The sequence below is a fragment of the Bradyrhizobium sp. BRP22 genome (assembly GCF_020194175.1).
Lineage (GTDB): Bacteria > Pseudomonadota > Alphaproteobacteria > Rhizobiales > Xanthobacteraceae > Bradyrhizobium.
Map to the genome: position 1 here is coordinate 1 of NZ_JADYVX010000022.1, position 56,417 is coordinate 56,417.

Annotated in this window: 50 protein-coding genes, 2 tRNA genes, 1 pseudogene and 1 riboswitch (1 of these 54 running past the window's edge); of the genes and pseudogenes, 30 read left to right on the forward strand and 23 right to left on the reverse strand. The window is 64.7% G+C overall.

The window, feature by feature from the left end; genetic code table 11:
* Positions 1-3: 3 nt before the first annotated feature.
* The 5 genes from I6F35_RS24525 to I6F35_RS24545 form a co-directional block, all read right to left on the reverse strand.
* The gene (locus tag I6F35_RS24525; RefSeq protein ID WP_225120230.1) at positions 4-807 is read right to left on the reverse strand and encodes a glutamine amidotransferase; all 804 of its coding nucleotides are present in this window, start codon (positions 805-807) and stop codon (positions 4-6) included.
* Positions 808-941: 134 nt separating this feature from the next.
* Positions 942-1,718 carry an SDR family oxidoreductase gene (locus I6F35_RS24530; protein WP_225120231.1) on the reverse strand — a complete coding sequence of 259 codons (777 nt, stop codon included), beginning with the start codon at positions 1,716-1,718 and terminating at the stop codon, positions 942-944.
* A 230-nt stretch (positions 1,719-1,948) separates the two neighbouring features.
* On the reverse strand, positions 1,949-2,452 hold the full coding sequence (locus I6F35_RS24535) for a TerB family tellurite resistance protein (protein WP_225120232.1): 504 nt from the start codon (positions 2,450-2,452) through the stop codon (positions 1,949-1,951).
* Positions 2,453-2,728: 276 nt separating this feature from the next.
* On the reverse strand, positions 2,729-4,138 hold the full coding sequence (locus I6F35_RS24540; RefSeq protein WP_225120233.1) for an adenylate/guanylate cyclase domain-containing protein: 1,410 nt from the start codon (positions 4,136-4,138) through the stop codon (positions 2,729-2,731).
* A gap of 46 nt (positions 4,139-4,184) precedes the next feature.
* On the reverse strand, positions 4,185-5,570 hold the full coding sequence (locus tag I6F35_RS24545) for a cytochrome P450 (protein WP_225120234.1): 1,386 nt from the start codon (positions 5,568-5,570) through the stop codon (positions 4,185-4,187).
* Between the two features lie 246 nt (positions 5,571-5,816).
* Between I6F35_RS24545 and I6F35_RS24550 the strand changes: the two genes are divergently transcribed.
* A complete protein-coding gene (locus I6F35_RS24550; RefSeq protein WP_225120235.1) occupies positions 5,817-7,508 on the forward strand; it encodes an MFS transporter in 1,692 nt (563 codons plus the stop codon).
* Positions 7,509-7,618: 110 nt separating this feature from the next.
* Here the strand turns inward: I6F35_RS24550 and I6F35_RS24555 are convergent, their stop codons facing one another.
* Complete coding sequence (locus I6F35_RS24555; protein ID WP_225120236.1) at positions 7,619-7,834, reverse strand: hypothetical protein; 216 nt, start codon at positions 7,832-7,834, stop codon at positions 7,619-7,621.
* Positions 7,835-8,119: 285 nt separating this feature from the next.
* On the opposite strand from I6F35_RS24555, the gene I6F35_RS24560 reads away from it, so the two are divergent.
* On the forward strand, positions 8,120-9,169 hold the full coding sequence (locus tag I6F35_RS24560; RefSeq protein WP_225120237.1) for a polysaccharide deacetylase family protein: 1,050 nt from the start codon (positions 8,120-8,122) through the stop codon (positions 9,167-9,169).
* Between the two features lie 92 nt (positions 9,170-9,261).
* On the opposite strand, the gene I6F35_RS24565 is transcribed toward I6F35_RS24560, so the two are convergent.
* The 4 genes from I6F35_RS24565 to I6F35_RS24580 form a co-directional block, all read right to left on the reverse strand.
* Positions 9,262-9,337, reverse strand: a tRNA-Thr gene (locus tag I6F35_RS24565).
* Between the two features lie 92 nt (positions 9,338-9,429).
* Complete coding sequence (locus I6F35_RS24570; protein WP_225120238.1) at positions 9,430-11,202, reverse strand: heme biosynthesis HemY N-terminal domain-containing protein; 1,773 nt, start codon at positions 11,200-11,202, stop codon at positions 9,430-9,432.
* Positions 11,203-11,209: 7 nt separating this feature from the next.
* Complete coding sequence (locus I6F35_RS24575) at positions 11,210-12,487, reverse strand: hypothetical protein (protein ID WP_225120239.1); 1,278 nt, start codon at positions 12,485-12,487, stop codon at positions 11,210-11,212.
* A 129-nt stretch (positions 12,488-12,616) separates the two neighbouring features.
* Positions 12,617-13,354, reverse strand: a complete 738-nt coding sequence (locus I6F35_RS24580; protein WP_225120240.1) for a uroporphyrinogen-III synthase — start codon at positions 13,352-13,354, stop codon at positions 12,617-12,619.
* Positions 13,355-13,474: 120 nt separating this feature from the next.
* Between I6F35_RS24580 and tsaD the strand changes: the two genes are divergently transcribed.
* From tsaD to I6F35_RS24595, 3 genes are read left to right on the forward strand one after another with little or no spacing between them, the layout of a single operon-like run.
* The gene (gene tsaD, locus I6F35_RS24585) at positions 13,475-14,548 is read left to right on the forward strand and encodes a tRNA (adenosine(37)-N6)-threonylcarbamoyltransferase complex transferase subunit TsaD (protein ID WP_225120349.1); all 1,074 of its coding nucleotides are present in this window, start codon (positions 13,475-13,477) and stop codon (positions 14,546-14,548) included.
* A 3-nt stretch (positions 14,549-14,551) separates the two neighbouring features.
* Positions 14,552-15,532, forward strand: a complete 981-nt coding sequence (locus I6F35_RS24590) for an NAD(P)H-dependent glycerol-3-phosphate dehydrogenase (RefSeq protein WP_225120241.1) — start codon at positions 14,552-14,554, stop codon at positions 15,530-15,532.
* 2 nt (positions 15,533-15,534) lie between these two features.
* Entirely contained in the window at positions 15,535-15,948 is a 414-nt protein-coding gene (locus I6F35_RS24595) for an EVE domain-containing protein (protein ID WP_225120242.1), read from the forward strand.
* Between the two features lie 324 nt (positions 15,949-16,272).
* On the opposite strand, the gene I6F35_RS24600 is transcribed toward I6F35_RS24595, so the two are convergent.
* Entirely contained in the window at positions 16,273-17,421 is a 1,149-nt protein-coding gene (locus tag I6F35_RS24600) for a DNA topoisomerase IB (RefSeq protein ID WP_225120243.1), read from the reverse strand.
* 359 nt (positions 17,422-17,780) lie between these two features.
* Between I6F35_RS24600 and acs the strand changes: the two genes are divergently transcribed.
* From acs to I6F35_RS24615, 3 genes are all read left to right on the forward strand, one after another.
* Entirely contained in the window at positions 17,781-19,733 is a 1,953-nt protein-coding gene (gene acs / locus I6F35_RS24605) for an acetate--CoA ligase (RefSeq protein ID WP_225120244.1), read from the forward strand.
* A gap of 23 nt (positions 19,734-19,756) precedes the next feature.
* The gene (locus tag I6F35_RS24610; RefSeq protein ID WP_225120245.1) at positions 19,757-20,152 is read left to right on the forward strand and encodes a Kazal-type serine protease inhibitor; all 396 of its coding nucleotides are present in this window, start codon (positions 19,757-19,759) and stop codon (positions 20,150-20,152) included.
* A gap of 289 nt (positions 20,153-20,441) precedes the next feature.
* Entirely contained in the window at positions 20,442-20,972 is a 531-nt protein-coding gene (locus I6F35_RS24615; protein WP_225120246.1) for a L,D-transpeptidase, read from the forward strand.
* Positions 20,973-21,124: 152 nt separating this feature from the next.
* Here I6F35_RS24615 and I6F35_RS24620 read toward each other — a convergent pair whose 3' ends face one another.
* Positions 21,125-21,721, reverse strand: a complete 597-nt coding sequence (locus tag I6F35_RS24620; RefSeq protein WP_225120247.1) for a thermonuclease family protein — start codon at positions 21,719-21,721, stop codon at positions 21,125-21,127.
* Between the two features lie 210 nt (positions 21,722-21,931).
* On the reverse strand, positions 21,932-22,129 hold the full coding sequence (locus I6F35_RS24625) for a DUF1674 domain-containing protein (RefSeq protein WP_225120248.1): 198 nt from the start codon (positions 22,127-22,129) through the stop codon (positions 21,932-21,934).
* Positions 22,130-22,314: 185 nt separating this feature from the next.
* Between I6F35_RS24625 and I6F35_RS24630 the strand changes: the two genes are divergently transcribed.
* The 3 genes from I6F35_RS24630 to purH all read left to right on the forward strand — a co-directional run bounded on the left by I6F35_RS24630 (position 22,315) and on the right by purH (position 27,488).
* Positions 22,315-23,661 (forward strand): RsmB/NOP family class I SAM-dependent RNA methyltransferase, encoded by a 1,347-nt coding sequence (locus I6F35_RS24630; RefSeq protein ID WP_225120249.1) that lies wholly within the window; start codon positions 22,315-22,317, stop codon positions 23,659-23,661.
* A gap of 189 nt (positions 23,662-23,850) precedes the next feature.
* Complete coding sequence (locus I6F35_RS24635) at positions 23,851-25,605, forward strand: heparinase II/III family protein (protein ID WP_225120250.1); 1,755 nt, start codon at positions 23,851-23,853, stop codon at positions 25,603-25,605.
* A gap of 185 nt (positions 25,606-25,790) precedes the next feature.
* Positions 25,791-25,872: riboswitch (ZMP/ZTP riboswitch) on the forward strand.
* Between the two features lie 23 nt (positions 25,873-25,895).
* Positions 25,896-27,488: a bifunctional phosphoribosylaminoimidazolecarboxamide formyltransferase/IMP cyclohydrolase gene (purH, locus tag I6F35_RS24640; protein WP_225120251.1), complete on the forward strand. Its 1,593-nt coding sequence runs from the start codon at positions 25,896-25,898 to the stop codon at positions 27,486-27,488.
* A 79-nt stretch (positions 27,489-27,567) separates the two neighbouring features.
* On the opposite strand, the gene I6F35_RS24645 is transcribed toward purH, so the two are convergent.
* Positions 27,568-28,947 carry an MFS transporter gene (locus I6F35_RS24645; protein ID WP_225120350.1) on the reverse strand — a complete coding sequence of 460 codons (1,380 nt, stop codon included), beginning with the start codon at positions 28,945-28,947 and terminating at the stop codon, positions 27,568-27,570.
* A gap of 124 nt (positions 28,948-29,071) precedes the next feature.
* On the opposite strand from I6F35_RS24645, the gene ggt reads away from it, so the two are divergent.
* From ggt to I6F35_RS24665, 4 genes are all read left to right on the forward strand, one after another.
* Positions 29,072-30,820, forward strand: a complete 1,749-nt coding sequence (gene ggt / locus I6F35_RS24650; RefSeq protein ID WP_225120252.1) for a gamma-glutamyltransferase — start codon at positions 29,072-29,074, stop codon at positions 30,818-30,820.
* A gap of 277 nt (positions 30,821-31,097) precedes the next feature.
* Positions 31,098-32,396 (forward strand): MFS transporter, encoded by a 1,299-nt coding sequence (locus I6F35_RS24655; protein ID WP_225120253.1) that lies wholly within the window; start codon positions 31,098-31,100, stop codon positions 32,394-32,396.
* Between the two features lie 226 nt (positions 32,397-32,622).
* Positions 32,623-33,519: an NAD(P)-dependent oxidoreductase gene (locus I6F35_RS24660; RefSeq protein WP_225120254.1), complete on the forward strand. Its 897-nt coding sequence runs from the start codon at positions 32,623-32,625 to the stop codon at positions 33,517-33,519.
* 31 nt (positions 33,520-33,550) lie between these two features.
* Positions 33,551-34,939, forward strand: coding sequence for a serine hydrolase (locus I6F35_RS24665; RefSeq protein WP_225120255.1), 1,389 nt, complete (start codon positions 33,551-33,553; stop codon positions 34,937-34,939).
* Between the two features lie 100 nt (positions 34,940-35,039).
* On the opposite strand, the gene I6F35_RS24670 is transcribed toward I6F35_RS24665, so the two are convergent.
* The gene (locus tag I6F35_RS24670) at positions 35,040-35,705 is read right to left on the reverse strand and encodes a glutathione S-transferase (RefSeq protein ID WP_225120256.1); all 666 of its coding nucleotides are present in this window, start codon (positions 35,703-35,705) and stop codon (positions 35,040-35,042) included.
* A 157-nt stretch (positions 35,706-35,862) separates the two neighbouring features.
* Between I6F35_RS24670 and I6F35_RS24675 the strand changes: the two genes are divergently transcribed.
* From I6F35_RS24675 to panE, 3 genes are all read left to right on the forward strand, one after another.
* Entirely contained in the window at positions 35,863-36,444 is a 582-nt protein-coding gene (locus I6F35_RS24675; protein WP_225120257.1) for a DUF2239 family protein, read from the forward strand.
* 211 nt (positions 36,445-36,655) lie between these two features.
* Positions 36,656-38,005, forward strand: coding sequence for an MATE family efflux transporter (locus I6F35_RS24680; RefSeq protein WP_225120258.1), 1,350 nt, complete (start codon positions 36,656-36,658; stop codon positions 38,003-38,005).
* A 164-nt stretch (positions 38,006-38,169) separates the two neighbouring features.
* A complete protein-coding gene (gene panE, locus I6F35_RS24685; RefSeq protein WP_225120259.1) occupies positions 38,170-39,090 on the forward strand; it encodes a 2-dehydropantoate 2-reductase in 921 nt (306 codons plus the stop codon).
* 91 nt (positions 39,091-39,181) lie between these two features.
* Here panE and I6F35_RS24690 read toward each other — a convergent pair whose 3' ends face one another.
* The 3 genes from I6F35_RS24690 to I6F35_RS24700 all read right to left on the reverse strand — a co-directional run bounded on the left by I6F35_RS24690 (position 39,182) and on the right by I6F35_RS24700 (position 41,641).
* Positions 39,182-39,772: a c-type cytochrome gene (locus I6F35_RS24690; protein ID WP_225120260.1), complete on the reverse strand. Its 591-nt coding sequence runs from the start codon at positions 39,770-39,772 to the stop codon at positions 39,182-39,184.
* A gap of 94 nt (positions 39,773-39,866) precedes the next feature.
* Entirely contained in the window at positions 39,867-41,144 is a 1,278-nt protein-coding gene (locus I6F35_RS24695) for a PQQ-dependent sugar dehydrogenase (protein WP_225120261.1), read from the reverse strand.
* 422 nt (positions 41,145-41,566) lie between these two features.
* Positions 41,567-41,641 (reverse strand) — tRNA-Gly (locus tag I6F35_RS24700).
* Between the two features lie 416 nt (positions 41,642-42,057).
* Here I6F35_RS24700 and trxA point away from each other — a divergent pair.
* Positions 42,058-42,978, forward strand: coding sequence for a thioredoxin (trxA, locus tag I6F35_RS24705; protein WP_225120262.1), 921 nt, complete (start codon positions 42,058-42,060; stop codon positions 42,976-42,978).
* A gap of 125 nt (positions 42,979-43,103) precedes the next feature.
* Entirely contained in the window at positions 43,104-43,778 is a 675-nt protein-coding gene (locus I6F35_RS24710) for an LON peptidase substrate-binding domain-containing protein (RefSeq protein WP_225120263.1), read from the forward strand.
* Positions 43,779-44,009: 231 nt separating this feature from the next.
* Here I6F35_RS24710 and I6F35_RS24720 read toward each other — a convergent pair whose 3' ends face one another.
* A complete protein-coding gene (locus I6F35_RS24720) occupies positions 44,010-44,360 on the reverse strand; it encodes a hypothetical protein (protein WP_225120264.1) in 351 nt (116 codons plus the stop codon).
* Positions 44,361-44,452: 92 nt separating this feature from the next.
* Between I6F35_RS24720 and I6F35_RS24725 the strand changes: the two genes are divergently transcribed.
* Positions 44,453-44,989, forward strand: a complete 537-nt coding sequence (locus tag I6F35_RS24725; protein ID WP_225120265.1) for a TetR/AcrR family transcriptional regulator — start codon at positions 44,453-44,455, stop codon at positions 44,987-44,989.
* A 41-nt stretch (positions 44,990-45,030) separates the two neighbouring features.
* The gene (locus I6F35_RS24730; RefSeq protein WP_225120266.1) at positions 45,031-45,228 is read left to right on the forward strand and encodes a Trm112 family protein; all 198 of its coding nucleotides are present in this window, start codon (positions 45,031-45,033) and stop codon (positions 45,226-45,228) included.
* A gap of 129 nt (positions 45,229-45,357) precedes the next feature.
* On the opposite strand, the gene I6F35_RS24735 is transcribed toward I6F35_RS24730, so the two are convergent.
* The gene (locus I6F35_RS24735; RefSeq protein WP_225120267.1) at positions 45,358-46,578 is read right to left on the reverse strand and encodes a ubiquinone biosynthesis hydroxylase; all 1,221 of its coding nucleotides are present in this window, start codon (positions 46,576-46,578) and stop codon (positions 45,358-45,360) included.
* Positions 46,579-46,808: 230 nt separating this feature from the next.
* Between I6F35_RS24735 and tesB the strand changes: the two genes are divergently transcribed.
* Complete coding sequence (gene tesB, locus I6F35_RS24740) at positions 46,809-47,669, forward strand: acyl-CoA thioesterase II (protein WP_225120268.1); 861 nt, start codon at positions 46,809-46,811, stop codon at positions 47,667-47,669.
* Positions 47,670-47,775: 106 nt separating this feature from the next.
* Here tesB and I6F35_RS24745 read toward each other — a convergent pair whose 3' ends face one another.
* On the reverse strand, positions 47,776-48,660 hold the full coding sequence (locus I6F35_RS24745) for a DUF4339 domain-containing protein (protein ID WP_225120269.1): 885 nt from the start codon (positions 48,658-48,660) through the stop codon (positions 47,776-47,778).
* A 255-nt stretch (positions 48,661-48,915) separates the two neighbouring features.
* Between I6F35_RS24745 and I6F35_RS24750 the strand changes: the two genes are divergently transcribed.
* From I6F35_RS24750 to I6F35_RS24765, 4 genes and pseudogenes are all read left to right on the forward strand, one after another.
* Complete coding sequence (locus tag I6F35_RS24750; protein WP_225120270.1) at positions 48,916-49,254, forward strand: P-II family nitrogen regulator; 339 nt, start codon at positions 48,916-48,918, stop codon at positions 49,252-49,254.
* A gap of 23 nt (positions 49,255-49,277) precedes the next feature.
* Positions 49,278-49,465 (forward strand): annotated as a pseudogene (locus I6F35_RS24755) (hypothetical protein); the annotation flags it as partial.
* Positions 49,466-49,758: 293 nt separating this feature from the next.
* On the forward strand, positions 49,759-50,097 hold the full coding sequence (locus tag I6F35_RS24760; RefSeq protein WP_028164751.1) for a P-II family nitrogen regulator: 339 nt from the start codon (positions 49,759-49,761) through the stop codon (positions 50,095-50,097).
* Positions 50,098-50,135: 38 nt separating this feature from the next.
* Positions 50,136-51,578 (forward strand): ammonium transporter, encoded by a 1,443-nt coding sequence (locus I6F35_RS24765; protein WP_225120271.1) that lies wholly within the window; start codon positions 50,136-50,138, stop codon positions 51,576-51,578.
* 147 nt (positions 51,579-51,725) lie between these two features.
* Here I6F35_RS24765 and I6F35_RS24770 read toward each other — a convergent pair whose 3' ends face one another.
* Together I6F35_RS24770 and I6F35_RS24775 are read right to left on the reverse strand one after the other, a co-directional pair.
* Positions 51,726-52,136, reverse strand: coding sequence for a type II toxin-antitoxin system VapC family toxin (locus tag I6F35_RS24770; RefSeq protein ID WP_225120272.1), 411 nt, complete (start codon positions 52,134-52,136; stop codon positions 51,726-51,728).
* Complete coding sequence (locus I6F35_RS24775) at positions 52,133-52,369, reverse strand: AbrB/MazE/SpoVT family DNA-binding domain-containing protein (RefSeq protein WP_225120273.1); 237 nt, start codon at positions 52,367-52,369, stop codon at positions 52,133-52,135. Before I6F35_RS24775 ends, I6F35_RS24770 begins: the two co-directional genes overlap by 4 nt.
* A 173-nt stretch (positions 52,370-52,542) precedes the next feature.
* On the opposite strand from I6F35_RS24775, the gene I6F35_RS24780 reads away from it, so the two are divergent.
* From I6F35_RS24780 to I6F35_RS24790, 3 genes are all read left to right on the forward strand, one after another.
* Positions 52,543-53,769, forward strand: a complete 1,227-nt coding sequence (locus I6F35_RS24780) for an aminotransferase class I/II-fold pyridoxal phosphate-dependent enzyme (RefSeq protein WP_225120274.1) — start codon at positions 52,543-52,545, stop codon at positions 53,767-53,769.
* Positions 53,770-53,789: 20 nt separating this feature from the next.
* Complete coding sequence (locus tag I6F35_RS24785) at positions 53,790-56,249, forward strand: DNA translocase FtsK (protein WP_225120275.1); 2,460 nt, start codon at positions 53,790-53,792, stop codon at positions 56,247-56,249.
* A 151-nt stretch (positions 56,250-56,400) separates the two neighbouring features.
* Positions 56,401-56,417, forward strand: partial view of an outer membrane lipoprotein carrier protein LolA gene (locus I6F35_RS24790; RefSeq protein WP_225120276.1) — the start only. 787 nt of this gene lie beyond the right edge of the window; only the first 17 of its 804 coding nucleotides appear in the window; the start codon lies at positions 56,401-56,403; the stop codon falls past the right edge of the window.

Genomic DNA, 56,417 nt, shown 5'->3' on the forward strand with positions numbered 1-56,417 from the left:
CCCCTACTCCGCCGCCTCCGACATCACGGCCATCGGCACGCGCGCAAGCCAGTCGCCAATGAAATGCTTCAGCCACGCCCGCTCGATCGCGTCGTAGATAGCGCGGTCGGCAAAGTGCTGGTGGCGAGGACGGGCGCCGGGCGCGTCCATGCGGTCGCAACCGCGCGTGGTCCAGCAATGCATCATGGCGTAGGTAACATCGGGGTGAAACTGCAGGCCGAAGGCGTGTCCATACCGGAACGCCTGCACCGGAAAGTCGTCGCCCTCGGCGAGAAGCTCGGCGCCGTCAGGCAATTCGAATCCCTCGCGGTGCCAATGATAGACCTGCGCGGGCCAGTGGGCGCAAAGCGCGCGGCCCGCCTCGGTGGGGCGGATCGGATAGTAACCGATCTCGGCGCGGCCTTCCGGATGCGGCGCGACGGTCGCGCCGAGCTGCCTCGCGAGCATCTGAGCCCCCAAGCAGATGCCGAGAAACGGCCGCTGCTCGCGCAGCGGAATCTCGATCCAGTCGATCTCCCGCCGCACAAAATCATCGCCGTCATTCGCACTCATCGGGCCGCCGAAGATGATGGCACCGGCGTGCTCATCAAGCGTCTCGGGAAGCGGATCGCCAAACCGCGGGCGGCGTATATCCAGGGGATGACCGAGTGCCGCCAAGGCGTTGCCGACGCGGCCGGGCTTGGAGGTCTCCTGGTGCAGGACGATCAGGACCGGCAGCAGGGAGGCAGATTCGCTTGGGGTGACGACCGCGCGCCTTCCACCCGGGAAAGGCAGCACCAAATTGGCTTTTTCAGACCGTGACGACATCGACCTCAGGCGGCATGCAGCAAGCTGGCAGCATGCCTGAGTGATTCTTAATTTCAGGTGAGTTCACGCCAACTCATCGAAATTTGAAAGCAAATCACGGGCCAGATGGGCGGCCCATGGTCCGGAAAAGTGCGTCAGCGTCGACGGAGCTGGAAACCGCCGGACGCCGCCAGGATGAACGAGCGTGGGAACAATCGGAGCAGGAACGGCACGACCTTGATCGGGCCGGGCAGCACCGCGCGCTTGTTTGCCATCAAGCCGTGATAGGCCTGCCGCGCGACCTCCGCCGCCGAGACGTTGAGAATCGCGGAGTCGAATCCCGGCGCGAACCCGGCGCGGGCCTGGAATTCCGTCGGCACCGGCCCCGGGCAGACCACGGTGACACGGACGCCGTGCGGCGCAAGCTCCTTGCGCAACGCCTCCGTGAACGACAGCACATAGGCCTTGGAAGCGTAGTAGACCGCCATGCCCGGCCCCGGCAGGAAGCCGGCGATCGAGCCGAGATTGAGGATGCCGCCGCGATGGCGGATCACCGAATCCGTGAATCGCAGCGACAGGTCGGTCAGCGCGCGGATGTTGACGTTGATGATGTTGAGCTGTTCGGTCCGGTCACACTTGTTCGCATAGCCGAACACGCCGAAGCCTGCATTGTTGACGATATATTCGACCTCGACGCCGGCCTCAGCCAGCGCGGCGGCGATCTTGTCGCCAGCGTCGGATTGCACGAGATCACAGGGAATCACGATCGGCGTCGCGCCGCCCTTGGCCGCGATTTCATTTGCGAGCGCGGTGAGGCGCTCGGCGCGGCGCGCCACCAACGCCACACGATGACCGTTTGATGCGAAAACATGCGCCAGCTCGGTGCCTATGCCCGCCGATGCACCGGTAATCAGTGTCACACGCTCGGTCACGATCGAATGCTCATAATCAACTACAGGGCCCCACTACGAACGGCCGGACGAGAGCATAGGCTTGTGGCCGGGCGCAAGCCGTCCGCCGGAATATCGACATGCAACGCCGGCCGCGCCTTCAATCGGAACGCGCTATTTTCCGATCGATCGCGCTGCCAAACTACTTAGGGAATGTACATTAAAGTTTGGTCATCTGCACGGCGGCAAGCGAACAGCCCGCGAACGCCGTGTCAGATTGCCGCGTCCGCAACGCCCCAGGGACCCCGGGGCAGGCTCGCCTGCTTCTCGGCGACGCGACGCTTCAGATCGATGCGATCGCGCGAGGAAACGCCGAGCAGATCGGCGGCGCGCCACACCACATTGTCCTCGAACTCGCTGACCTGGCCGTCGGCATAGACCAGTTCCCACATCATCTCGACGATGCGCAGCCGACCCTCCTCATTGACCTGCCGCATAATGACGCTGGTGAAATGATAGAGATCGACCGCCTCGCCTTCGATCCGCGTCGCGGACGCGATCAACTTGTCCGCGGTGCCGGGATCGAGCCCAAAGCGGGTTTCGATCAGGCTGTGCAGCTTGCGCTTTTCGTTTGCGGTCGGCTCGCCGTCGATCGAGACGACGTGGACCAGCAGCGCGGTGGCGGCAAGGCGGTAATCATTGTCATCGAACGCACGATCGGCTTGCGCGTCGGGCGACACAATATCGGCAATGAACTGGCGAAGTCCGTCGAGCATCAACGCCTCTATCGCTTGACAGGTGTATTGGAGCTATATGGCGTGGAAACAGGGCTCGCGCAATTGCGCCGGTTCTGCGGCCTGCATTACGTTTAGGCAATCTCAGGCGTCGTCCCGCGAAGACGCGGACCCATAACCACAGGAGCCGTTGCTTGACGGAGGCGTCGAACAGATTGCCTCACAGGTAGATCACGCGGTGTGGGTCGCGGCTCAAGGCCGGGACGACGAAACGTCATTGTGAGCCAACGGGTCGCAATGACGGTTGGGACCGGCCACTCAAGGTATCTCGTACACCACCATCTTGTCGGCGATGCCGCGCAGGGCTGCTTCCTTCTGGATCGGCCGGATCTCCGCTTTCTTCAAAATCGAGAGCACTTCCGGCGAATCGATCACCGGCGTGGTGATGTGGATTTCCTGCTGGGTCGAGAGGCTCTGCACGCGTGCGGCGATATTCACGGTCTGGCCGAAATAATCCTGCCGCTCGTTCAGCATCACCGCGAGGCACGGACCTTCGTGGATCCCGATCTTGACGATCAGATCCTCCTTGCCGCGCTCGTCGTTGAGCTTCTTCATCGCCGCGCGCATGCGCAAGCCCGCGGCGAGCGCGTGTTCCGGCTTGATGAAGGTTGCCATGACGGCATCGCCGATGGTCTTGACGACCGCGCCGTGCTCGGAAGCGATGATCTCGAGCAGAGCATGGAAATGCGCGCGCACGAGATCGAAAGCCGCGAGATCGCCCACCCGCTCATAAAGCGCGGTCGAGCCCTTGAGATCGGTGAACAGGAAGGTCAGCGAGGTGATCTTCAATCGCTGGTCGACGTTGAGATTGTCGGCCTTGAAGACGTCGCGGAACGTCTGGTTGCTCAACATCCGCTTGGCAGTGAGAATCGGCTTGCGCCTGCCCAACATCTCGTGGAGCGCGTCGCCCGCGACCCAGACCGACGGCAATACGCGGACGCCGGCCTGATTTTCCAGCGAGAGCCGCAACGGCCCCGGCCGCAGCGACGTCGTGCCGGTCGGCGCCTGCAGCTTGTTGTAGACGATTGAAAGCTGCTGGCGATCGGTGGTCGGCTCGCCCTGGATGTCAAGGAAGTGTGCCGAATGCGTCACCGGCTCGAACACGATGACGAACTGACCGGGCAAATTCAGCGACAGGATCGCCTTCTCGCCGGCCGGCAGTTCGAGCGCTTCGAGCGTGGTTTCGTTGATCAGGTGTGAAAACGATTCTTCGTTGATGTCGACGCCCGAGCTCCAGAACATCTGCCGCACATAGTCCCAGAGCGGCAGCGTGTTGGGGTCATGCGCGCCGATGCGGCGGACCCGCGGGCTGACGGTGAAGGCGACCTCGACCATTTCGTCGACGGAAGCCTCGTAGCCGGCGGCGCAGAGCGCGCAATTGTAATCGTCATGACGCAGCGATTTCAGCGTGGAGTGCGCATCGAGCACCCCGCCACAGCCCGGACACAGCACATTCCAGCTCATGTCGAACAGGCCGAGCCGTGAGGCGTGGAGGAAGCCGGCAATGACCTTTTCCTCGTCGAGCCCGGTACGCCTGGCGAAGTCCAGCAGGTTGATGCGGTTGAGATCGCGATCGCGACCATCGGCGATCAGCCGCGCGATCTCGTCGACGACGGCCGGATCGGCCGTCTGTTTCAACACTGCGAACTGGGCCTGGGTGTCGCTCATGGCGGAACCTTAGATGAGATGACCCGCGCCGAAACGCAAGGTCTGGCTATCTCGGCGTGATCGCAAACATCGGCGAGTGGTCGGGCTGGGTCGTCACCACGCCGACCGGCATCACCGGCTGCTTGTCGACCAGCTCGACGCGGAAGGCGCCGATCAGTTTCGCCAGCGCCAGCGTCGCCTCGACCAGCGCGAAATGCGCGCCGATGCAGACCCGAGCGCCGACGCCGAACGGCAGATAGGCAAAACGATCCGGCGGCGTTCCGGTCATGAAACGCGACGGCACGAAAGCCGCCGGATCATGCCAGAGCTTCTCGTGCCGGTGCAGCAGCCACGGCGCGATCAGCACCACGTCGTGCTTTCTCACCGGCATGCCGGAGATGGTGTCCGCACCCGCCGCGGCGCGCGCGATCAGGAAGGCCGGCGGATAGAGCCGCATGGTCTCCTCGACGACGGCGCGGGTGAATTTCAGCCGCTCGATCTCGAGGCCGCCACTCGCGGCCACCGCCTGCGCCTCGGCGGCGAGATCCTCCTGCGTCGCCGGATCGAGCGAAAGCAGATAGAGCGCCCAGAACAAGGCGGTCGCCGTCGTCTCGTGGCCGGCAAGGATCATGGTCGCGATCTCGTCACCGAGCTGCGCGTCGGTGAAGGCCTGTCCGGTCTCGGGGTCGCGCGCCGCGACCATGAGGTCGAACAGGTCGCGCGGCGGCGCATCGCTCGTCTTGCCGGCAGCGCGGCGCTCCGCCATCAGCATGGCGACGAATGCGGTCCAGCGCTTGCGGAAACGGGCGCGCGCGAAGTCCTGCGGGCTCGGCCAGCTCAGGGGCAACACCATGTCCAGGAAATGCGGCCGCGCCAGCCGCGCGCCATATTCCATGACGAAATCCCGCAAGGTGCCGCCATGGCGATCCATGCCGAACGAGAACATGGTGCGGCCAGCGATCTCGAGCGTCATCCGCTGCATCGTCTCGCGGAGGTCCACCGGACGGTGGCTCACGGCCATGAGCTTTCCGATGGTCTCGTCGGTCACCGCGATCATGTGCGGCACCAGCGTCGTGATCGCGCGCGGCGTGAAGGCCGGTGCGAGCGTGCGGCGCTGGTGTTTCCAGGCCCGGCCTTCGGCGACCAGAAGACCGTCGCCAAGCATCGGGCGCAACACCCGGAAGGCGGCCGGCGTGCGCGTATAATTCTCATAGTTGTCGACCAGCACATGCCTGATCGCATCTGATGTATTGAGGATGAAGCTGCTGCGGCCGAAGAAGCGGCCGCAGACGATCTCCTCCTCATAGGCGCGCTGGCTCCAGCTTCCGATCGGGCTTTCGCGGATCGCCCTCATCCGCCTGAAGACGGACATGTCCTCGGGCGCGCGCGGCGGCGCCGGCGGCACCAGCCGCTTGCGCGTGACTGGCAGGTCGTAGAGCTCGGCTATGCTCATGGTGCTTGCTCCAGTCTCGAACCGCTAGTCTACGCTCTCCATCCGGGGGTGATGAAGACATAAAAGGGCGTCTTCCGGGAGAGTTCGCCTGAACACGCTCATTTGTTACCTCGCCAGCCTCTCCTCAAGCTCTCAAGCCATGTCTTTGCGGGGCCGAAATGACAGCAAGACGGCTGGACAATGCCGGCCTTTGACGGGCATCACTCCGCTGCCGGAATCAGCCAAACAGAGGACTACGGAACCACCATGACAGCATCGCCGCGACGCTCGAGCCTGGCCGCCGACGGCATCCTGGCGCCGCTTGTGCATTCGGTGTTCCGGCGCATCTGGCTGGCGAGCCTGCTCTCCAACCTCGGGATCCTGATCCAGGGCGTCGGCGCCGCCTGGGCGATGACGCAGATGACGTCGTCGGCCGACAAGGTGGCGCTGGTGCAGACCGCCCTGATGCTGCCGATCATGCTGATCTCGATGCCGGCCGGCGCCATCGCCGACATGCATGACCGCCGGGTCGTGGCGATGGTGTCGCTCGTGATCGCACTGGTCGGCGCCACGGTGCTGACGGTGCTTGCATGGCTCGATCTGGTGACGCCGAACATCCTGCTCGCGTTCTGCTTCATCGTCGGCAGCGGCATGGCGCTGTTCGGCCCGGCCTGGCAGTCCTCGGTCAGCGAGCAGGTCCCGCCCGAAACGCTGCCCGCCGCGGTGGCGCTGAACGGCATCAGCTACAACATCGCCCGCAGCTTCGGGCCGGCGATCGGCGGCATCGTGGTCGCAACCGCGGGCGCGGTGGCCGCCTTCGCGCTCAACGCCCTGTTTTATCTGCCGCTTCTGATCGTGCTGTTTCTCTGGGATCGCGTCAGCGAGCCGTCGCGACTGCCGCGCGAGCGGCTGAACCGCGCCATCGTCTCCGGCGTGCGCTACATCAATCATTCGCCAGCGATCAAGATCGTGCTGACACGCACGCTGGTGACCGGCATCATCGGCGGCTCAGTCTCCGCGCTGATGCCGCTGGTGGCGCGCGACCTCTTGCATGGCGGCGCGCAGACCTACGGCATCATGCTCGGCGCCTTCGGCATGGGCGCGGTGCTCGGCGCGCTGAATATCGGCGAGGTGCGCAAGCGGATGAGCGGCGAAGCGGCGGTGCGCGTCTGCGCCATTTTGATGGCCGGCGCGATTGCCGCGGTCGCGATCAGCACGCAGCCGGTGGTGACGGCGGCAGCGCTGGTGCTGGCCGGCGCGGTCTGGATGCTGGCGATCGCGCTGTTCAATATCGGCGTGCAGCTCTCGGCGCCGCGCTGGGTCGCCGGCCGCTCGCTGGCGGCGTTCCAGGCCGCGATCGCGGGCGGAATCGCGATCGGGAGCTGGGGCTGGGGCCGCCTCACCGATAGCGCCGGCGTCGAGACGGCGCTCCTGGTTTCCGCCGGGCTGATGCTGCTGTCGCCATTGCTGGGACTATGGCTCAGGATGCCGCCGATCGGCGCCCGCAACGAAGATGCCACCGAGGCGCTCGCCGATCCCGAGGTTCGCCTGTCACTCACCCCGCGCAGCGGCCCGCTGGTGGTCGAGATCGAGTATCGCGTCGCGCAGGACAACGCCCGCGCCTTTCACAATGTGATGCTGGAGGTGCAGCTCAGCCGGCAGCGCAACGGCGCCTATGGCTGGTCGATCGCGCGCGACATCGCCGATCCCGAATTGTGGACCGAGCGCTATCACTGCCCGACCTGGCTCGATTACCTGCGCCAGCGCAACCGCGCCACCCAATCCGAGCGAGAACTGCATCTAAAGGCGATAGCTTTCCATCTCGGCCCCGAACCGATCAGGGTGCGCCGCATGCTGGAGCGCCCGTTCGGCTCGGTGCGCTGGAAGGACGAGACGCCAGACCCCGGAGCCACCGAAGTGTTGCCTGTCGTCGCCACGGCGGCCGGGAGCAGCACCTGACCCTCACCGTCATTCCGGGGCGCGTCGAAGACGCGGACCCGGAATCTCGAGCTTGCTGACCTCTGGATTCCCGGTTCGCGCTGGCGCGCGCCCCGGAATGACATGAGCCGTTACTGCCCGTGCGCGGTCAGCGTCTGCTGGCAGGCCTTGGTCAGGCGGCCACGGTGCTCCTTCAGGCAGGCCAGCACGGCATCATCACCCTTGTCGAGATACGCTCGGCAGAATCGCGACGCGTCGCGCGTGCAGGCTTCCCGCCCCTGCTGCTGCTGCGCCGAGGCCGCGGACGCCACCAGAAGCAGCGGAATGACGAACAGCAATCTAGTCATTTCTCAAGCCTTCGTATGGGCAATAGGCAGGACAACGGCGTGCTATATTGTTCACGCACCTCGAAGAAAGGTTCAAACGACGGCACCCGCGGCTCGGTTCCGGCCGAACGGCCAAGCCTGCAAAGACGCTGTGCTGCATCGCCGCAAGCGTCTGTGATGACCATCACGCAGAATAGCGGCCTAATTTTCTTCACCAAACGAAAGCGCGTTGGGATCGCGTTAAGACCTCGTTGGCACTAATGGCTCGTTACGAGCGTGTGTCCCGAGTTTCCCAAGAGAGTAGCGATGCGTAATCCGATAGGCCTTTTGCTGGCCGTTGTTGTTTCGGCGGTCGTGATCGCCGGCGTGTGGTTCTGGACTGCTTCGCCACGGGCCGATGCGGCCCCTCCGCAAACCGTCGCCGCCCGGCCGGCGGATCCGCTGCCGCCAGCCGCCGCGAAATCGGCCGCCAAGGACGATGTCGAGACCACCGCCGCGGTGTCGAAACAGGCGGCTGCCGCCCCGGCGCCAGTGCCTGCTCCGGCACCTGCGCCGATGCAGGCGAAATCGACCTGCGCCAATCCCGATGCGCTCGGCGTCAGCCGCACCGTTGTCATCGATACCACGGGCGGGCCCGGCTTCGGCTTCCTGCAGTACAAGCAGTTCGATTTCCTCACCGACAAGGAGGTCGTGCTGACCTTCGACGACGGCCCGTGGCCGACCACGCCGGCGGTGCTGAAGGCGCTTGCGGACGAATGCACCAAGGCGCTGTTCTTCCCGATCGGCCTGCACACCACCTATCATCCTGATATCCTGAAGCAGGTCGCCGCCGCCGGTCACACCATCGGCTCCCACACCTGGTCGCACGCGCATCTCGACAGCAAGAAGCTGACGGAGCAGCAGGCCAAGGACGAGATCGAGAAGGGATTCAGCGCTGTGAAGATGGCGATCGGCACCGCGCCCTCGCCGTTCTTCCGCTTCCCGGCGCTCGCTCATACGCAAGTCACGCTCGCCCATCTGGCCAGCCGGAATATCGCGATGTTCTCCGTCGACATCGATTCGCTAGACTTCCGGTCCAGTTCGCCCGACCAGGTCGTCCAGACCGTGATGACCAAGCTGGACAAGCAGGGCAAGGGCATCATCCTGATGCACGATCTGCAGAAGCACACCGCGCAAGCCCTGCCGACACTGCTGCGCCGCCTCAAGGCCGGCGGCTACAGGGTGGTGCAGATGAAGGCGAAGGAGCCGCTGGAAACCCTGCCCGAATACGACGCCCTCCTGGTGAAGGACATGAAGGTCCCGGCAGTGAGCGCGCGTCCGCTGTCCAGCGTGGTCCAGACGGTGTCGCAGCAGTAGCTGATCGAACGACGCGCGCTGTTGTCGCCATGGCCGGGCTTGTCCCGGCCTTCGCGTTTTGAGGGCGTTCGGAAATATCAAAATGTGAGCGGTGGTGCCGCAAGAGGGACTCGAACCCCCGACCCCGTCATTACGAATGACGTGCTCTACCAACTGAGCTATTGCGGCGGACCCGTTCGGCGACAGGCCGGAAAATGCGTGCGCACTGATATCGGGCGTGGCCTCGATTGGCAAGGTTGACGCGGTCATTCGACCGCATCTCAGCTGCTCCAGCGGGACAGAAATCCGCGCCAGCCGCCGGCCTGGGCCTTTGGCGGGCCGATTTGCTCGGAAAATTCGTCGCGACTGCCGTCCTCCTCGATTCCGGGGTCGTCGGGGGCGCGCACGATGGGAATCACGGCCGGAATCGGCGCCGGCGGCGTCTTGGGGATGTCCTGGCGGGCGCGGAACAGCGGGGCGACCACTTCGGGTGATGATTCGGCTCGTGCCGGCTCGGGCGCTGGCGGGGCGGACGGCGCCGGCGGTGCGGCGGGCGCCGGTTCCATGGGGAGCGTAGCCGGCGGCGTGTTGTCCTGCTCCGCGGGCGGGGCTGTTTCGACCGGCTTCATGGGCTCGACCGGCTGCTCGGCCGCCGGCTCGACCGGATTTGGCGGCGGCGCGCTCGGCGCCCCCTTCGGCAGTTCGATCCGTTTCGAGGCCAGCATGGCTTCCTCGAACGGCGAGGATTCGATTGCCGGGCCCTTGTCGGACGGCAGTGCTGCGACCGGCGTCTTCCATTGGAAGGCATCGAGGCGGCCGGTGACCGGCGAGACCGGCCGCCAGCGGTCGCTGACATAGCCATCCGCGGTCCAGGCCGGATCGTGCAGCGCGCGCACCGCGCGCAAGGTCCAGGCGCGGGCACGGCCGCTGTCGCCATGCTCGGTGCGCTCGATCTCGGCCATCAGCAGCGCCACGCGCTGGGTTGCCGCGGCGATGAACGGGTTGAGCGCCTCGCGCGCCTTGGCGAATTCGGCGGCGTCGATCGCGGCGCGCGCGATCGCGAGCGCGCCTTCGATATGGCCCGGCGTCTTCGCCGCCAGCGTCTCGACCCGCACCAGCCGTTGCCGCGCGGAGTCCCCAAGCTTCACATGCGCATAGGCATCGGCGAGATCGGGATGCGGCTGCGACAGCCACGCGGTCTCGACGATCTTCATCGCGCGCCGCACCTGATGCGCCTCGCTCTCATATTTGGCGGCAAGCACCGCGGCCGGGATCAGCGTCGGCGCCAGCTTGATCGCCTCCATCACGCTGTCGCGTGACAGGTCGCGGTCGACGGTCTCGAGTTCGAGCGCGCGCGCCGTGAGCAGCACGCCGCGCTGCCGCCGATAGGTTGCCTTGTCGATCAGACCGGAGGTCTGGTTGTTGTCGAGAATAGCGAGCGCGCCGGCCCAGTCGCCCTTGGCACAGCAGAAGCCGAGCACGGCCTGCGAAGCCCATGGCGAGGACGGCGAAACCTTCAGCGCCTCTTCCGCAATCATGACCGCGGCAACCGCATCGTCGGAGCGCTGCGCCTCGATGAACAGGCCGCGCAAACCAAGCAGCCGCGTATCCTCGCGCTCGGCCATCGCGCGGAACGCGGCTTGCGCGCCGGCGCGATCGCCGTCGAGCTGCGCCGATTGTGCGTTGAGCAGCAGGGTGAGCGGATCGCTGCCGGCGTGACGCCGCGCGATTTGCGCATGCGACCGCGCCGCCGTGGAATCGCCATGGCCGATCGCGAGCAGGCCCTGGGTGATCGCATGACGGCCCCGCGCGTGACGGCGCTCGCGCCGGCCGCGTCGGATCCACGCCGGCATCCGCCACAGCAAGTACAGGATCGACAACAAAATGACGGCCGCGACGACGGCGATGCCAAGCCCCAGCGCGAACACCGGCAGCGTGGTCTCGATGCGCAAGCCGCCCGTGGACAGCACGACGTCGCCGGTCTGATCGGCGACCCATGCCGCGCCCGCCGCGGCGAGCGCGATCAGCACAAGAAACAGAATGATCCGGATCATCGAGAACCTACTGTCCGGCCTTCGCGAGCCCGGCCATGGCGTTGTCTGCGAATGCTCGCGAGGCCGCGAGTGCTGCGGCGCGCGCTTGCACTTTTTCGAGCCACGCTTGCGCCGCGGTGCGATCGGCGGGCGCCAGCGTCTTCAGTTCGCGCTCCGCCTCGGCAAGGTCGTTGCGCAGCGTGGCCTTGGTGATGCGCGCGACGATGCTGCCCGGGTCGGTGCCAGTTGCATCCGTGCGTTCGATGCGCACGAGCTTTGCCGCGCCCGCCTGCAGGCGATCGACGATGCCGGTACCGGTGGTGGCAGCGGCCGATGGTGGAGGCGGCGCGAGCTTGGGCACGATCTCGAGCAGCTCGCGGCAGAGCGCGCCGGCACTCGGCACGCCGGAAGCCGCGAACGCATCGAGCGGCTTGAGCGCATCGGGGTTTTCCGCAAACTGCTTGGCGGCCCCGAGCGGCGCCGCGTAGGCATCGCCATGGCGGACCGCGACGTCGAGCAGCGATGCGGCAACCACGCGGCGCAGCGGCATATCATCGGCCTGCTTTGCGTCGGCAGTGCCCACTTCCGCGATCTTGCTGCCTTGCTGGCCGAGTTCGGCTGCCTGCATGCGCACGGCGCTCTCGATCTTCGCGATGCGATCGTTGACAGCCGAAAGATCCGGCGCGGGAACGCCGCTATCGCGTGGCGCGGCCTTCGCCTGGTCGAGCGCGGCCGTCAGCCTGTCCGATTGCGCGCGTGATGCCGCGAGTTCGCCGCGCAGCGCGCTCACGGATTTCTCCAGCCCGTCGATCCGCGCGGTCGCCGCCGGATTGCTGATCCTTGATTCCAGTCCTGCGACGCGCCCCGTGAGTTCGTCGATGGCGCCGGCATTGAGCTGCGGCACCGGCGGCTGCGCCGGCTGCACCGCCGGCCAGCCGAGCAACCAGCCGACGCCGATCACCAGTGCGGCTGCGACCGCGCCCGAAACCGGCGCGACCACCCACGGCGAGATCGGCCGCGGCCGAGATTCGGACGGCGCAGGTTCGGGTTCCGGATCCGGCGCGGCCGCGGCGGTCTCCACGGCCGGCTCGGGTTGCGGTGGCGCCTCGGCAGCCTCCGTTTCAGCGCCTGCATTCTCGCCAGCCGCCTGCGCGTCATCCGTCTGGGCGGAATCCGTGTTGGGTACTTCCTTGGGCGCTTCGCTCGACACCTCGGTTGCCTTGAGATCGATGGTCGGCGGCGCACGGCGCGGCCGGGCGGACGAATCCGCCCCTGATTCGCTATCTTCGGGCCTCTGATCGACCATGCAGCGGTTCCCTTAACCAGTTGCGACGCCAAGATTTAGCAGACTAGCGCATGATCCGGAAAAGCGGGCACCGGTTTTCCGAAAAGATCACGCTCAAACAAGGAGCTAGAGCCGGTTCTCTTAAGCCAATCAGGGCCGCAAAGCACGCGCCAGGGCCTCGAATAACGCATTTTCGTCCGGCGAGACGGCGGTGATGACCTTGGTGGCTCCGGCCTCGCGCAGGACGGCGGCGACGCCCGCCGAAATGCAACAGTGTGCCAGCGCCAAGGCCGATATTTCGAGGCCTTCGGCTCGCACCGCGTCGAGAAACGCCCGTGCGCTGCGGCGGGAATAATGCAGCACCGCCTCGATGCGACCCGCCATGAAAGCGTCACACACCTGCCGCGGCAGGCCCGTCACCGGGATCATCCGGTACGTCGTGCGGGTGACGACCGTGAAGCCTGCGTCGCCCAATTCGCCGGCGAGATCGCGCGAAAGGTCGGCGCCGGCGAGATAAAGTAAAGTCGCCGCCTTTTTCAGTTTCCTGGCCTTCCTGCGCGCCCGCACCAGCTCGCTCAGCGCCGTGGCATCCCCGCTGGCGCTGAGCACCTCGGCGAACCCGGCCTCGCGCGCCGCGGCGGCGGTATGGTCACCGACCGCAAACAGCGGCAGGCGAAGCAGCGCGTGGCCGGCAAGCTGGGGCGCAGCGGCGCGCAGCGCGTTGGCGCTGGTGACGATGACGGCGTCATAGCGAGCATCATCTTCTTCCTGGAACGGCAGCGCCTCCAACCGCAGCATCGGCGCGAGCAGGACCTCAAAACCCCGGCTGCGCAAGCTGTCGGCAGTGGCCTCACCGTCTCCCTGCGGGCGCGTGACAAGAACAGCCATCTTCAGGCTTTCAGGAGCGACATTTGGGGCTGAACCGACGATTGCACGCTGTGACCTCACAATGCTACCGAGTGACAGCAAGCGATAGCACAAGGACCGATCTTGGGTAACGACACGCCGATGCTGGTGTTGGGTATAGAGACCACCTGCGATGAGACCGCAGCCGCCGTGGTCGAGCGCCAGAGTGACGGCAGCGGGCGGATTCTCTCCAATATCGTGCGCTCGCAGACTGAAGAGCATGCGCGCTTCGGCGGCGTGGTGCCGGAGATCGCCGCGCGCGCCCACGTCGATCTGCTCGACGGCATCGTCGATCGCGCCATGAAGGAGGCTGATGTCGGTTATGCGCAATTGTCCGCCGTCGCTGCCGCCGCAGGCCCCGGCCTGATCGGCGGCGTCATCGTCGGCCTCACCACGGCAAAGGCGATTGCGATGGTGCACGACACGCCGCTGATCGCGGTGAACCATCTGGAAGCGCATGCGCTGACGCCGCGGCTCACCTGCGCGCTCGCCTTTCCCTATTGCCTGTTCCTGGCCTCCGGCGGCCATACCCAGATCGTTGCCGTGATCGGCGTCGGCCAATATGTGCGGCTCGGCACCACTGTCGATGACGCCATGGGCGAGGCCTTCGACAAGGTCGCGAAGATGCTGTCGCTGCCCTATCCGGGCGGGCCGGAGGTGGAGCGCGCGGCCGCGAGCGGAGATGCCACGCGCTTTGCGCTTCCGCGACCGATGCTCGGTCGCCCCGACGCCAATTTCTCGCTGTCAGGCCTGAAGACCGCCGTGCGCAACGAAGCGAGCCGATTGGCGCCGCTGGAGCCGCAGGATGTCAGCGATCTCTGCGCCGGGTTTCAGGCAGCGGTACTCGAATCGACCGCGGACCGGCTGAGTGTCGGCCTGAAATTATTCCAGGAGCAGTTTGGTCCGCCGCGCGCGCTGGTCGCCGCCGGCGGTGTCGCCGCCAATCATGCGATCCGCGGCGCGCTGCAGGATGTCGCCGCCAATGCACAGACGACGCTGATCATTCCGCCGCCGGCGCTCTGCACCGACAATGGTGCGATGATCGCCTGGGCTGGCGCCGAAAGGATGGCGCTTGGCCTCACCGACACCATGGACGCGCCGCCCCGCGCGCGCTGGCTGCTCGACGCCAACGCCAAAGCGCCGGCGGGCTACGCCAACACCCGCGCGGGATTTTAGCCGATGCCGGCGCATCAATCCGTTGGCGTGATCGGCGCCGGCGCGTGGGGCACAGCGCTCGCGGCTGTCGCGGCGCGGGCCGGCCGCGCTGTCACGCTCTATGCGCGAGACGCAGCGCATGCTGCGCAGATAGAGGCGACGCGCGCCAACCCCAGGCTTCCCGGCGTGCTTCTCGATGCCAGCATCAAGGTGACCGCAGATATCGCTGCGATTGCTCGCGCCGATCTCATCCTGGTCGCGACGCCCGCGCAGCATCTGCGCGCTGCCGTCATGCATCTGGCGCCGCAACTTGCAAAGGGTGCACCGGTGATCGCCTGCGCCAAGGGCATCGAGCGCGGCACCCACAAGTTCATGACCGACGTGATTGCGGAAGCCGCGCCCGATGCGACGCCGGCGATCCTGTCGGGACCAAGTTTTGCCGACGACGTCGCACGCGGGCTTCCAACAGCGGTGACGCTGGCGACAAGAGATGAAGCGCTCGCGAGCGCGCTGGTGCAGGCGCTGGGATCGCCGACATTCCGGCCTTATCACACGAGCGATGTCCGCGGCGTCGAGATCGGCGGCGCCGCCAAGAACGTGCTGGCGATCGCGGCCGGCATCGTGGCTGGCCGCGATCTCGGAGCATCGGCGCTTGCCGCCTTGACCACGCGCGGCTTCAGCGAGCTGGCGCGGCTCGGTCGCGCCTGCGGCGCCCGCGCCGAAACATTGGTGGGACTGTCCGGCCTCGGCGACCTGATCCTGACCTGCTCCAGCCTGCAGTCGCGCAATTTCGCGCTCGGCATTGCGCTTGGCCGCGGCGAACGGCCGGCGACCGGCAAGCTCGCGGAAGGAGAATTCACGGCCCCGGTGCTGATCGAGCTCGCCGCTTCGCAAAACATCGAGATGCCGGTATCAAATGCAGTCGCAGCGATTCTCGGCAAGCAATTGACGATCGATGCGGCGATCGAGGGCCTCTTGACGCGGCCGTTCAAGGCGGAGGGATGACGATGGCGTATTGGCTGGTGAAATCCGAACCGTCGAGCTGGTCCTGGGACCAGCAGGTGGCAAAGGGCGCCAAGGGCGAGGCCTGGACCGGCGTGCGCAATTTCACCGCGCGCCAGAACCTCGTGAACATGAAGAAGGGCGACAAGGCCTTCTTCTATCACTCCAACGAGGGCAAGGAGATCGTCGGCATCGCGGAAGTCATCAAGGAGTCCTATCCCGACCCGACCGACAAGACCGGCAAATTCGTCTGCGTCGACATCAAGGCCGACAAGCCGTTGAAGACGCCGGTCACGATCGGCGCGATCAAGGCCGAGCCGAAGCTCGCCGACATGGCGCTGGTGAAATATTCGCGGCTCTCGGTGCAGCCGGTCACCGCTGAAGAATGGAAGATCGTCTGCAAGATGGGCGGGCTGTGACAAGCGCCGCTGCCTAAAGCGTTTTCGAGCGAAGTGGATACCGGTTCGCGTGAAGAAAACGCGTCAAAACAAGAATCTAGAGCTTCGGTTCTGATTCAATCAGAACCGAAAACGCTCTAGGGTGGGCAAAGCGCAGCGTGCCCACCTCCACGAGCGGAGTGCTTGACGGTGGGCACGCTACGCTTTGCCCACTTACAAACTACCAACGCTGGAAGACCTCATCCTGAGGAGCCTGCGGAGCAGGCGTCTCGAAGGATGGCCGCGGGCTCGATCGGGGCCTCACGGTTCGAGACGCCGCTTTGCGGCTCCTCACCATAGGGGCTACTACACCGCCGCTGCGGTCACCACCTGCGCCAATAGCTGCTCGCGCTTGGCTTGCGTGCGATAGCCCTTCATGGTCGCGGCGAAGCGCTCCAGGATGCCGTCCTCGAAGGCGGTGACGATGGTGTCGTGAACATAGCTCTTGCGACAGATCGCTGGCGTGTTGGAGAGTTCATCGGCCGCGGCACGCACCGCTTCCAGCACCTGCTTCTTGCGGCCGCGGGCGCTGGACGCCGGCGTGATCCGCGACAGCGATTCCAGCACCACGGCGGAAGCCATCAGCGTGCGGAAATCCTTCAGCGAAATCTTGATGCCGGCGATCTCACGCAAGAACGTGTTGACCGACGTCGTCGAGGCCGCGCGCACGGTGCCGGACTTGTCGCGATACTGGAACATGCGCTTGCCCGGTACCGTGCGCAGGATGCCGATCGCGCGCACCAGCTTGGCCGCGTCGCATTCCTTGCGCACCGCCTTGCCGCCCTTGGCCTTAAAGGTCAGGACCAAGGAGTCGTCTTCCAGCGTGACGTTGGATTTCAAAAGCGTTGTGGCGCCGCGGGTGCCGTTGAGCCGGGCATAGGATTCATTGCCGGGACGGATCGCCGTACGCGCGATCAATTCGATCACCGCCGACAGCGCGAATTCGCGCGTCGGCTCATCGCCGGACAGATATTTCGAGACGTTGCGCCGGATCTTCGGCAGCGCGCCAACCAGCTTTGCCAGCCGATGCGCCTTGCGATGCTCGCGCACCTTCTCCCAGTCGGCGTGATAGCGGTATTGCAGCCGTCCGGCGGCGTCGCGGCCGACCGCCTGCAAATGCGAACTCGGATCGTGGGAGTAGCGCACCTCGCGATAGGCCGGCGGCACCGCCATCGCGTGCAGGCGACGGATGGTCCTGGCGTCGCGGATGCGCGACCCATTGGCGCGGACGAAGGCATAGCTCTTTCCGCGCTTGAGGCGGCGGATCGTCAGCACCGCCTGGTCGCCGAGTTTCAGCCCCAGCTCCTCGGCGAGTTCCTTTACCGAGGTCCTGATCGCGATCTTCTGCTTGGGGGTGGGCAGTTTGGGCGGCCATTGACCCAGTGCTTTCGCCAAAGGCAGGGTCGGATCGGCGGAAACGGGCCGCGTAGCCACAAAATTCTGCTGATCCATCATGACCGTTGACGCCTTGGCTCCACTGTTTGTCGGTAATGCCGATTTTTATGGCTTGGTTCCGGAGGCCCCTGGCCCCGGGAACGCCATTTAGGGGGTTGCTTGGGTTTTTGCGAGTCGCGAATCAGTCATTAACGGTTTCTAAATACCGTTCATGGGTGCCATTCGCGCGATAACGTTGATTTTGACTTCGCTCAAAACGTGATTTTGATCGCTCCGGTCCAATGGAACCAGGACAGCCGACCAAGGTCCAAGACGGCGGCGCTTGTCCGGGTGTTGTCCGGCGACGCATAATTACCGTAACGATCAAGACGGCCCGCAACACCGGGATGACGCGGGCCTGATCTCGAGTGGAGGGGATAATGTCCGAGAAGATCTACGACGTCTCAGCCGATTGGGCCAAGCGCGCCTATGTCGACGACGCCAGGTACCGGGAGATGTACGGGCGCTCGGTTTCCGACCCCAACGGCTTCTGGGCGGAGCACGGCAAGCGCATCGACTGGATCAAGCCCTACAGCAAGGTCGAGAACGTCTCCTTCGCGCCCGGCAACATTTCGATCAAATGGTTCGAGGATGGCGTGCTCAACGTCGCCTGGAACTGCATCGACCGCCATCTCGAGACCCGCGGCGACCAGACCGCGATCATCTGGGAGGGCGACGATCCCTCGAAGTCCAAGCACATCACCTACCGCGAGCTGCACGACGAAGTCTGCCGGATGGCCAACATCCTGCGCAACCGCAACGTCGAGAAGGGCGACCGCGTCACCATTTATCTGCCGATGATCCCCGAGGCCGCCTATGCGATGCTGGCCTGCGCGCGGATCGGCGCCATCCATTCGGTGGTGTTCGCGGGCTTCTCGCCCGACAGCCTCGCCCAGCGCATCAACGACTGCAAATCCAAGGTGGTCATCACCGCCGACGAAGGATTGCGCGGCGGACGGAAGGTGCCGCTGAAGGCCAATGTCGATGCGGCGCTTTCCCGGACCGAGGGCGTCGACTGGGTCGTCGTGGTCAAGCACACCGGGGCTGCCGTCGACATGAATCCGACCCGCGATTTCTGGTACCACGAGGCGGCCGAGATGGTGACGACGGACTGCCCGTGCGAACCGATGCACGCGGAAGATCCGCTGTTCATCCTCTATACGTCAGGCTCGACCGGCCAGCCCAAGGGCGTGCTGCACACCTCCGGCGGCTATCTCGTGTTCGCGTCGATGACGCATCAATACGTGTTCGACTATCACGACGGCGACGTCTACTGGTGCACCGCCGACGTCGGCTGGGTGACGGGTCACAGCTACATTCTCTATGGGCCACTGGCGAACGGCGCGACCACGCTGATGTTCGAAGGCGTGCCGAACTATCCGGACAATTCCCGGTTCTGGAATGTCATCGACAAGCACAAGGTCAACATCTTCTACACCGCGCCGACCGCGATCCGCGCCTTGATGCAGGGCGGCGACGAGCCGGTGAAGAAGACGTCGCGCAACAGCCTGAGGCTGCTCGGCTCGGTCGGTGAGCCGATCAATCCGGAAGCCTGGGAATGGTATTACCGCGTGGTCGGCGACAGCCGCTGCCCGATCGTCGACACCTGGTGGCAGACCGAGACCGGCGGCATCCTGATCACCCCGCTGCCCGGCGCCACCAAGCTCAAGCCGGGCTCGGCGACGCGGCCGTTCTTCGGCGTGGTGCCGGAGATCGTCGATGCCGAGGGCAAGGTGCTCGAGGGCGAGGCCACCGGCAATCTCTGCCTGGTCAAATCCTGGCCCGGCCAGATGCGCACCGTCTATGGCGATCACGCCCGTTTCGAGCAGACCTATTTCTCGACCTACAAGGGCAAGTATTTCACCGGCGACGGCTGCCGGCGCGACGCCGACGGCTATTACTGGATCACCGGCCGTGTCGACGACGTCATCAACGTCTCCGGCCACCGCATGGGCACTGCCGAGGTCGAGAGCTCGCTGGTGGCGCATGCGGCGGTCTCCGAAGCCGCCGTGGTCGGCTATCCCCATGACATCAAGGGCCAGGGCATCTACGCCTATGTCACGCTGATGGCAGGCACGCAGCCGAGCGAGGAGTTGCGCAAGGAGCTGGTCGCCTGGGTCCGCAAGGACATCGGTCCGATCGCCTCCCCCGACTTGATCCAGTTCGCGCCGGGCCTGCCCAAGACCCGCTCCGGCAAGATCATGCGCCGCATCCTGCGCAAGATCGCCGAGGATGAACCGTCAAGCCTCGGCGACACCTCGACGCTGGCCGATCCCGCCGTGGTCGATGATCTCGTCAAGAACCGGCAGAACAAGAAGGGTGCCGCGGTTTAAGACTGCGGCAAAGGGGGGCGTTCATGCGGGTCTATCTCGGTCGTCTTGCCGCCGCGGCATTGCTCGCCGCGGCCGGCCTTCTGCTCGGCACCCTCAGCTTGCGCGCGGCGAACCTCGACGAAGCCTGCGGAGGGTCGGGTAAGATCACCTGCAACTCGGCGCTGTTCTGCCGCAAGGAGGTCGGACAGTGCGGCGTCGAGGACGCCAAGGGCACCTGCGAGAAGGCCCCGGCCTTTTGCATCCGGATTCACCGGCCGGTCTGCGGCTGCAACGGCAAGACCTACCCGAACGAGTGCGAAGCGCGCCACGTCAAGGTCGCGATCGACTATGCCGGCCCTTGCAAGAAGGCGCCGGGTGCCGCCGAGCCGAAGCCGGAGAAGCAGCCCGCGAGCAAGAAAAAGAAGAAGTCGAGCACGTAGGCACCCGCTAGTGTCGGCATCGTCTCACGCGATCGTCAGGCGGATCGCAGCGATGGCGGCGCGTTCGCCGTCACGTGTTGTTTCCGGGTCATTTACTTTGTTTCCAACTTTTCTTTTCTTGCCGCCATCGCAAGCCATCCCACGCCCGACACAAAAAACAGCCGGTTAATAAACGCGGCCAAGAATATCTGGTGCGAACGGCAGGCCCGCGCCTGACCGGCGGCGCGATATCTGAGGGCCCCCGAGATCTCAGGGTGCTGAAAAAGGGCGGCTGGAAGTGGAGAGCTTCATGTCTATGAGGGTCGCGGTGGCCATGGCTGCCACCTTTGGGCTGGGCGCATTTGGGCTGGGTGCATTAATGCCCACGGCGGCGCAAGCGCGGCCGGAAGTGGTTGACATGCACGACGACCATTATTCTCCGGGCACGATCGTGGTGAGGACCAGTGAACGACGCCTCTATCTCATTCTCGATTCGGGTCATGCCATGCGTTACCCGGTCGGCGTCGGCAAGGCCGGCAAGCAGTGGGCCGGTACCACGCAGATCGACGGCAAGTATCTCCATCCGGCCTGGTCACCGCCCGCCGAAGTCAAGCGCGACAAGCCCTCGATGCCCGACGTGATTCCCGGCGGCTCGCCGAGGAATCCGATGGGCGTTGCGGCGATGACGCTCGCCGGCGGCGAATATGCGATCCACGGCACCAACGTGCCGGGCTCGGTCGGCGGCTTCGTCTCCTACGGCTGCATCCGCATGCTGAACGACGACATCACCGACCTCTATTCCCGCGTCCCGGTCGGCGCCATCGTGGTCGTCACGCACTGATTTCTAGAGCATGATGACTTTTCTTCGAATCGTCATCCCGCTCTAGCTCTCTGTTTGAGCATGATCTTTTCGGAAAACCGGTCTCCACTTTTCCGGATCATGCTCTAGTAGCCGGGTGAAGCGCAGCGCAACCCGGGACCGCGCGGCTTCCTTCATTCCCAGAAGCGCCGACTCCTCGCGCACCAGCCGAAGCGGTGGCCGCCATTGTAGCTGCGCACATGGCCTGCCGCGAGCAACGCCGCCGAGACATTGTCGGTACGCCTGGTCGCGACGTCAGCGACGACGCGTCCCTGATATTTGTCGGGACCGATATTGTAGATCACGACACCGCCCTGGCTGAGCAGGCTGCGCAAGGCATCGGTCGCGGTCTCTGCCTTTTCAAATTCTTCCCGGCATGATGCCTTCAACTCCGGCGCGTCGATCCCGCGCAGGCGCACATGGGTCATGAGATCTCGCCCCTGCTCCAGATGCACGCGCGCCTCGAACGTATCACCGTCGATCGTTCTGACGACGTCGACGGCGCGGCGGACATCGGACGTAGCGGCGCGCTGCCAGATCGCATCGGCATCCTGCACGCGGCCACTGCCCCAATGCGGGAGCTGCCAAGGCAGCCATTGCCGGATCGGCAGCATCGTGCCGAGCGCAATGCCGATCACGAACACCCATGGCAAGGCAGCCGAAAACCGGCGGCCAAATGGAGAGCGACGAAACGATTGCCGGTACGGGGTGATTCGCTCGCGGAAAGGCATTGCGCCACGCTAGGGCATGATCCGGAAAAGTGGAATCCGGTTTTCCGAACAGAACCTCGTCATTGCGAGCGCTGCGAAGCAATGACGGATGTAGAGAGCATGCGCCACAACGAGGATCTGTAGGGTAGGCTCGGTCCGATGCCTGCTTCACCTCTTCCCGACGGGGAAAGATACGGCGGCGTCAACTCGAATTATCTCATCGCGACCATGTCAGAAGTCCGACGCGATGCCTTTGCTCTCCCAATCGCCGTAGCGCGTCGGTTCCGGTCCCTTCGGCCCCTGAACTTCCTTCTGCATTGGCTGGGCGCTCGCCGCCGCGGCCTTCCGTCGCGCTTCAGCTTCAGCGAGTGCACGCTGCGCGGCCGGCGTCAGCGGCTTGCGTTCCGGCGGTGACGCATGCTCGGTCATGATACGGTTTTCCTGCAACAATTTTTATATCGCGGACAGCCGTAAAGCTTTGGCATCACGATCACGAAATTAGAAGACCGATTCTTACATTTGGCATATTCGCATGCCACAGCTCTTGTCTCTCCCCGCACGATGGCATGAGCCGCGGCGCTATCCGCTTTCCCCGATTGAGATATTTCCGCTCCATGCCTCCTTCAAGATTTGCAGCATCGATCGAAGTGCCCGGCCTCGCGGCGCGACGGATCGCAGCCGACATTCTGGACGGCGTGCTGCACAAGCATCGCACGCTCGACGACCAGCTCGACGGCACCGGCGCCCATCCCGGCCTGAAGACGCTTGCCGATCGCGATCGCGCGCTGATGCGGCGATTGGTGTCGACGATCCTGCGCCGGCTCGGAACTCTCGGCCATGTCTTGTCGCGCCTGCTCGATCGCGGCATCCCCACCGACGCGCCGCGCGCGCAGAGCGCACTCTTGATCGGTGCCGCGCAGATCCTCTGGATGGACGTCCCCGATCATGCCGCGGTCGATCTGTCGGTGCGGCTCGTGCAATCGGATCGGCGCGCCGCGAAATATGCCGGCCTTGTCAATGCCGTGCTCCGCCGCTGCGCGCGCGAGGGCCATACGCTGGTCGAGGAGGTCAAGACACAGACGCTGGATCTTCCGCATTGGCTGCTCGCGCGCTGGACCGCCCACTACGGCGAATCCGTCGCGCGCGAAATGGCGCTTGCCGTCGCGAGCGAGCCCTCGCTCGACCTCACCGTGAAATCCGATCCGGCGCAATGGGCGAGCCGGCTGCACGGCGAGACATTGCCGACGGGAACCGTGCGCACCTTGTTGCATGGCTCAGTGACAATGCTGCCGGGTTTTCCAGAAGGGCAATGGTGGGTGCAGGACGCTGCCGCCGCACTTCCGGCGCGGCTGTTCGGCGACATCAAAGGCAAGCGCATCGCCGATCTCTGCGCCGCGCCCGGCGGCAAGACGGCGCAGCTTGCCTATGCTGGCGCGCAGGTGACCGCCGTCGATCGCTCGCCGGCGCGGATGGCGCGGCTGCGTGACAATCTTGCGCGGCTTGGGCTCGAAGCTGAGTGCATCGTCGCCGACGCCATCGAGTGGCCGGGCGACGCTGGCGGCTTCGACGGCGTGCTGCTCGACGCGCCCTGCACCTCGACCGGCACCATTCGCCGCCATCCGGACGTGGCCTGGTTGCGACAGGAGGCCGACATCGCGACCCTGGCCGCGCTGCAGAAGCGGCTGCTGCAAAAGGCCGTCACGCTGCTCAAGTCAGGCGGAACGCTGGTCTATTGCACCTGCTCGCTCGAACCGGAAGAGGGCGAGCAGCCCATCGCGGCGCTGCTCGGGAGCGAATCAGGCCTGCGCCGCGTCCCAATCACCCCAAGCGAAGTCGCCGGTCTCTCCGAGCTCATCACCGCCGACGGCGACTTGCGCACGTTGCCCAGCCATCTGCCCCATGTCGATGCCAAGCTTGGCGGATTGGACGGATTTTACGCCGCGCGGCTGGTTAAATCCTGATTTCATTGGATTTTCGTCGTCATTTGAGCGTGATCCCAGCGCAAACGCCTTGCGCTTGTCGCGCGGAAAACCCGTGCCACCGTTCCGGATCGCGCTTCACCTGATTCGCGCCGTTTCAAGATGGTGTCTTGGCGGCGTTTCCGGATTAAAAGGATTCGCTAGGCTCTCTCCTCCCCTCAAAGGTTAGGTGTGTCCGTCGCTCAACGCAGACGTATCTCGACGCTGATTGCCGGCCGCTTCGCGCGCAGCGTGGCGGCGCGCGCCAGCGGTGGAACCGTTGCGCTGTCGCGATTGTGGCCCGGCCGCACCGACCGCCTGATCATCGCCCCGCATGACCTGCGCACGGCGGACGCCACCCGTGCCGCGGAAATCTATGCCGGCCGCTTCGTGTTCGCCGGCAAGATCGTGACCTGCCACGGCCGCTCGATCTTCGACCTCGAACCACCGTCGGAGGATTGGGAGGCGGCCCTGCTCGGCTTCGGCTGGCTGCGGCATCTGCGTGTCGCCGATACCGCCCTCACCCGGGCCAATGCGCGTTCCCTGATCGACGACTGGATGTCGAACGCTTCCCGCAAGCGGCCGCTGGAGCGCCGTGCCGACGTAAGGGCGCGGCGCGTCATCTCGCTGTTGTCGCAGGCGCCGCTGGTGCTCAGCGATACCGACGGGAAATTCTACCGAAAATATCTGCGCGGGCTCGGCCGCGAGATCCGTTATCTGCGCTACGGCATGTTCGATGTCGCCGATGGCGTGCCGCGGCTGCAGGTCCTGATCGCGCTCTGCTACGCCTCGCTCTGCCTTGCCAACCAGGCCCGCTACATCCGCTCGGCGACGCGACGGCTGTCCGACGAATTCCAGCGGCAGATCCTGCCCGACGGCGGCCATATCTCGCGCAATCCCGGCGCGCTGGTGGAACTGCTCAGCGACATGCTGCCGCTACGCCAGACCTTTGCCGCCCGGAACATCGCCCCGCCGCCGGCGCTGCTCAACGCCATCGACCGCATGATGCCGATGCTGCGCTTCTTCCGCCATGGCGACGGCAGCTTCGCGCTGTTCAACGGCATGAGCACCGCGCCGTCCGACCTCGTCGCCACGCTCCTGGCCTATGACGACGCCCACGGCGCGCCGATGGCGAGCATGCCGCATACCGGCTATCAGCGGCTCGATGCCGGCAACATGACCGTGATCATCGATACCGGCCCGCCGCCACCGCCGAGCGTCAGCCAGGATGCCCATGCCGGCTGTCTGTCGTTCGAGCTTTCGTCCGGACCGAGCCGGATCGTCGTCAATTGCGGCATGCCGGCCACCGGCCGCGACAATTGGCGGCCGTTTGCGCGCTCGACCGCGGCGCATTCGACGCTGACCTATCACGACACCTCATCCTGCCAGTTCGTGGAGATGTCGGCCATGAAGCGCCTGCTCAAGGGCGCGCCGATCACCAGCGGTCCGAGCAATGTCGAGAGCTATCGCGAGGTGACGAGCAATGGCGATGTCCTCACCACCTCGCATGACGGCTACCTCTCGCGCTTCGGTCTCATCCACCACCGCGTGCTGATGGCGGCGCAAGACGGCTCGAGGCTCGACGGCGAGGACACGCTGTCACCGCCATCGGGCGGCCGCATCCGCGGCCACGACAGCGAATATGCCCTACGGTTTCATTTGCATCCGTCGGTGAAGGCGAGCCGGCTTTCGGATGCCCGCGGCGTGATGCTGGTGCTGCCGAACCGCGACGTCTGGACCTTCGAGGCGCTCGACGACAAGGTCGATCTCGAAGACAGCGTGTTCCTTGCCGGCAATGACGGCCCGCGCCGCACCTCTCAGATCGTGATCCGGCAGGATGCCAGGCAGGTCTCCACCATCCGCTGGAGCTTCGTACGCTCCACCACCTCGCCGTCACAGACCAATGCCCGACGCAACGCCCGCCGCGAGCCGGAACTGCCGCTGTAGAGCGTTTTTGAGCGAAGCATGCCCTCGGACTTGATCCGAGGGTAGATACCGGTTCGCATAGCAATCAAGTTTACGCAGATTGCGTAGACTTATCTGCGCAGAAAACGCGTCAAAACAAGAATCTGGACGCGCGCCGTCCAAGCGCTTTGGGCCGTTGTGAAAATCGTCGAAAGCTGCTAACGAGCATTCGCTCGCGCGACTGGCGACCTTGGATGGAGCACCATCGGGAAGCGCGGGATAGATCTGCCGCGCGCCTGGGCATAGGTACTCCCTGACAGAGGATCTTGCCCATGACTGACACGACCCGCCGCATCACCCGCGCCCTCCTTTCCGTTTCCGACAAGACCGGCCTGATCGAGTTTGCCCGCGCGCTCGCCGCCCGTGGCGTCGAGCTCGTCTCCACCGGCGGCACCGCGAAAGCGATTGCCGGCGCCGGCCTCAAGGTGAAGGATGTCTCCGACCTCACCGGCTTCCCTGAAATGATGGACGGCAGGGTCAAGACCTTGCACCCCAAGGTGCATGGCGGCCTGCTCGCGATCCGCGACAACAAGGAGCATGCGGCGGCGATGCAGGCCCACGGCATCGCGCCGATCGACCTGCTCGTCGTCAATCTCTATCCGTTCGAGGCGACTGTCGAGAAGGGCGCCGGCTTCGAGGAGTGCATCGAGAACATCGATATCGGCGGCCCGGCGATGATCCGCGCTGCAGCGAAGAACCACGACGACGTCGCGGTGATCGTCGAGGCGCAGGATTACCCGGCGGTACTCGACGAGCTCGCAACCAACAAGGGCGCAACCACGCTCGCGCTTCGCCGCCGACTCGCCGCGAAAGCATACGCCCGCACTGCGGCCTATGACGCGGCGATCTCGAACTGGTTTGCGAAACAGCTCGAGACGGAGGTGCCGGATTTCCGCGCCTTTGGCGGGCGGCTGATCCAGAAGCTGCGCTACGGCGAGAACCCGCACCAGAGCGCCGCGTTCTACGCCACGCCGGAGAAGCGCCCGGGCGTCGCCACCGCACGGCAGGTGCAGGGCAAGGAACTGTCCTACAACAACATCAACGACACCGATGCGGCCTATGAATGCATCGGCGAGTTCGATGCCAGACGCACTGCCGCCTGCGTCATCGTCAAGCACGCCAACCCCTGCGGCGTCGCCGAAGGCACGGATCTCGTCAGCGCCTATCGCAAGGCGCTCGCCTGCGATTCGACGTCCGCGTTCGGCGGCATCGTCGCCGTCAACCGCACGCTCGACGCGGAAGCCGCGCGCACGATCACCGAGATCTTCACCGAAGTCATCATTGCACCTGACGCGACCGATGAGGCGATCAAGATCGTCGCGGCGAAGAAGAATCTCCGTCTTCTGCTCGCCGGCGGCCTGCCCGATCCGCGGAGCGTCGGCCTCACCGCCAAGACGGTTGCCGGTGGCCTGCTAGTGCAGAGCCGCGACAACGCCGTTGTCGACGACATGGCGCTGAAGGTGGTGACGAAGCGCGCGCCGTCGGATGCCGAGCTGCGCGATCTCCAATTCGCTTTCCGCGTTGCAAAGCACGTGAAATCGAACACCATCATTTACGCCAGGGACCTTGCGACCGTCGGCATCGGCGCCGGCCAGATGAGCCGGGTCGATTCCGCCCGCATCGCCGCGCGCAAGGCGCAGGACGCCGCAGCCGAATTGAAGCTTGCCGAGCCGCTGACCAAGGGCTCGGTCGTCGCCTCCGATGCCTTCTTCCCCTTCGCCGACGGCATGCTCGCCTGCATCGAGGCCGGCGCCACCGCGGTGATCCAGCCCGGCGGCTCCGTGCGCGACGATGAAGTAATCAAGGCCGCCGACGAGCACGGCATCGCCATGGTGTTCACCGGCATCAGGCATTTCCGGCATTGAGCCGGTAAGCGTAGCCCGCGTGCGCGCCATCCACGCTACACGCCGTCGTCCCGGCCTTGAGCCGGGACGACGGCGGGATTTAATCGCGCACCCGAGTCAATAGCGCGAGCCCCGCGAGGAAGAACAGCACCAGCACCGCCATGCCGGCCTTCTGGCTCGCGGTTGCCGCTGTGATGAGGCCGATCAGAAGCGGGCCGATGAAGGACGTCACCTTGCCGGTCAGCGCGAACAGTCCGAAATACTGCGCGATGCGATCTTTCGGCGCGAGATGGATCAGAAGCGTGCGCGAGGCTGCCTGCAGCGGCCCACCGGCGGCGCCGATCAGACAGCCGAGCACGAGATAGGCGCGCTCCGCCGCGCCGGCGAACAGCGGGCCGCCCGGCTCGGGCGGCGCGACCTGCACGAACAGGACCGAATCCTTGTCGACCAGCAGGATTGCCGTGATCGAGAACAAGAGGATGACCAGGCTGCCCGCGATCACGCGCTTCGGCCCCAGGAGATCGTCGAGCTTGCCGCCAAGCCAGGCGCCGAACACGCCGGCAATCGCGAGGATGATGCCGAACGTCCCGATCTGGATCGTGCGCCAGCCGAAGGTGCCGGCGGCATAGATGCCACCGAACGCGAACAGCGACACCAGCCCGTCGGCATAGATCATGTTGGCGAGCAGGAAGGTCGCGACCGATTTCCGCTTCGGCAGTTCGCCGAGCGTTTGCTTCAATTCGCGCAAGCCCTCGCGCAGCGCCTGCCGCACCGGCCGCTTCGCCGGATAGTCCGGCGTGAACAGGAACAGCGGCGTCACGAACAGGATGAACCAGAGGCCGGTCAACGGCCCGGTGATGCGGTCGCCCGCATGGGTGGCGGGATCGAGCCCGAACAGTGGCTTGAGGCCGAGCAGTGTGCGGCCGGTCTCCGGGTTCGCGGCGAGGAAGCCCAGCACCAGGAACAGGCTGAGCACGCCGCCGACATAGCCGGTGGCCCAGCCCGTTCCTGAGAGTCGCCCGATCCTGTTCGGCGGCACCAATGTCGGCATCATCGCATTGTTGAAAACGGTGGCGAATTCCGCGCCGACCGAGGCGAGCGCATAGGCGAACAGCAGCGACGGGATGATGCTGGCATCGCCGGGCCGGCCGATCCACATCAAGGAGGAACCGAGCACGAGCAGCGCGCCGAAGCCCGCGATCCACGGCTTGCGCCGGCCGCTGGCGTCCGCAATGGCGCCGAGCACCGGCGACAGCAGCGCGATCGCGAGCCCTGCGGCAGCGGTGGCAAAGCCCCACATCGCCTGGCCGCTCGCCGGATCGGGCGCGACGAAGCCGGCAAAATAGGGCGCAAACACGAAGGTCGTGATCAGCGTGAAATAGGGCTGCGCGGCCCAGTCGAAAAAAATCCAGCTCACGACGGCGCCACGGCCCGGATATGCCTTCGGCAACTCCGCGTTGCCCGCCTCGCTGATCGCCATGTCCATGCGAAAATCGTCCCTGCCCCAATCACGAACTGGCGCTTTGCCTGTGCACCTCAAATCCATATAGCATGCGGCGCTTACGCGAGGACTTCACTTCGGCTCCAACCGCGGCGAAATATTGATGACAGTTTCCTCAACCAGTTGGCGCAGGATCGTCGCGGCCATCGTGCTGGTGGTCTTCGCGATCGTGCCGGCGGCTGCGCAGGAGCAACGTCGCTTCTACACGCCGCCCGCCGCCGATACCATGCACGGCGTCGCCGCCGAACATGGCATGGTGGTGGCGCAGGAGAAGCTCGCAGCCCGCGTCGGCGCCGACATCCTGCGCCAGGGCGGCAATGCCGTCGATGCGGCGGTCGCGACCGGCTTTGCCATGGCGGTGACCTATCCGCGCGCCGGCAATATCGGCGGCGGCGGTTTCATGGTGATTCACCTCGCCGACCGCAACGAGGATATCGCGATCGACTATCGCGAGACCGCCCCTGGGGCCATTACCCGTGACATCTTCCTGAATGCCGAGGGCAAGCCCGATCCTGACAAGTCGCGCAATTCCGCGCTCGGCATCGGCGTGCCCGGCACGGTCGCCGGTCTCGCACTCGCGCTTGAGAAATATGGTTCCGGAAAATTCACGCTGGCGCAACTCCTGAAGCCCGCGATCGATCTGGCGCACGATGGATTTCCGGTTGCCGACGATATCGCCGACACCTTGCCGGACATGTATCGGCGCATGTCGCGCTGGGCGAACGCGGCCAGGACGTTCTCCCGCACCGACGGCTCGCCGCTGCACGACGGCGATACGCTGATCCAGAGCGATCTTGCGACCACGCTGAGCGCGATTTCCGAGCAGGGCCCACGCGGCTTTTATGAAGGACCGGTCGCGGAAAAGCTCGTCAAGGCTGTCACTGATGCCGGCGGCATCATGGCGCTGGATGATCTGAAATCCTATCAGCCCGTGATCCGTGCGCCGGTGCGCGGCACCTATCGCGGCTACGACATCGTCTCGATGCCGCTGCCCTCCTCGGGCGGCATCGTGCTGCTGGAGATCCTGAACATCCTCGAAGGTTTCCAGATGTCGGACATGAAGCAGGGCTCCGCCGCCTCGCTCCATGTCATGATCGAAGCCATGAAGCGCGCCTATGCCGATCGCGCCCGCTATCTCGGTGACCCCGCCTTCATCAACGCGCCGACGGTCGCCCTGCTCGCCAAGGATTACGCCGCCAAACAGCGCGCCACCATCGACCTTTCCCGCGCCACGCCCTGGGCCGAAGCGATTGCGGCGGCGCCGCAGCGCGAAGGCTCCAACACCACGCACTACTCTGTCGTCGACGCGCACGGCAATGCGGTCAGCAACACCTATACGCTGAACTTCCCGTATGGCGTCGGTCTTGTCGCTGAGGGCACCGGCGTGCTGCTCAACAACGAGCTCGACGATTTCACCGCCGCCCCCGGCGCCTCCAATGCATTCGGTCTGGTCGGCTTCGAAGCCAACCTGCCGGGTCCGGGAAAGCGGCCGCTGTCGTCGATGTCGCCGACGATCGTGCTGAGGAACGGCAAGCCGGTGTTGGTGACGGGCACACCCGGCGGCAGCCGCATCATATCAGCGGTGACGCAGGTGATCGTCGATGTCATCGACTACAAGATGAATATCGCCGCTGCGGTCGCCGCTCCGCGCGTGCATCATCAATGGCTGCCGGATGAAGTGCGGATCGAGAAGGGATTTCCCGACGATGTGCTGGCCGAGCTCCGCGCCAAAGGCCACAAGCTCGTCGAGCCGCTCGGCTATTCCTCCGCCAACTCGATCCTGGTGACGTCGAACGGCCTGCTCGGCGCCCCCGATCCTCGCACCCGCGGCGCCGAGGCCGCGGGATATTGATCGCAATTTATGGGCTGGGCCGCGCGCGCTCTCCTCGTCATTGCGAGCCACCGGGTCGGCGCGCAGCGCCGCCCGATGCCAGGCTCAGCGAAGCAATCCATCTCTCTCCACGCGGCGGCATGGATTGCTTCGCTTCGGTCGCAATGACGGTGCGGTCCGGAGATCGGCACGGCCATAGGCCTGCGTTTGCGGAACTATCGCGATAAATTTACCTTTCCCGCGAACGCGTCGCGTGCGATAGGCCCGGCCAATAAGAAACTCCCGGAGAACTTCACGCATGACGACATCGGATCCATCGAAAGCGATGGAAGTCGCTGAAATCCACGACACCGGCCTGCTCGCCTTCTATCGCGACATGAACCTGCAGGAGCGGCGCACCTTCTGGGCCTGCTTCTCCGGCTGGGCGCTCGACGGCATGGATTTCATGATCTATCCGCTCGTGATCGGCACCATCATCACGCTGTGGAAGGTCGATGCCGGCACCGCCGGCCTTGCGGGCACCGTGACGCTGCTCTCATCTGCCATTGGCGGCTGGCTCGGCGGCTATCTTGCCGATCGCATCGGTCGCGTCAGGACGCTGCAGATCACCATTCTCTGGTTCTCGTTCTTTTCGCTGATCTGCGCAATCGCGCAGAACTTCGATCAGCTCCTGATCGCGCGGGCAATCCTGGGCCTGGGCTTCGGCGGCGAATGGGCGGCGGGCGCGGTGCTGATGGGCGAAGCAATCCGGCCGCAATATCGCGGACGCGCGGTCGGCTCGGTGCAATCGGGCTGGGCCATCGGCTGGGGTCTCGCGGTGCTCGCGCAGGCGATCCTGTTCTCGATCCTTCCAGCGGAGACCGCGTGGCGCTGGATGTTCGTGATCGGCGCGCTGCCGGCGCTGTTGGTATTCTATCTGCGCCGCTACGTCACCGAGCCTGAGATCGCGGCCGCGACACGCGAAAAACAGCAGGCCGAGGGCGATCGGCCCTCGCTGTGGGAGATCTTCCACGGGCCGATCCTGAAGACGACCATTCTGGCCTCGCTGGCGGCGACGGGCTGTCAGGGCGGCTATTACGCCATCACCTTCTGGGTGCCGCGCTTTCTCACCACCGAGCGTCACCTTTCGATCGTCACCTCGACCGGCTATCTCGCCGCGCTGATCATCGGCTCCTTCATCGGTTATCTCGTCGGCGCCTGGCTCGCCGACCGCATCGGCCGCCGGAACCTGTTCCTGACCTTCTCGCTCGGCGCCATCGCGGTCGTGCTGGTCTATACGCAGGTCGAGATCAGCAACGAATTGCTGTGGGTGCTGGGCTTTCCGCTCGGCTTCTTCGCCTCGGGCTATTTCTCCGGCATGGGCGCGTTCCTGACCGAGCTCTATCCGACGCGGCTGCGCGGCTCCGGCCAGGGCTTCTGCTATAATTTCGGCCGCGGCATCGGCGCGCTGTTCCCCTATCTCGTCGGCGCGCTCTCGACCACGACCTCGCTCGCCAATGCAATCGCGATTTTCGCGGTCGCCGCATACGCTGTATTCTTCCTGGCCGCCTACGCGCTGCCGGAGACACGAGGACGCGTGCTGCATGCGGATGGATAAGGCATGATGAGATCGAGCTGCACTCCCTCTCCCGCTTGCGGGAGAGGGCCGGGGTGAGGGTGTTTCCACGGGGTTGAACCGCCGTGATTCAAGGTAGAGTCCCGCAGCGGAAAGAGCCCCCACCCGGTGCTGCGCACCGACCTCCCCCGCAAGCGGGAGAGGTGCACTGAGCTTGCGGCGGGAGTGAATTAGGCAAAGGCATTTCGTACTCGAACGGGAGGTTCGGATGACGTCGCTGAAGGACAAGACGCTGTTCATCACCGGTGCGAGCCGCGGCATCGGCCTCGCAATCGCACTGCGGGCGGCACGCGACGGCGCCAATATCGCGATCGCCGCCAAGACCACCGAGCCGCATCCGAAACTGAAAGGCACGATCTACACCGCCGCCGACGAGATCCTCGCCGCCGGCGGCAACGCTTTGCCTGTGGTCTGCGATATCAGGGACGAAGCGCAAGTCATCGCCGCGATCGACAAGACCGTTGCGGAATTCGGCGGCATCGACATCTGCGTCAACAATGCGAGCGCGATCAGCCTGACCAACTCGCAGGCCACCGACATGAAGCGGTTCGACCTGATGATGGGTATCAACACCCGCGGCACCTTCATGGTGTCGAAATATTGCATCCCGCATCTGAAGAAGGCGGCGAACCCGCACATCCTGATGCTGTCGCCGCCACTCGATATGAAAGCGAAGTGGTTCGAGCACTCCACCGCGTACACCATGGCGAAATTCGGCATGAGCATGTGCGTGCTCGGGCTGTCGGGCGAATTGCGATCGGCCGGTGTCGCCGTCAACGCGCTGTGGCCGCGCACCACGATCGCCACCGCCGCAGTCGGCAATCTCCTCGGCGGCGACGCCATGATGCGCGCCAGCCGCACACCCGAGATCATGGGTGATGCCGCGCACGCCATCCTGACCAAACCGGCGCGCGAATTCACCGGACGCTTCTGCATCGACGACAAGGTGCTCTATGACAGCGGCGTGCGCGATTTCGACCGCTACCGCGTCGACCCGGAGGTCGCGCTGATGTCGGATTTCTTCGTGCCCGACGACGACGTCCCGCCGCCCGGCGTGACCGTGCAGCCGCTGCCCTCCGATGGCGGAGCCTCGAAGTCGCGATAGAAACCACCGCAGCTGCAGGGCGGAGGAATTTGTGGGCTGGCAGAAATGGATCGCGGCAGCCATTGCTGTCGCCGCCGCGGTGGCGGTTGCCGTCTACTTCCGTCCTGATCGCGCCATTCGCGTCGTAACCGGCGCGGTCGCGCACAATGTCTGCTCCAAGGTGTTCGTCTCCGGCCTCGATCCGGAGACAGTTTTTTCGGAAACGATCGAGCGTGCCGGCATCCGCAGGCTGCGTCCGCTGCTTCGTTTTGCGCTCGACCGCACCGGCAGGACCATCGATGCGTCGGTGGCGGGGTGGCTGACAAGCCGCGCCGTCTTTCACGATGGGCTCGGATGCGTGCTGCTGCACGGGGCGAAGGCGCCCTATTTGCTCAAGAGCGATATCGACGCGCTGAAGGTGACCAAAGCGCCGCCGCTACTTGAGGAGATCGCAGGCCCTGAACCTGTAGAGCCGTCGGACCCGGCGCTTAAAGCGGCACTCGATCATGCCTTCGAGGAGCCGGCCGAGCCGCCGTTCCGGCGCACCAAGGCGGTGGTGGTCGTCCATAACGGCAAGGTCATCGCCGAGCGCTACGCGAACGGCATCGGTGTCGACACGCCGCTGCTCGGTTTTTCCATGACCAAGTCGGTGATCAATGCGCTGATCGGAATCCTGACCCAGCAAGGCCTGGTTACGCCGTCGATGCCGGCGCCGATTCCGGAATGGCGCGGCCGGAATGATCCGCGTCGCGAGATCGAGGTCGAGCACCTCATGCGCATGACCACGGGGCTGGCGCTGGACGAGACCAATTCAGGCTTCGACCCCTCGAGCCAGATGGTCTATCTGCACGACGACATGGCGGGCTTTGCGGTGAAGGCGCCGCTGATGGCCCCGCCCGGCACGCGCTGGCACTATTCGAGCCCGTCGACACAACTATTGGCGCGGATCATCCGCGATGCCGTCGGCGGTCCCGAGCAGACGCTCGCCTTCGCCTGGCGCGAATTGTTCAACCCGCTCGGCATGCGCAGCGTCACGCTGGAATTCGACGGCAGCGGTACGCTGCAAGGCACCGCTTATATGCTGGCGAGCGCGCGGGACTGGGCGCGTTTCGGGCTGCTCTATCTCAATGACGGCGTGGTCGGCGGCAAGCGCCTGTTGCACGAAGACTGGGTGGACTTTTCCGCCGCTGCGACGTTGAAGACCAGCTATGGCGCGGGTTTCTGGACCAACCGCAGCGAACATGCGGGCGCCAGGGCCCGTATCGCGCTCGGCATTCCCAGCGACGCTTTCTTTGCGTCGGGCGATCTCGGCCAGCGCATCGTCATCATGCCGACGCAGCATCTCGTCGTGGTGCGCCTCGGCGACAGCGTCGATCCGACCGGCGACATCCGTGGCCTGGCGCGTCTGGTGAAAGAGGTGATCGCGGCGGTGGCGCGCTAGTGGCCCTCCGTCATTGCGAGCGAAGCGAAGCAATCCATTTCACCACTTGCGGAGACATGGATTGCTTCGTCGCTTCGCTCCTCGCAATGACGGCGTGCGCCTACCGCCCCACCTGATACGGCCCGCCCTTCTCCAGCGCGCGCGCATAGGCCGGGCGCGCGTGAATGCGTTCGAGGAACGCCATGCACCTGGGGTGGCCTTCCTCCAGCCCGGCGCGCGCGGAAGCGGCTTCGAGCGGAAAGCTCATCTGGATGTCGGCCGCGCTGAACTCGTCGCCCGCAAACCACTGGCTCTTGCCGAGCTCCGCCTCCCAGAACGCCATGTGCTGCTTGAGCTGCGGATTGACCAGCACCGTCAGCGCCTGGTTGGTGACCTTGCGCACCAGCGGCCGCAGCAGCGCGGGCGCGCGCTTCGGCATCATCGTGAACAGCAGCTTCAGCAGCAGCGGCGGCATTGCCGAACCCTCGGCATAATGCAGCCAGTAGGTATAGCGCAGCCGCTCCGGCGTCTCCGGCGGCGGGATCAGGCGTCCGTTGCCGTAGGTGGCGAGGATGTATTCGGCGATCGCGCCGGATTCCGCGATGGTGTTGCCGTTGTCGGTGATGACAGGCGACTTGCCGAGCGGATGCACCGCCAGCAACTCCTTTGGCGCGCGCATGTCCGGCCCACGCTGATAGCGCACGATCTCATAGGGCACGCCGAGCTCTTCCAGCAGCCACAGCACCCGCTGCGAGCGCGAATTGTTGAGATGATGAACGGTCAGCACGGTGCCCCCCGAAAAACAAAGAACCGAGCGTTCCCTATCAGGCAATCGCCGGATTCGCGATCAGGCCAAGCAGACGAAATTATTTACCCGGGTGATATTGACATCCAAATTATATCCGGGTATTAATTACGAAACGCGGATCAATCGGATATTTCAGATGAATCAGACATTTACAGCCTTCGAGGGCCAGCGCCGCCTTGCCTCAGGCGCCCTCCCCGAGGTCGCGCTGGCGGTCAAGCGGGCCGACCAGACTGCCGAGCCGATCGCGATCTTCTCCGACCGGACCGGCCGCGCCGTCGATCTCGACCTTCGCGGGAGCGACGATGAGATCCTGGCAAGGCTGCCGACATCGGTTTCACCAGGCGAAGCGTCGGAAGAGCAGCCGAGCGAACCGCGCGGCCGTGGCCGGCCGAAGCTCGGCGTGGTCGCGCGCGAGGTGACGCTGCTGCCGCGCCACTGGGAGTGGCTCAACGCGCAGCCAGGCGGCGCCTCGGTCGCGCTGCGCAAGCTTGTGGACGAGGCCCGCCGCTTGAGCGGCGACCGCGATCGCCAGCGCGCCGCGCGCGATGCCGCCTACCATTTCATGTCGGCAATGGCGGGCGACCTGCCGAACTTCGAGGAGGCTTCGCGCGCGCTGTTCGCCGACGACCGCCGTCGCTTCGTCAGCGAGATCGCCAACTGGCCGCCGGATATCCGCGACCACGTCGTCAAGCTCGCCTACAGCGACCGCGCCGATTAGCGCGGGAGCTAAGCCACCACGGAGGCGCGCCCCCTCTCCCGCTTGCGGGAGAGGGCGGGGTGAGGGTGTCTCCGCGGCGGGACTCTTCAGGTGGAGAAAAACGGATCGCATCTAACGATGCGATCCGACCTCACCCGCAAGCGGGGGAGGTGAACTCGCGGCACGACTGATTCAATCAACGACCTATCACATTTCAACAGGTACCCTTTCCATGTCCAAGCCGCCGCCGCTCTGGAGGACGTTCCTCGCCTTCCTGCTGCCGATGATGCTGAGCAACATCCTGCAGGCGCTGTTCGGCACCATCAACAACATCTATCTGGGACAGATGATCGGGGTCGATGCGCTCGCCGCGGTCTCGGTGTTCTTCCCGATGATGTTCTTCCTGGTCGCCTTCGTGATGGGCTTGAGCTCCGGCGCGACCGTGCTGGTCGGCCAGGCCTTTGGCGCCGGAGAAGCTGACAAGGTCAAGGCGGTGGCCGGCACGACGCTGACGGTCGCGCTCTTGCTGGCACTTGGTATTGCGCTGTTCGGCTTGCTGTTCACGCGCGAACTCCTGGTCGCGCTTGCGACGCCAGCCGATATCCTCGATGCCGCCACGTCCTATGCGCGGACCATGATGGTCACGATGCCGCTGACCTTCGCCTTCATCCTGGCCACCGCAATGCTGCGCGGCGTCGGCGATACCCTGACCCCGTTGCTCGCGCTCGCGATTTCGACCGTCATCGGCCTCATGGTCACGCCGGCGCTGATCCGCGGCTGGCTTGGCCTGCCGCAGCTCGGCGTTGCGAGTGCCGCCTGGGCCTCGGCGGTGTCGAGCCTGCTGACACTGGTGTGGCTCAACCTCCATTTGCGGCGGCGAAGCCATGCACTGGCTTTCGATGTCGCGTTCCTGCGCGCGATGCGGCCGGACGGCAGGCTGCTGCGGACCGTGTTGTGGCTCGGCATTCCCGCCGCGCTCGGCATGGTGGTGATGTCGCTCGCCGAACTGGTGCTGCTCGGGCTCGTCAACGGCTACGGCTCCAATGCCACCGCGGCCTATGGTGCGGTCAATCAGGTCTTGAGCTATGTGCAATTTCCCGCGCTCTCGATCGCGATCTCGGTCTCGATCTTCGGCGCGCAGGCGATCGGCCGCGGCGATGCCGGCCAGATCGGCGCCATCGTCGGCACCGGGCTGAAGATGAACGTGATCCTGACCGGCGGACTGGTCGCGATCGCCTATCTGTTCTCGCGCACGCTGATGGGCTTTTTCATCACCGACCCGGCCGTGCTCGAGCTCGCGCAGGGACTATTGCATATCGTGTTGTGGAGCTCGGTCCTGTTCGGGATGTCGACGGTGTTTTCGGGCGCGATGCGCGCCGGCGGCACGGTGTGGATGCCGCTCCTGATCTCCGCCGTCGCAATCACGCTGGTCGAGATCCCGTCCGCCGTCATCCTCAGCCGCCTGATCGGCATCGAGGGCGTCTGGGCCGCCTATCCGATCACCTTTTGCACCATGTTCCTGCTGCAGATGGGCTATTACATGCTGGTCTGGCGGAAGCAGACCGTCAAGCGCATGATTTGATCGGGAAGCAGCACCATTACAATATGACGATGATCATATTGTAGACGGGCCACGCGGATCGCGCCACAATACGGCCAAGGAGAAACAAGGCAGGGCAGGGCCGCCAGCCTGTCTGCCAGACGGTTCCCCGCCCATCTCTTAAAGCAACAACAAGGAATGATCCCATGCGCGTTCTCGTCGTCGGTGCCGGTGCGATCGGCGGATATTTCGGTGGGCGGCTGCTGCAGGCCGGCCGTGACGTCACATTCCTGGTCCGCCCCAGGCGCGCCTCCGAACTCGCGGCCGCTGGCCTCGTGATCAAGAGCCCGAACGGCGACGTGACGCTGAAGAACCCGCCGACCGTGCAGGCGGACAGGTTGAACGAGAAGTACGACGTCGTGCTGTTGAGCTGCAAGGCGTTCGACCTGGAGGACGCCATCAAGTCGTTCGCGCCGGCGGTCGGCCCCAGCACCGCGATCATCCCGCTGCTCAACGGCATGCTGCATCTCAATGCGCTCGACAAGAAGTTCGGCGCGGAGCATGTGCTCGGCGGGCTCTGCGCGATTGCGGCGACGCTGAACGACGCGCGCGAGGTGGTGCAGCTTCAGCCGATGCAGTCGCTGACTTTCGGCGAGCGCGACGGCAGGATGTCGGACCGCGTGCGCGCGATCGCGGAGGTGTTTTCCGCGATCAATGGCGCCAGCGCCAGCAATCAGGTGATGCAGGACATGTGGGAGAAATGGTTCTTCCTGGCCTCGCTCGCGGCGTCCACCAGCCTGATGCGCACCTCCGTCGGCAACATCCTGGCCGCGCCCGGCGGCAAGGATTTCCTGCTCGGCATGCTCGACGAATGCAGCGCGGTGGCAGCCGCCGAAGGCTATGCGCCGAGCGGACCCTACTTCGAGCGCGTCAAGGGCATGCTGACGGCCGCAGGCTCGCCGATGACCGCCTCGATGTTCCGCGACATCAAGGCCGGCCTTCCGGTCGAAGCCGATCATGTGATCGGCGACCTCGTCGCCCGCGCCGACGCCGCCAAGATTCCCGTGCCGAAGCTGCGTACGGCCTATACGCATCTGAAGGCGTACGAATTGCAGCGGGGCAGGTAGTAGCGAGTCCCGTAGCCCGGGCGGAGCGCAGCGGAAAGAGCTGCCCCGGGTTACGCCGCGCTTCACCCGGGCTACAGCTCCGTCATCACCATCAGAGATGCGCGAGATAGTGCGCGAGCGCGGTGATCTCTTCGTCGCTCAGGGGATAGGCGACATCGGCCATCGCGGCCATGCCGCCGCCGGAGCGCGCGCTGGACTTGTAGTCGTGCAGCGCCTTGACGAGATATTCCTCGCGCTGGCCGGCGATGCGCGCCACCGCTTTGGTGCCGGCATAGCTGTCGGTATGACATGAGGCGCAACGGCGGCCGGCGGCGGCCTGCTTGCCCTTCTCCGACAGGTCAGGATCGTCGTCCTTCGGACCCTTCGGCGGCGTCAGCGAGGAGAAATAGGCGCCGAGATTGCGGATGTCCTCATTGTTGAGCTGCTCGACGATCGGCTGCATCTGCTCGTTCTTGCGCGTGCCGGCGCGGAAGAACACGAGCTGCCACTGGATGAACTGATCGGGCTGGCCGGCGAGCGAGGGAATGTTCTCGGTCTGCGAGATGCCGTTGTCGCCATGGCAGCCGACGCACATCTCGGCCTTTTCCTTGCCGGCCGCAACATCGGCCGCGAGCGCGGGATTGATGGTCGCGGCCAGGAGTGCGAGTCCACCAGATAGGTACGAGACGAACAGTCGGCGCATCAGTCAGACTCCACTCCATCGCCCCCCCGTCGTTCAGTCAAACAAAGAGGCTGCGGCCGCCATCCGGCCACCGCAGCCTCCCATCGTTATCGTGTCACTTCTTGCTGTAGCTGATGCGATAGATCGCACCGGCCCAGTCGTCGGCAACGAGGATCGAGCCGTCCTTGTCGAGGAGGATGTCGGCGGGACGGCCGAGATAGTTCTGGTCGCCTTCGATCCAGCCGGAGGCGAACACTTCCTGCTTGGCGTTCTTGCCGTCGGGACCGACGATCACGCGCACGATGCGCGCGCCCTGATACTTGTGCCTGTTCCAGGAGCCATGCTCGGCGATCAGGATGTTATTCTTGTAGTCGGCGGGAAATTGATTGCCGGTGTAGAACTTCATGCCGAGCGGCGCGACATGGGCCCCTAGGTTGAGCACGGGCGGCGTGAATTCCGAACACTTATGCCCCATCGCGAATTTCGGATCGGGCATGTCGCCCTGGTGGCAATAGGGATAGCCGAAATGCTCGCCGATCTTCGAGATCATGTTGAGCTTGTCGCTCGGCAGATCGTCGCTGACCCAGTCGCGCGCATTCTCGGTGAACCAATAGCGGCCGGTGCGCGGATCGACGTCGCCGCCGACACTGTTGCGCACGCCGAGCGCCCAGATTTCCGCGTTGCCGGTCTTGGGATCGACGCGGCGGATCTGCGAGAGGCTGGTCGGAGGGATGCCGATGTTGAAGGGCGGCCCGAACGGAATGTAGAACCAGCCGTCCTTGTCGACGGCGATATATTTCCAGCCATGCGCGGCATAGGAGGGCATGTCGTCATAGACCACCTTGCCCTGGCCGAGATTGTCGAGATTGGCTTCGGCATTGTCGTAGCGGATCAGCTTGTCGACCGCGATCACATAGAGCGCGCCGTCGCGGAAGGCGAGACCGGTGGGCATGTTCAGCCCCTTGAGGATGGTCTTGACCTCTTTCTTGCCGTTGTTGTCCTTGATCGCATAGACGTTGCCGAGCCCGAACGAGCCGACGAACAGCGTGCCCTTGTCGCCCCAGGCCATCTGCCGCGCGGCGAGCACGTTCGACGCATAGACCTCGATCTTGAAGCCCTGTGGCAGCTTGATCTTCTTGATCAGCGCCGCGAGCTCGGAATCGGAGGCGCCGGTCGGCGGTCCCGACGGCGGCGCAAGGCCCTTTTGCGCTTCGGTCTCGTCGCCCAGGAACCAGTCATCCGGCGGATGGGTCCAGAATTCCTTGGAGCCGGATTCGTATTTCTTCAGCGCCCTGCCCTTGTCCTGCTGCTGTTGCGCATTGGCAAGGCCAGTCCCCGCCACGAGGGCGATGGCGGCAAGCGCAAGAATGGAACGATTGAAAACCGATTGCATCGCGTTACTCCCCTATCCAGCCGGGCGGCTGGCTCTTTATTGATTCTAACGAGACGATCGCAGTGGTCTGCGCGAGGTGGGCCAGACCGGAAAAATGTTAGCACATCCCCCGCGCGAGAGAAGCGCAGGCGATGAAGTCCGCATTCGAGCGCGGTCAAGACAAGTTGAGAAGCTTCGCTTGCACTATTCTCTTGCGAGACGACGAGCGATGCCGTCGCAGCGCAGTATTCGTTTGAAGCTAACGCATCTCTCGCGCGTTTCGAGCGGCAATCCGGCTGACTGTCGAGTTAATCGTCGGACGAATGAGCGGTCAGGCCGAGGCTTGCATTTCGCCGGCGAGATCCTTGTGGAGCCCCGATCAAGCGCTCGAAGGCGCTCGCGCGCGGCTGCGGGAAAATATCAGCCCGGCTTCGGGGAAAATTTGGAGCGGGCGAAGGGGCTCGAACCCTCGACCCCGACCTTGGCAAGGTCGTGCTCTACCACTGAGCTACACCCGCGTCCTGATGCGGCGATCGCTCGCCGTCAACGGCAGAGCTATGCCAAAAGCGGACCGCGAATGCAACAGGCCCGAAGGCGGCGAAATCGCCTGATTTGGTCGGAAATGGTGCAGAAGCGTCCGGAAGCCGCGCGGGAGGGTGCGATTTGTTGGCGATTTGGTGCGTTTTGACGCGGGGAACCCGCTTTTCCCGTCTCGCGCCGCCACGGACCGATTCGGCGCGAGCAACCCTGCAAACTCCAGCCGCATTTCATCATGACTCCATGTTACCGGCTGCCCAGGGCCGGCTGGCGCCGCGGCGGAACGGGAAGGGCGTCCCGATTGAAATTTGGCGCCAAACCGCCATTTAGCTGACGGGTGTTCGGTTCCGGCCGTGCTAGAACAGGCGCCAATCTCGAGACATCAGGCGAGGATATCGTGACGATAGTTGAGCAGGGCGGCGGTCCGGCGCCGCAGGCAGGCGATCTGATCAAGGAAACGACCACCCAGACATTCGTTAAGGACGTCATCGAGGAGTCGAAGCGCCAGCCGGTGCTGATCGATTTCTGGGCGCCCTGGTGCGGACCCTGCCGCCAGCTCACCCCGATCCTGGAAAAGGCGGTGCGCAATGCCAAGGGCCGGGTCAAGCTGGTCAAGATGAACATCGACGAGCATCCGTCGATCCCCGGCCAGATGGGCATCCAGTCGATCCCGGCGGTGATCGCCTTCGTGGGCGGCCAGCCGGCGGACGGCTTCATGGGCGCGGTCCCGGAAAGCCAGGTCAACGCCTTCATCGAGCGCCTGACCAAGGGTGTCCCGGCCGCGGGCGAGCCGAACATCGCCGAGATCCTGAAGGAAGCCGACGCCGTGCTCGCCGAGGGCGATGCGGCGGCCGCGGCGCAGATCTATGCCGAGGTGCTCGGGATCGACGCCACCAATATCGCCGCGCTCGCCGGTCTCGCCAAATGCTATGTCACATCAGGCGCGGTCGACCAGGCCAAGCAGACGCTCGGCATGGTGCCGGAATCCAAGCGCAACGATCCGGCCGTGAAGGCGGTGCAGGCCGCGATCGACCTTGCCGAGCAGGCGCAGTCGGTCGGTCCGGTCACCGAACTGGAACAGAAAGTCGCCGCAAACCCGCTCGATCATCAGGCGCGGTTCGATCTCGCCACCGCGCTGAACGCGATGGGCAAGCGCAGCGAGGCGACCAACCAGCTCCTGGAGATCGTCAAGCGCGACCGCAAGTGGAACGACGACGGTGCACGCAAGCAGCTCGTCCAGTTCTTCGAAGCGTGGGGCGGGGCGGATGAAGCGACCGTCGAGGGACGCAAGCGGCTCTCGACGATCCTGTTCTCCTAGAGCACGATCCGGAAAAGTGGATACCGGTTCCGAAATGGTCATGCTCACACATGAAGATGAGATTATGATCCGATTTCGTTCAATCGGATCATAATCCAGTAAGGCGCATAACACCGGGGCCGCAGATGCCGATCAATGCCGAATATCGGGGCCCGGCCGAACTTCCCGAGGTGATCCCGGTTTTCCCGCTTGCGGGAGCGCTGCTGCTGCCGCGCGGCCAGATGCCGCTCAACATCTTCGAACCGCGTTATCTTGCGATGGTCGATGACGCCTTCCGGGACGGCCATCGGCTGATCGGCATGATCCAGCCCGACGTGACCCATTCGCACAATGAGGACAAGCCGGCGCTGTTCCGCATCGGCTGCGTCGGCCGCATCACCCAGCTCGCCGAATCCGGCGACGGCCGCTACATCCTCGAGCTCACCGGCGTGGCCCGCTTCAAGGTGGTCGAGGAGCTCAGCGTGCTGACGGCGTACCGCCAGTGCAAGGTCGATTTCTTCTCCTTCGCCGCCGATTTCGTCGCGCGCAAGGGCGAGGAGGATGTCGACCGCGAAGCCCTGCTGGCGGTGCTGACGGATTTTTTGAAAGCCAACAATCTGAAGGTCGACTGGGCCGGCATCGAAGCCGCGCCCAATGAGGCGCTGGTCAACGCGCTCGCGATGATGTCGCCCTACGGCCCGGCGGAAAAGCAGGCGATGCTGGAAGCGCCCGACCTCAAGACCCGCGCCGAAATCCTGATCGCGGTGACCGAGATGGACCTCGCCAAGAAGCGCACCAGCGGCGACCCGCCGCTGCAGTGATTCTGCCTGTCATTCCGGGGCGCGCGCAGCGCGAGCCCGGAATCCATAGAGCCACATACTCCGGTGGAGAAATGGATTCCGGGCTCGTCCTTCAGACGCCCCGGAATGACAGCGTTACACGCGGCCAGCTAGAGCATTTTCGGTTCTGATTGAATCAGAACCGAAGCTCTAGATTCTTGTTTTGACGCGTTTTCTTCACGCGAACCGGTATCCACTTCGCTCGAAAACGCTCTAATACCCCGCGACCGCCATCGCGACCACAGCGGTGAGCGCCATCCAGCCGAAATGCCGGCCGTGCGTGGCAACCGCATTGGCAAACGCGGCAAAGGCAAACACGCAGGCGAGCGTGACGACGATCCAGTGCCGCGCCACCTCCGAGGCCATCCAGGGCGCGGCGAGCAGCAGCACGCCGCCGCCGATCCAGGCCACCGTGCCGGCCTGCCAGACCAGCCGGATCAGCGTGCGCAGCCGCGCCGGTTCGATCGTCATTTTCGGAAACACCTTGAACTCGCCGAGATAGCCGTGGATCAACGCCGCCGCGATCGCAGCGAGGCCGGAACATTGCAGCAGGACATCGCGCATCGTTCGCCTCCATACAGTTGTGTATGGTTATCGCGCGTGCGTTGGCACATGTCAATACACTGGTGTATGGTAGGGTGACGATGGTGCGCCGTATGACCGATCAGCTCTCCGCGAACGACTGGGTCGATCAGGGCCTGAAAGCACTCGCAAAGCGCGGCTTCACCGCGCTGAAAGCCGACCCCCTGGCAAAGGAGATGGGCGTTTCCCGCGGCAGCTTCTACTGGCACTTCACCGATATCGCCGCCTACCATGCCGCCGTCCTGAAACATTGGCGCGAGATCGCCGCGGAGCGGATCATCGTCGACGTCGAGGCCACCGGCGCGGGTTCCGGCGCCTTGGCTGTACTGCTGCGGCGGGTGTTTTCCGAAAAGCTGGCGCTGGAAAACGCCGTCCGCAGTTGGGCGAGCGTCGACGCTGCAGCGCGCGCCGCCGTGCAGGCGATCGACCAGCGGCGGCTTGACTATGTCGAAGGCCTTCTGAAGCGCGCCGGTGTCGCGAACGATGTGGCCCGCGCCCGCGCCCAGATTCTCTATTGGGCGTTTCTAGGCCACGCGCTGACGGAGCAGCCGCTGCCGAAAGCAAAACAGCAGGCGATCATCGACGAACTGCTGCGGATGGCGGCGCGCTAATCGAATGTGATAGAGAACAGGCGTCAAGCTGGAAAACCGTCATGACTTCCCCGAACGATCATCTCGAAAGCACCGCCGATCCGAAGCTCCTGGAAATCCTGGTCTGTCCCATCACCAAGGGTCCGCTGGAGTTCGACGCGGCACGGCAGGAGCTGATCTCGCGCTCTGCAAAACTCGCTTATCCGATCCGCGACGGCATCCCGATCATGCTGCCGGAAGAAGCGCGCAAGATCGAGTGATCGATTTGAACCGTCATTGCGAGGAGCGATAGCGACGAAGCAATCCATCGCTCTCGTTGCGGAGACATGGATTGCTTCGCTTCGCTCGCAATGACGCAGAGAGAGAGGGCTACGGCCCTGTAATCGCAGCTACAGCGCCTCGCCCTTCAACAGTCGCGGCACTTCGCCTGAGAGGCCGGCGGCCTGGCGGATGAACATGCTCTTGAGCGGTGGCAGACGGTCGACGATGCCGAGCCCGACATCGCGCACGGTCCTGAGCAAGGTCGATTCGTTGGAGAACAGGAAGTTCAGCGAATTGGTCGCGACTCCCATGGCCATGGTGTCGAAGCGCCGCCAGCGCTGGTAGCGCTCGAGCACGTCGGCCTGTCCAAGATCGATGCCGAGCCGCGCCGCATCGACCACGACTTCCGCCAATGCCGCGACATCCCTCAGGCCCATATTGAGCCCTTGCCCTGCAATGGGGTGGATCAGATGCGCGGCATCGCCGACCAGCGCCAGCCGTTCGGCGATGAAGGAGCGCGCGACGAAATAGCCGAGCGGAAAGGCGCGCGGCTTGTCGAGCGCCTTGACCTCGCCGAGATGCAGCCCGAAACGTCGCTCCAGCTCGTCGTGGAATTCCTGTTCGCTCAAGCCGACGATGCGCGACGCTTCCTTGCGGTTCTCGGTCCACACCAGCGATGATCGCTTGCCCTTCAACGGCAGGATCGCAAACGGACCTGCGGGCAGGAAATGCTCTTCGGCGCGGCCCTGATGGTCGCGCTCATGACCGACGGTGACGACGATGCCGGATTGATCGTATTCCCAGCCATGGGTGACGATGCCGGCGCGCTCGCGCAGCTTCGAACGTGCGCCATCGGCGGCCACCAGCAGGCCTGCTTCGATCACGCTGCCGTCGGCGAGCGTGACGCTGACGAGATCGGCACTGGCGTCAAAGGTTGACACCGCGGTCGCGCGCAGATCAACACCTTCGGCCTCGGTGCGCGCCACCAGCGCGTCGATCAGCAGTCTGTTCTCGACCATATGCGCAAACGGCTCTCCGGGCTCGACATCGCCGGCAAAAGTCAGGAACACCGGGCGGGTGGCATCGTCGAGCCGCGAATCGGTGACGACCATGTCGAGGATCGGCTGGGTGGTTTCGGCGATCTCGGCCCAGATGCCGATCGCCTCGAACAGGCGGCGGCAGGCGGCGACGATCGCGGTCGCCCGCGGATCGCGGCTCGGACGCTGCGCAAGCGCCGGATCGGCCACGATGACGGGGATTTCCGGCCCCAGCCCCTGGCGCAACGCCAGGGCCAGCGCCAGACCCGCAAAGGCGCCCCCGCAAATGACAATGCCTCGCTGTGCCGACATGCAAGTCCCTTACGCGCTCATGCCCTCAGACTGTGCTTGCTACCTGATAACAGCTGGGCGAAACAGGGGTCCCAAACAAGGTACTTAATGCCGCGCATCGTCATTCCGGGGCGCGCGCCAGCGCGCACCCGGAATCCGGAGGTTTTTGCGCGAGATTCTCCGATGTGCGAGTGCACATCGTAGTTCGCGTCTTCGACGCGCCCCGGAATGACGGAGGAAGAGGAAGCTTCATGTCAAAAAGCCTGATTGACCTGCTTTCCATCCTGGATCTCGAGCCGCTCGAGGTGAATCTGTTCCGCGGCAACAGCCCGAAAACGAGCTGGCAGCGGGTGTTCGGCGGGCAGGTGATCGGCCAGGCGATGGTCGCGGCCTGCCGCACCGTCGAGGGCCGCCTGCCGCATTCGATCCATTGCTATTTCATCCTGCCCGGCGACCCGCAGGTCCCGATCATCTATCAGGTCGAGCGGCTGCGCGACGGCAAGAGCTATTCGACCCGCCGCGTCACCGCGATCCAGCACGGCAACGCCATCTTCTCGATCATGGTGTCGTTCCATGCCGAAGAGCAGGGCGCGTTCGATCACCAGGAGAAGATGCCGGACGTGCCGCCGCCGGAAAAGCTCACCGCGGAGGAAGTATCGAAGCAGCCGATGTTTCGCGAGATGCCTGACTTCATCCGCCGCTATTATGAATCCGATCGGCCGATCGAGCTGCGCCCGGTCGAGCTCGGCCGCTATTTCGGTCAGAAGATCGAGGAGGGCCGCATCCATGTCTGGATCCGCACCGCCGCGAAGCTGCCGGACGATCCCGCGCTGCATCTATGCGCGCTTGCCTATGCTTCCGATTTCTCATTGCTCGATGCGGTGATGGCGCGCTACGGCCGCACGCTGTTCGACAAGCGCATGATGCCGGCAAGCCTCGATCATGCGATGTGGTTTCACCGCCCGTTCCGCGCTGACGAATGGCTGCTCTACGCCCAGGATTCTCCGAGCGCGCAAGGCGGCCGCGGTCTGACCCGCGGCCTGATCTTCAAGCCCGACGGCACGCTGGTGGCCTCCGTGGCCCAGGAAGGCTCGGTGCGCGAACGGAAGTGAGCCTTAGAGCGTTTTCGAGCGAAGTGGAGACCGGTTCGCGTGAAGAAAACGCGTCAAAACAAGAATCTAGAGCTTCGGTTCTGATTCAATCAGAACCGAAAATGCTCTAGGCGTTGGCGAGTGTGCTGCGTTCGATCAGACCGAATTGCGACACGTACCACTTCGTGTACCAGCTCAAGGCCCAGGGAATCGGAATCAGGAAAGCGCAGGCGACCACGAACACGATGGTCCGCCACAGCATGTCCAGACCGGATGCCTTGAAGATGACCTCGCGGCGCGTACCGCCGATATTGCGGCAGATCCAGCGCAACTGCGCCGTGTAGACCCACGCCCAGCCGATAATGGTGATCACCGAAAGGACGACGAGGATATTCCAGCCCAGATAGGCCCAGATCGAACCGTTGAAGCTGAGGCCAAGCGGCTGGCCGTTGGCGGCGATGTTGGCCACGAACCATTTGATCAACAGCCAGTACAGCGCGATCTGCACCAGGAACATCAGATTGTTCAGCAACTCTGAGCCGACCATGGCGACGGCGATAAAGAGGGCCAGCGCGGCGAAATACCAGAACAGCGTGAGCGGCTGACCGGTAAACGAGAGATTGGGTCGTCCCGGCACGTGCACGCACGACACGATCCACCGGCAATACATCACGATGACCCACGGCGTCGGAATGATGAAGATCAGGCCCAGCCAAAGCACGATGGTTCGCCAGGTGATCTCCCAGACGCTGAAATCGATCGACAGCGTCCCGCCGGTATAGCCGGCCGCGCCGACCACAGGCGTGCCCCCGGGCGCCATCGCCGGTGGACGGGAGGCATCCGTGATCAGGCCTTCGATCTCGGCCGCCTTCTGCCAGCCCGACATTCCCTCGGTCCAGACCAGCGTGTCCGGCCCAACGATGCCCCGGACGATGAATTCGCGGAGCTGCGACTCCGGAAACGGGCCCCTTTGCTGACCCTCGGATGCATAAAACCAGGATCGATCGGCCATAGCATTTCCTTGGAATGAATCCGATTCTTGGGAAGACACACCAGCGGAGCCGCTGGCGAGGCAGGAAAGCCGCATTGTGACGGACGATCATGTCCCCTGTACAGGGAGCGCGGCCGGGGGATGCCGATGTTTTCCCCCTAAACCTGCAACTTTTTTGTGCCATTTGCTCAGAAAGATGCCAGATTGACGCGGCATCGGAGGCCACCCTGAAGACCAGGGTTGGCCGCGCCTCAAGAGAAATGCGGGCCGCTAGCCATGAAACTTGTCGTCGCCATCATCAAACCCTTCAAGCTGGACGAGGTGCGCCAGGCGCTGACCGAGATCGGCATCCACGGCATGACCGTGACGGAGGTGAAGGGCTACGGCCGGCAGAAGGGGCACACCGAGATCTACCGCGGCGCAGAATATGTCGTGAACTTCCTGCCCAAATTGCGCATCGAGATCGCCGTCGCGTCCGACGTCGCCGAGAAGGCGGTCGAGGTCATCACCGCCAAGGCGCGCACCGGCCAGATCGGCGACGGCAAGATCTTCGTCACCCCGATCGATCACGCGCTTCGGATCCGCACTGGCGAGACCGACAGCGACGCTCTCTAAGCTCTTTCCGAAGCCTTCCTGTGAGCGCGATCGGCGGAGCGGCCGGCCTGATCGAAGGCCACCCGCAGCAGGTGCTGATCCAGCTCTCCGGCGTTGCCGTCACCTTGGTATGGCGCGGGGCCGTGTCCCGCTCCGGGTATCGCTGCAGCAGGAGCTGGAAGGCCTCGATATTTCGCAGCATGCGAGGCGCTGCGGTAGCTGCGCTACTTAATTACCTCCGATTTGCCGTCGCGCTGGGCAGAATTATGTCCAGACTCTGGCATGCCCAGGAATTGGGCGACACTGATTACGTTTTGAGCGCGGCGGAATAGCGCAGGTCTGACCAATTCCCGTTCAGCGCGAAAATGGGCGGATTCATAATCCGTTAGGCAGCGCCGTCGATCTGGCACGGCATTTGATTCTAACGCCGGCGGCTGTGACCGCGTCGTGAATTTTCTCCGCGTGGTGGATCTCAGTCGACAACACCCGGTTCGTCTGCACCGGGCCCAAGCGGGGATAGGACACATGAAAATTGTTATGGCGATTATTAAGCCATTCAAGCTGGAAGAAGTCCGTGACGCCCTGACCGCCATCGGCGTTCACGGTCTCACGGTCACGGAGGTCAAGGGGTACGGGCGTCAGAAGGGCCACACGGAGATTTATCGCGGCGCTGAATATGCCGTGAGTTTCCTGCCCAAGATCAAGATCGAGGTCGCGGTTGCGGCCGACCAGGTCGACAAGACCATCGACGCCATCACCTCGGCGGCAAAGACCGGACAGATCGGCGACGGCAAGATCTTCGTCATCAACCTCGACCATGCGGTCCGTATCCGCACCGGCGAGGCCGATGCCGCAGCCCTCTGATTGCGCGCTCAAACCTTACAATTCAGGAGTAGAATAACATGACGTTCAAACGTCCCTACAGCGCGGGATTGGCGGCACTCGCATTCGGCCTGTTCGCCGCGACCGCTGCCTATGCCGAGCCGACCGTCAACAAGGGCGACAACGCTTGGATGCTCACCTCGACGGTGCTGGTGCTGTTGATGACGATCCCGGGACTGGCGCTGTTCTATGGCGGCCTGGTCCGCACCAAGAACATGCTCTCGGTGCTGATGCAGGTGTTCTACAGCGTCTGCATCGTCGTCGTGATCTGGGCGATCTATGGCTACAGCCTCGCCTTCACCGGCGGCTCGGATTTCATCGGCGGCTTCTCCAAGGCCTTCCTGGCGGGGGTCACGACGGATTCCAAGGCGGCAACCTTCAGCGTCGACGCCAACATCTCGGAACTCGTCTATATCTGCTTCCAGATGACCTTCGCGGCGATCACGCCCGCGCTGATCGTCGGCGCTTTTGCCGAGCGCATGAAGTTCGCAGCGGTTGCGCTGTTCATCCCGCTCTGGGTGACGCTGATCTACTTCCCGATCGCCCACATGGTCTGGTACTGGGCCGGTCCGGACGCGATCACCGATGCCGCGAAGGCGCTGGCAGCTGCGGCTGACGGCGCGGCGAAGACCGCGGCGCAGGCCAAGCTCGACGAGATCAACGCCGACGCCGGCTGGATCTTCAAGAAGGGCGCGATCGACTTCGCCGGCGGCACCGTCGTCCACATCAACGCCGGCATCGCCGGTCTCATCGGCGCGCTCCTGATCGGCAAGCGCACCGGCTACGGCAAGGAGCTGATGGCTCCGCACTCGCTGACCATGTCGATGGTCGGTGCCTCGCTGCTCTGGGTCGGCTGGTTCGGCTTCAACGCCGGTTCGAACCTGGAGGCCAACGGCAGCGCCGCGCTCGCCATGACCAACTCCTTCGTCGCGACCGCGGCGGCGGCGTTGTCCTGGATGTTCGCGGAGTGGATCATCAAGGGTCATCCCTCCGTGCTCGGCGCCATCTCCGGCGCGGTCGCGGGCCTGGTCGCCGTCACGCCGGCTTGCGGCTTCTCCGGTCCGATGGGCGCGATCGTGCTCGGCCTCGTGGTCGGCGTGGTCTGCCTGTTCTTTTGCACCGTGGTGAAGAATGCGCTGGGTTACGACGACTCGCTCGACGTGTTCGGCGTCCACTGCATCGGCGGCATCGTCGGCGCGCTCGGCACCGGCATCCTGGTGAACCCGGCGCTCGGCGGCACCGGCATCATGGACTACGTCGCGGGCAAGATCGCCGACTACGACTTCACCACGCAGATGATCGCGCAAATCTGGGGCGTCTGCACCACGCTGGTGTGGTCGGGCGTCGGTTCGGCGATCATCTACAAGGTCGTCGACGTGATCGTCGGCCTGCGCGCCAACGTCGAGACCGAGCGTGAAGGCCTCGACATCACCGAGCACACGGAGCGCGCCTACAACATGTGAGTTCTCCCGGGGTGTGATCTCTCCCGGGGTCACACCCAGAACTACGGTTTGGGCACATACCCGGCAATGCCCCGACCGTTGAGGGGCTCCAGCGCAAGTTGGAGCCCCTTTCTTTTTTGGCCGGGGCCGACGAAAAGAATCGCCAAGCTACCGTTCGCCGTCTGGCGCGATCAGCGCCACGGTCGGGAAATAGGTGCGATAGCGCCGCGTGTCGCGGGTCAGCAGCGGCAGTTGTTTGACTGCAGCATGGGCGCCGATGAAGAAGTCGGATAGCACCCCCGTGCGGCTGCCACGGGCGCCGCGATATCGGAGATAGGCCTTGCCGGCCAGAAAGAGCGCAGGGCGGGGAATCTCTGCAAGCTCGACTTTCAAGTCGCGGAGCGTGGCATCGAGCGCCTCGACCGTGCGGTAGCGTACGGAGACTTCCGCGTAGATGACGCTATTGATGAGCAGCGGCCCAGCGGAGGCTGCCAGCTCGAGCTGCGCCTGGGACCAGTCTGCCCAGTTCTCGTCGTCGGTCGCAAGGTCGAGAAGAACGTTCGAATCGACGAGCGTCATTCCGGCTCGTCGCGCAAGAGAGCCATGAGTTCGTCAGTGGTCATGCCCGGTCCCGCGGAGCCGCGCGCTTTGGCAAACCGGCTCGGCGGCCGGGGTCTGTCCGCCTTCTCGATCAGTACACTGCCGTCGTTGGCACGGCGAATATTCACCTGGCTGCCGGGACCAATACCCAGGTAATCCCGAACCGACTTAGGGATCGTCACCTGCCCCTTGCGGGTCACAGTCGTTGTCATCTTGATTCCAATCGGCAGGTAATACCTCAAACAGCATATGGTAATACCAAGCAAATTGTCCAGCAGGGCCGATGGTTAATCGCGTCTTAACCTCGCCGTATCTATGGTGGCTTGATCGGTTTACGGTCGGGTCGGATTCTCCTCGACCGCATTGAAAGTGCTGGCGTTTAGACATGGCAATGACCGCTCCCTCCGGCGTGGCGCAAGACGCCGGCAGTGCAATGCCGGCCGGTCAGGCCGAGCGTTCCCCGTTTGCGCGCACGGCCGAGCTCTTGGCGCCGTACCAGCCGGGCAAGCCATTGATCACGCTATCCTTGGGCGAGCCTCAGCACCCGGTTCCGGCCTTTGTCGGGCCGGTGCTGGCCAGGCACACCGCAGAGTTCGGCCGCTACCCGCTCGCCAGGGGCATCGAGCCGTTCCGCCGCGCGGTGGCGAACTGGCTGTCGACCCGGTTCCATCTGCCGCGGCCGGTCGATCCCGAGCGTGAAGTCCTGGTCCTGAACGGCAGCCGCGAGGGCCTGTTCTTCGCCGCCATCACCGCCGCCCGCTATGTCGGCCCGCGCCAGGGGACGCCGGCGATCCTGATGACGAACCCGTTCTATCCGGCCTATGGCGCCGGCGCCCGTGCCTCAGGCTGCGAGCAGGTCTATCTGCCGACCACGCCGGCCAACGGATTTTTGCCCGATCTCGACGCGCTGGATGACGCGCTGCTGGCGCGCACGGTGGCGTTCTACATCGCTTCGCCCGCGAACCCGCAAGGCGCGGTCGCCTCGCGCGATTATTTCGCGCGGCTGAAAGCGCTCGCCGACCGCTTCGGGTTCATCATCCTCAGCGACGAATGCTATTCGGAGATCTACACCCGGGAAGCGCCCGGCAGCGCGCTGGAATGCGCCGGTCCCGACTTCAGCAATATCGTCGTGTTCCAGTCGCTCTCCAAGCGCTCGAACCTGCCCGGCATGCGCGTCGGCTTCGCCGCGGGCGATGCGAAATTCCTCGCCGCCTTCCATGAGCTGCGCAACGTGGCCGCGCCGCAAGTGCCGGTGCCGCTGCAGCATGTCGCGGTCGCCGCCTATAGCGACGAGGCGCATGTCGAGGAGAACCGCAGGCTGTACCGGATCAAGTTCGACCTCGCCGACCAGATCCTGGGCAGCCGCTACGGCTACCAGCGCCCGGCCGGCGGCTTCTGCGTCTGGCTCGATGTTTCCGAGCGTGGCGGCGACGAGGCGGCGACGGTGAAGCTTTATCGCGATGCCGGCGTGCGCGTGATCCCGGGCAGCTATCTGGCGCGGCCGCAAGCCGACGGCTCCAACCCCGGCGCGGGCTATATCCGCCTTGCGCTGGTCTCCGACAGTGAATCAACGGCCGAGGCGCTGCACCGCCTGGTCGAAACCCTAAGTTAATCGCAAGGCTCTGAAAGCGCATGCCAGCGATCGAACGTGTCATTCCCCTGGTCGGCCATCTGCCGGTCCCGATCCGCGAAGCCCTGGAGCGGCGGGTGCGAGAATTCGGCGGCTTGTGCCTGATCACGCTTGCCGGCGTCGCCGCCGCGGCGCTGATGACGTGGTCGGTGCAGGACCCGAGCCTGAGCCACGCCACCTCGCGCCCGATCCGCAACATCCTCGGCTATCCCGGCGCGATCGGCGCCGACCTCCTGATGCAGATCCTGGGCCTCGGCGCCATCATGCTGATCCTGCCCATCGCGGTCTGGGGCTGGCGCATGCTGACGCATCGTCCGTTCGATCGCGAAGCGCTGCGGCTCGGATGCTGGATCCTCGCCACCGTGATCGCCGCCGGTTTCGCGAGCTGTTTTCCGAACAACGGCGCCTGGCCATTGCCGACCGGGCTCGGCGGCGTGGTCGGCGACGCGCTGGTGCGCGCGCCCGCGGTGGTGTTCGGTCCGGCCGGCGTGATCTATCGCCTGGTGCTTGGCGCGATCCTGTTCGTCGCGATGACGGCGAGCTTCCTGTTCGCGAGCGGCTGGCGCGCGAAGGAAGCCGAAGAAGAGCTGACGCCGCTCGAGGATCACGACGAGCCGTTCGTCGAGGACGACGAAGGGGATCGCTCGTCGATCTCGCTCGGCTGGCTGTTCCACGCAATGATGAGCGCCAAGGCGCGGCTTGGCTGGCTGCTCGGCACCGCCTATCGCTCGCTGGTCTCGAGCGCGCCACAGCCGCGCGCCGGCGCGTTCGAACGGCAGGAGCCCAGTCTCGGCGGCCGCACCGCGCCCTCCGTGGTCCCGGAGGCCAGCGAACAGTTCGACGAGGACGAGGAGATCGAAGACGAAGAGGACGACGAGGAGGAGGCCGCTCCGGTCGCCCAGGCGCCGCGCAAGAAACCGGCCCCGCGCGAGAAGAAAAAATCCTCCGACAAGTTCGAGCTGCCCTCGGTCTCCGTGCTGTCGGCGCCGAAGGCTGCGGATCGTCACCCGCTGAGCAAGGCCGAGCTGGAAGCCAATTCGCGCGCGCTGGAAGGCGTGCTGCAGGATTTCGGCGTCCGCGGCGAGATCGTCAAAGCCAATCCCGGTCCGGTCGTCACGCTGTACGAGCTCGAGCCGGCGCCGGGCATCAAGTCCTCGCGCGTGATCGGCCTCGCCGACGACATCGCCCGTTCGATGAGTGCGCTGTCGGCCCGCGTCGCCGTCGTCGCCGGCCGCAACGCGATCGGCATCGAATTGCCGAACGCGCATCGCGAAAAAGTTTACCTGCGCGAACTCCTGACCGCGAAGGAAGCAACCGAGTCGGTGGCAAAGCTGCCGCTCTGCCTCGGCAAGACCATCGGCGGCGACCCCGTCATCATCGACCTTGCGCGCACGCCGCATATGCTGATCGCCGGCACCACCGGCTCCGGCAAATCGGTTGCCATCAACACCATGATCCTGAGCCTGTTGTATCGGCTGCGGCCCGATCAGTGCCGCCTGATCATGGTCGATCCCAAGATGCTCGAACTCTCCGTCTATGACGGCATCCCGCATCTTCTCACGCCCGTCGTCACCGATCCCAAGAAGGCGGTGGTCGCGCTGAAATGGGCCGTGCGCGAGATGGAAGAGCGCTACAAGAAGATGGCCAAGCTCGGCGTCCGCAACATCGACGGCTACAACGCGCGTCTCGTCGAGGCGAAGGCCAAGGGCGAGGAGCTGACGCGCACGGTGCACACCGGCTTCGACAAGGAGACCGGCAAGGCGATCTACGAGGCGGAGAAGCTCGACCTCGATCCGCTGCCTTACATCGTCATCATCGTCGACGAGATGGCGGACCTGATGATGGTCGCCGGCAAGGACATCGAAGGCGCAGTGCAGCGCCTTGCGCAGATGGCGCGCGCCGCCGGCCTGCACGTGATCCTCGCCACCCAGCGTCCTTCGGTCGACGTCATCACCGGCACCATCAAGGCCAACTTCCCGACCCGCATCGCCTTCCAGGTCACCTCGAAGATCGACAGCCGCACGATCCTGGGCGAGATGGGCGCCGAGCAACTGCTGGGGCAGGGCGACATGCTCTACATGGCCGGCGGCGGCCGCATCAGCCGCGTGCACGGCCCGTTCGCCTCCGACGAGGAAGTCGAGAAGGTGGTGCGCCATCTCAAGACGCAGGGGCAGCCGGAATATCTGGAAGCCGTTACCGCGGAAGAGCCGACCGACGAGGACGGCGCGGTATTCGACTCCACCGGCATGGGCGGGGATGGCGGCGGCGACCTCTACTCGCAGGCGGTTGCGATCGTCAAACGCGACCGCAAGGCCTCGACCTCCTATATTCAACGACGCCTGCAAATCGGCTACAACCGCGCGGCCTCATTGATGGAGCGGATGGAACTCGAAGGCATCGTCGGCCAGGCCAACCATGCCGGCAAGCGCGAGATCCTGATCGAAGAAGAAGGCAGCATGTGATCCTGCCCCGATAATTTCACGGAAAAACGATATCCCCGCGGCACTACCCACGGTAAACTCAGGCATGATCCGGAAAAGTGGACACCGGTTTTCCGAAACGATCATGCCCAAAGGTCGGAACGACGCGTTGCATCAGAATCCGAAATACCGAATGGCCAAACACCACGC

What these genes read in the sequence shown, in the direction of transcription:
- I6F35_RS24525 (WP_225120230.1), bottom strand. Translation starts at nt 807, where the DNA reads ATGTCGTCACGGTCTGAAAAAGCCAATTTGGTGCTGCCTTTCCCGGGT.
- I6F35_RS24535 (WP_225120232.1), bottom strand. Translation starts at nt 2,452, where the DNA reads ATGCTCGACGGACTTCGCCAGTTCATTGCCGATATTGTGTCGCCCGAC.
- I6F35_RS24540 (WP_225120233.1), bottom strand. Translation starts at nt 4,138, where the DNA reads ATGAGCGACACCCAGGCCCAGTTCGCAGTGTTGAAACAGACGGCCGAT.
- I6F35_RS24545 (WP_225120234.1), bottom strand. Translation starts at nt 5,570, where the DNA reads ATGAGCATAGCCGAGCTCTACGACCTGCCAGTCACGCGCAAGCGGCTG.
- I6F35_RS24550 (WP_225120235.1), top strand. Translation starts at nt 5,817, where the DNA reads ATGACAGCATCGCCGCGACGCTCGAGCCTGGCCGCCGACGGCATCCTG.
- I6F35_RS24555 (WP_225120236.1), bottom strand. Translation starts at nt 7,834, where the DNA reads ATGACTAGATTGCTGTTCGTCATTCCGCTGCTTCTGGTGGCGTCCGCG.
- I6F35_RS24560 (WP_225120237.1), top strand. Translation starts at nt 8,120, where the DNA reads ATGCGTAATCCGATAGGCCTTTTGCTGGCCGTTGTTGTTTCGGCGGTC.
- I6F35_RS24570 (WP_225120238.1), bottom strand. Translation starts at nt 11,202, where the DNA reads ATGATCCGGATCATTCTGTTTCTTGTGCTGATCGCGCTCGCCGCGGCG.
- I6F35_RS24575 (WP_225120239.1), bottom strand. Translation starts at nt 12,487, where the DNA reads ATGGTCGATCAGAGGCCCGAAGATAGCGAATCAGGGGCGGATTCGTCC.
- I6F35_RS24580 (WP_225120240.1), bottom strand. Translation starts at nt 13,354, where the DNA reads ATGGCTGTTCTTGTCACGCGCCCGCAGGGAGACGGTGAGGCCACTGCC.
- tsaD (WP_225120349.1), top strand. Translation starts at nt 13,475, where the DNA reads ATGCTGGTGTTGGGTATAGAGACCACCTGCGATGAGACCGCAGCCGCC.
- I6F35_RS24590 (WP_225120241.1), top strand. Translation starts at nt 14,552, where the DNA reads ATGCCGGCGCATCAATCCGTTGGCGTGATCGGCGCCGGCGCGTGGGGC.
- I6F35_RS24595 (WP_225120242.1), top strand. Translation starts at nt 15,535, where the DNA reads ATGGCGTATTGGCTGGTGAAATCCGAACCGTCGAGCTGGTCCTGGGAC.
- I6F35_RS24600 (WP_225120243.1), bottom strand. Translation starts at nt 17,421, where the DNA reads ATGATGGATCAGCAGAATTTTGTGGCTACGCGGCCCGTTTCCGCCGAT.
- acs (WP_225120244.1), top strand. Translation starts at nt 17,781, where the DNA reads ATGTCCGAGAAGATCTACGACGTCTCAGCCGATTGGGCCAAGCGCGCC.
- I6F35_RS24610 (WP_225120245.1), top strand. Translation starts at nt 19,757, where the DNA reads ATGCGGGTCTATCTCGGTCGTCTTGCCGCCGCGGCATTGCTCGCCGCG.
- I6F35_RS24615 (WP_225120246.1), top strand. Translation starts at nt 20,442, where the DNA reads ATGTCTATGAGGGTCGCGGTGGCCATGGCTGCCACCTTTGGGCTGGGC.
- I6F35_RS24620 (WP_225120247.1), bottom strand. Translation starts at nt 21,721, where the DNA reads ATGCCTTTCCGCGAGCGAATCACCCCGTACCGGCAATCGTTTCGTCGC.
- I6F35_RS24625 (WP_225120248.1), bottom strand. Translation starts at nt 22,129, where the DNA reads ATGACCGAGCATGCGTCACCGCCGGAACGCAAGCCGCTGACGCCGGCC.
- I6F35_RS24630 (WP_225120249.1), top strand. Translation starts at nt 22,315, where the DNA reads ATGCCTCCTTCAAGATTTGCAGCATCGATCGAAGTGCCCGGCCTCGCG.
- purH (WP_225120251.1), top strand. Translation starts at nt 25,896, where the DNA reads ATGACTGACACGACCCGCCGCATCACCCGCGCCCTCCTTTCCGTTTCC.
- I6F35_RS24645 (WP_225120350.1), bottom strand. Translation starts at nt 28,947, where the DNA reads ATGGCGATCAGCGAGGCGGGCAACGCGGAGTTGCCGAAGGCATATCCG.
- ggt (WP_225120252.1), top strand. Translation starts at nt 29,072, where the DNA reads ATGACAGTTTCCTCAACCAGTTGGCGCAGGATCGTCGCGGCCATCGTG.
- I6F35_RS24655 (WP_225120253.1), top strand. Translation starts at nt 31,098, where the DNA reads ATGACGACATCGGATCCATCGAAAGCGATGGAAGTCGCTGAAATCCAC.
- I6F35_RS24660 (WP_225120254.1), top strand. Translation starts at nt 32,623, where the DNA reads ATGACGTCGCTGAAGGACAAGACGCTGTTCATCACCGGTGCGAGCCGC.
- I6F35_RS24675 (WP_225120257.1), top strand. Translation starts at nt 35,863, where the DNA reads ATGAATCAGACATTTACAGCCTTCGAGGGCCAGCGCCGCCTTGCCTCA.
- I6F35_RS24680 (WP_225120258.1), top strand. Translation starts at nt 36,656, where the DNA reads ATGTCCAAGCCGCCGCCGCTCTGGAGGACGTTCCTCGCCTTCCTGCTG.
- panE (WP_225120259.1), top strand. Translation starts at nt 38,170, where the DNA reads ATGCGCGTTCTCGTCGTCGGTGCCGGTGCGATCGGCGGATATTTCGGT.
- I6F35_RS24690 (WP_225120260.1), bottom strand. Translation starts at nt 39,772, where the DNA reads ATGCGCCGACTGTTCGTCTCGTACCTATCTGGTGGACTCGCACTCCTG.
- I6F35_RS24695 (WP_225120261.1), bottom strand. Translation starts at nt 41,144, where the DNA reads ATGCAATCGGTTTTCAATCGTTCCATTCTTGCGCTTGCCGCCATCGCC.
- I6F35_RS24710 (WP_225120263.1), top strand. Translation starts at nt 43,104, where the DNA reads ATGCCGATCAATGCCGAATATCGGGGCCCGGCCGAACTTCCCGAGGTG.
- I6F35_RS24720 (WP_225120264.1), bottom strand. Translation starts at nt 44,360, where the DNA reads ATGCGCGATGTCCTGCTGCAATGTTCCGGCCTCGCTGCGATCGCGGCG.
- I6F35_RS24725 (WP_225120265.1), top strand. Translation starts at nt 44,453, where the DNA reads ATGACCGATCAGCTCTCCGCGAACGACTGGGTCGATCAGGGCCTGAAA.
- I6F35_RS24730 (WP_225120266.1), top strand. Translation starts at nt 45,031, where the DNA reads ATGACTTCCCCGAACGATCATCTCGAAAGCACCGCCGATCCGAAGCTC.
- I6F35_RS24735 (WP_225120267.1), bottom strand. Translation starts at nt 46,578, where the DNA reads ATGTCGGCACAGCGAGGCATTGTCATTTGCGGGGGCGCCTTTGCGGGT.
- tesB (WP_225120268.1), top strand. Translation starts at nt 46,809, where the DNA reads ATGTCAAAAAGCCTGATTGACCTGCTTTCCATCCTGGATCTCGAGCCG.
- I6F35_RS24745 (WP_225120269.1), bottom strand. Translation starts at nt 48,660, where the DNA reads ATGGCCGATCGATCCTGGTTTTATGCATCCGAGGGTCAGCAAAGGGGC.
- I6F35_RS24750 (WP_225120270.1), top strand. Translation starts at nt 48,916, where the DNA reads ATGAAACTTGTCGTCGCCATCATCAAACCCTTCAAGCTGGACGAGGTG.
- I6F35_RS24760 (WP_028164751.1), top strand. Translation starts at nt 49,759, where the DNA reads ATGAAAATTGTTATGGCGATTATTAAGCCATTCAAGCTGGAAGAAGTC.
- I6F35_RS24765 (WP_225120271.1), top strand. Translation starts at nt 50,136, where the DNA reads ATGACGTTCAAACGTCCCTACAGCGCGGGATTGGCGGCACTCGCATTC.
- I6F35_RS24770 (WP_225120272.1), bottom strand. Translation starts at nt 52,136, where the DNA reads ATGACGCTCGTCGATTCGAACGTTCTTCTCGACCTTGCGACCGACGAC.
- I6F35_RS24775 (WP_225120273.1), bottom strand. Translation starts at nt 52,369, where the DNA reads ATGACAACGACTGTGACCCGCAAGGGGCAGGTGACGATCCCTAAGTCG.
- I6F35_RS24780 (WP_225120274.1), top strand. Translation starts at nt 52,543, where the DNA reads ATGGCAATGACCGCTCCCTCCGGCGTGGCGCAAGACGCCGGCAGTGCA.
- I6F35_RS24785 (WP_225120275.1), top strand. Translation starts at nt 53,790, where the DNA reads ATGCCAGCGATCGAACGTGTCATTCCCCTGGTCGGCCATCTGCCGGTC.